Raw genomic sequence first — 54,619 nt, 5'->3', positions numbered from 1 at the left:
AACCAGACTCCGGCCGAGATCATCTTCAGGGATGACGTCGCGTCTCAGGTCTTCGCCGTCGGCGCCGACGAGATCTACCGGGCCGAGGATTGCGTGCTGATCGAGCGGATGATTCCGCCCGGGCGCGCCCTGACCGTCGACGCCATCCACCAGGCGTTCAAGGCATCCGCCAAGCACGACACCCTCTATTTCGGTGACCTGCAGGAGGAAGAACAGGACGAGGATCTCAACCCGACCGGCCGGGCATTCACGCTGATCGACGGCTACGTCGACCTGCAGCGCGTCGCCGAGATCCTCCAGGGCAAGGAGAATCAGGCATGATGCTCGCCAACATCATCGAGGGACTCGGCATCCTGGCAAAGCACTTCACTGAGCTCGCGGACTACAAGTCCGGGTCCGATCAGTACCAGTTCAACGTCTGCGCCACCGACACGCCACTCACGACGGATGAGGTGGCGCGGATGGATGATTTGGGCTGGTTCCAGCCGGACGCGGAAGAGGATGAGGCATACGACCCGAGCCAGGGATGGTCGTTCTTCACATGACGCTGAGCAACGCGTCACCGAGATCCTGAACCGAGGGGAGCCCTGAGCATGACGAATCGCGAGATAACCACCAACGGGTGGACCGTCGACGACCATCGGCGAGCCGAGCAGATCCGAACGGACCGCGGCATGGCGCGAACGGTCATCTTCGACAAGGTCGACCCTGAACCGTGGAAGGGTGCTCTGACGCCGGGGATCGCGGCCCTGACCGTCGAATGGAACGCGGTGCAGGCCGCTACCCTGACGCCCGATCAGCAGCGTGCCGTCAATCGCGGGGCGCACCTCGCGGTCTTCGGCACGGAGCCGCCGGCCGGGGAGCCAATCGATTTCCGAAAGGCGTTCCCCGGCGGGGTCATCGTGCTCTAGGCCTCGGGCGCGCCGTGCGGGTGGAACCGCCGCCAGTTGATGTGAGCCCGGGGCGCGTCCGTGCCCGCCTTGTAGAGCTCTTCCCGCCGCTGGTTGAGCGCCTCGATGGCCGCCCGTGCCTTCTCGTGCGCCTGCACGGATTCCTTCAGGCCCCACAGCATTTCGTCCGTGATGCCCGAGGCCTCCTCGAACAGGCCGCGGATACGGGCGTCGTCTTCCCTCGTTCGGCACAGACCGTCGATCAGCGAACCCCACTCACCGGACGTGCACCGTTCATCCGTGCGGAACTCGGCCAGGTCCTCGACCAGGACCTTCATGTCCTCCTGGGTCGGTTTCCGCCCGCCGCCGCAGCCGGAGCTCATGCCGCAATTTCCCAGGCTGTCATGCCAGGCGGACAGATTGGTCCTCTCTCCGTCGGCCAAGATCATCTCGCGCCTGAGGTGGGCGCGGTCATCGGCGGTCAGATGCTCGACGACGTAGTCCCCGACGTAACGGAGCGAGGTACGCTCCCTGATACCGGATCGGGACATCCAGGGCGCGCTGCCCCACGACGGATGGGGCATGCGGTCGAGCGCGTCCTTCAATCGCCGCATCTCGATCCCGCGCCGCAGGAGGTCCGACGGTGTCGAGACCGCCCGCCGGCACTCCATGATCTGTGCATCCCGCTCGACTTGCCAGGGCTGCCTGCTCTCGGATGATGTCCAATACGAATAAAAATTCTCCTCCCAGAAAGGAGGTCGCATGGAGATCGGCACGCAGGGGTAAAGTGACATGGCACCCTGGATAGGGGGCAATGATTACGTGGAGGTAAGATCCTACGGTTACTCGAAATGGAATCCGTCCCCGGAGGCCATCACAGTGAACGACACCGAAATCCCGGACTCGACTTGGCTCGCCAAGATCCTGGAAAGCAGCCGCCTCGGGGGCGATCCCGAGCGGGATCATGCCGGCGTCGACGCGGTGTTCGCGGTCTGGCTGACCGGTGACGCCCAGGAAACCGTGAACGCGCGCATGGTCCGCGGCCGGGCCATCGTCCCGGGCCGGCCGGGGATCTCGATGTCGGCCGAGGCGGTCACGGAGGCCGCGCAGGCCATCGACATGCAGCTGGAGATAGGCGACGCGATGGACGACGGCCCGTCCGTGCCGGCCGCGTGGCGGGCGTTCATCGCCGAGGCGGGATGAGAGGGCGACCAGCCTCATAAGGGCGGCCCAACAGGGCTGCGGCTGGTATCAAACTGGTATCACCGCCCGTCGGGGCTTAGCGTTAACCAGCTAAGTGCTTGAAGGTAAATGGAGCGGGCGGCGGGAATCGAACCCGCATATTCAGCTTGGGAAGCTGACGTTCTACCACTGAACTACGCCCGCGCCGGGCCGCGTTTCGGCAGCGCGGCTGGACCATAGCAGAGCCGCCGACGTTGTCCACGGGGTCGATGGTCCTGCGGTCATGGACGGTCTTCGCGAAACATCTTCTTCGCGCGGCAGCCCGGCACGCGATGCTCCGGCAGCGGCCACACCATCGCCGCGCGCAGGCCATCGCCGCCGTATCCGTTCCCATGGCGACGCCGTTCCACTATCACCCGTCGGACCTGCACCCACGATGCGTGCGGCGTCCGCCTCCGGTGGGCGGCGCCGGCCGAGGACCGATCCGAGATCCATGGACGCCCCTTCCCCCCTGGCCGCGCCCGCGGACAATCCCGCGCGGCTGATCCTCGCTTCGGCCTCGCCGCGCCGGCTCGCGCTCCTGCAGCAGATCGGCATCGAGCCGGACGCCCTGCTTCCCGCCGACGTCGACGAGACGCCGCTGAAGTCCGAATCGCCACGCGAGCTCGCCCGGCGGCTCGCGCGGCTGAAGCTCTCCGCGGCGCAAGGGGCGCTCCACCTCCACGAGCACGGCGGGAAGAGCTGGGTGCTGGCGGCCGACACCGTGGTCGCGGTCGGCCGCCGCGTGCTGCCCAAGGCCGAGGTGCCCGACGAAGCCGCCGACTGCCTGCGCCTGCTTTCCGGGCGGCAGCACCGCGTGTTCACGGCGATCTGCCTGCTCTCGCCGAAGGGCGCGCGGCGCGAGCGCATCGTGGAGAGCCGGGTGCGGTTCAAGCGCCTGTCCCAGCGCGAGATGAGCAGCTACCTCGCCTCGGGCGAATGGCGCGGCAAGGCCGGCGGCTACGCGATCCAGGGGCTGGCCGGCGCCTTCGTCGTCAAGCTCGTCGGCTCGCACTCGGCCGTCGTCGGCCTGCCGCTCTACGAGACGATGGCGCTCCTCGACGGCGAGGGGTTCCCGGTGCGGGCCGGCTGGGGCGCGATGGCATGACGACGGTCGCGAAGCTGCCCCCCTGCCCGATCTGCGGCAAGCCGGCGGATCCGAAGCTGAAGCCGTTCTGCTCGGAGCGCTGCTCGGACATCGACCTCGGCCGCTGGCTCAGCGACCGCTACGTGATCCCGGCCGCCGATGACGAGGACGAGGACGCGTTGCCGGCCGCCCGGAAACCCGACCAAGAATAGCGGGAAAATCATCCGGCCGATGCGCCGGATCAGGCTGGACAGGCCCGGAGGCACTGACTATACCCCCGCCCTGTCGAGCCGCCACGCGGATCGGCGAAGGCCCAGGTAGCTCAGTTGGTAGAGCATGCGACTGAAAATCGCAGTGTCGGCGGTTCGACTCCGTCCCTGGGCACCATCCCTCCCCAGCGTCTGAACTGGATTCGCAGCCGCGGCTGCTGGACCCGTTCGTGCCTGCGCGGACGCCCTCTCAGGTGGCGCTCGATCCCTCGACGATCTCGGCCAGCCTCTCCGCCGTTTTCAGATCCTCCGGCGTGTTGACGTTGAGGAACGGGTCGATCGGCTCGATCGGCCAGCGCACCACCGCGGCGCCGTGACGGCCGATGAAGCCGCCGACGCGGCGCTCGCCGCGCTCGACGAGCGCGGCACGCAACTCTGCCCGCAGATGGATCGGCCAGAGCGCCACGGTGTAGTGCTCGCGATCGCCCGAGGCGGCGACCGGGATCGCAGCCGGCTCTCGGGCTGCGGCGAGGCGGGCGACGAGGTCGAGCGGCAGGAACGGCGCGTCGCAGGAGACGCTGACGACGGCGTCCACGTCGGCGTGGAACGCGGCCGCATGGTCCAGCCCGGCCAGGATGCCGGCGAGCGGGCCGGGATGGCCGGCGACGCCGTCGGGCAGAACCGGCCCCGGAAAGCCGGAGAACCGCGTCGGGTCGCCGTTGGCGCTGAGCATCAGCCCGGCCGGGCATTGCGGCGCCAGGCGCCCGGTCACCCGCTCCAGCAGCGTCCGGCCGCCGAGGGTGCGCAGCACCTTGTCGCCGCCGCCCATGCGGCGGGCGAGACCGCCGGCCAGGATCAGGCCCAGGACCGGCGGCATCGTCGCGCCTATTCGAAGACGATCTTGGGCGCCGCCCGGCCGGCCGGTGCCGCGGTCAGGTTGTCCCAGAGCTTGCGCGCGATCTCGCGGTAGACCTGGGCCTGCGGTCCGTCGGGGGCGACGGCGACGACCGGCTGGCCGGCATCGGACGATTCCCGGATCGTCATGTTCAGCGGCACCTCGCCGAGGAACGGCACGCCGAGGCGCTGCGCCTCGATCCGCGCGCCGCCATGGCCGAAGATGTGCGATTCGTGGTTGCAGTTCGGGCAGATGAAGGTCGCCATGTTCTCGATCACGCCGAGGATCGGCACCGCGACCTTCTTGAACATCGTCACGCCGCGCCGCGCGTCGATCAGCGCGAGGTCCTGCGGGGTCGAGACGATCACGGCGCCCGAGAGCGGCGTCGCCTGCGCCATGGTGAGCTGCGCGTCGCCGGTGCCCGGCGGCATGTCGACGATCAGCACGTCGAGCTCGCCCCAGAGCACGTCGCGCAGCATCTGCGTCAGCGCCGACTGCACCATCGGGCCGCGCCAGATCATCGCCGTCTCGGGCTCGATCAGGAAGCCGATCGACATCACCTTGAGGCCGTAGCCTTCCATCGGCTCCATGCTGCGGTTGTCGACCACCTTCGGCTTGCCGGAGAGGCCGAACAGCTTCGGCACCGAGGGACCGTAGATGTCGGCATCGAGCAGGCCGACCTTCAGGCCCTGCGCCTTCAGGGCGAGGGCGAGGTTGCAGGCGGTGGTCGACTTGCCGACGCCGCCCTTGCCCGAGGCCACCGCCACGATGTGGCGGACTCCCGGCAGGGCCGGCCCCTGGCCGGGAGGCGCGCCGGGACGCGGCGGCGCGGCATTTACCGGAACCGGGGCGGCCTTGCTCTGCTCCGGCATGCCGGGGCCGCGCTCGGAGGTGAGGCTCGCGAACACGCCCGAGACGCCGGGCATCGACAGCACCTTGCCCTCGGCCGACCGGCGGATCGGCTCGAAGCGCGCCGCCTCGCTGGCGTCGATCAGGATCGAGAACATCACGCGGTTGGTCGGGTCGACGACCACCTGCGACAGGCGGCCGGACGCCAGCAGGGTGGTGCCGGCGGTATCGATGGTCACGCTTTGCAGCGCGCGCAGCACGTCGTCTCGGGTGATCGCCACGGTCGGCCTCCTTCGCCGCGTCCGGCGTCTCTGGATCTCGAAAGGGATGGTTCCGGCCCATGTAAACAGCCGTGCCGGAAACGCCAGCCGAAGCGGGCCTACCACCATGCGGCGCCTGTGCGCAGGCGATCGAACCAACCGATGCGTCATCCGTTGTGACACGACCGCCGGCGCGGGCGGCAGGGAGAGCCGGTGCGCCGTCACCATCTGGAGAGACCTACGCGATGCATCAGGGCAATCACCGCGACCACGAGGGCGCGAAGAAGCTGTTCGAGCTGGTCAAGGACGTCAAAGTGGCGATGATGACCACCGCCGACTCCGACGGCACGCTCAACAGCCGTCCGATGTGGAACAACGACATCGACGAGAACGGCGACCTGTGGTTCTTCACCAAGCTGCACACGCCCAAGACCGCCGAGATCGGCCGGGACAACCAGATCAACTTGTCGTACTCCGACCCGTCGAGCCAGACCTACGTCTCCATCGCCGGCAAGGCGGAGATCGTCAGCGACCAGGCGATCATCGACGCCAAGTGGACCGAGAGCCTGAAGACCTGGTTCCCGAACGGCAAGGACGACCCCGAGGTGGCGCTGCTCCGCATCCACCCCGAGCAGGGCGAGTACTGGGACAGCCCGAACAGCAAGATGCTGCACCTGTTCGGTTACGTGAAGGCCTCGCTCACCGGTGAGAGCCCGAAGACGGAGACCAAGAAGGTCGACCTCGCCTGATCGCGGCGGCCTGAGCCACCTTCGCGACGACAGGCGGCGTGCCCGGTGCGGCGCGCCGCCTTTTTCGTGCCCGCGCCGCCGCCTCCGTTGACACGGGCCCGCCGGTCATGCGCCCTCGGGGCTCCGTGACGCCCGCCCCGAGGTTCCAAAGACATGCTCGATCTCGCGCGGCGGGTGCACGACCACAATTTCGGCATCGACCCGATCGTGCGGTCGCTGCTCGACACCGACTTCTACAAGCTGCTGATGGCGCAGACGATCCTGCGCCGACACCGCGACGTGGCGGTGACCTTCGGCATCAACAACCGCACGACCCGCATCCGCATCGCCGACGAGGTCGACGCCGGCGCGCTGCGCGAGCAGCTCGATCACGCCCGCTCCCTGCGCCTGTCGCGTGGCGAGGCGACCTGGCTGCGCGGCAACGCCTTCTACGGGCGCCGCCGCATCCTGTCGGCCGATTTCATCGCCTGGTTCGAGGGGTTTAGGCTGCCCGAATACCAGCTCGAGGCGCGGGACGGGCAGTACGAGCTCACCTTCCACGGACCGTGGGTCGAGACCACGATGTGGGAGGTGCCGGCGCTCGCCATCCTGAACGAGCTGCGCTCGCGCGCCGTGCTGCGCGACCTCGGCAAGCTCGACCTGCAGGTGCTGTACGCGCGGGCGATGACGCGGGTCTGGGAGAAGATCGAGCGCCTGCGCAAGCTGTCCGACCTGTCGATCGCCGATTTCGGCACCCGTCGCCGACACGGCTTCCTGTGGCAGGACTGGTGCGTGCAGGCGATGGACGAGGGCTTGGGCTCCAAGCGCTTCCTCGGGACCTCGAACTGCTTGATCGCGCTCCGCCGCGAGGTCGAGGCGGTCGGCACCAACGCGCACGAGCTGCCGATGGTCTACGCGGCCCTGGCCGAGGATGATGCGGCGCTCGCCCGCGCGCCCTACGACGTGCTGCGCGACTGGCAGGAGGATTACGAGGGCAACCTTCTCGTCGTGCTGCCCGACACCTACGGCACCACCGGCTTCCTCGCCGGCGCGCCCGACTGGCTCGGCGACTGGACCGGCATCCGCATCGATTCGAAGGACCCGATCGAGGGCGGCGAGGAGGCGATCGCGTTCTGGCGCTCCCGCGGCGCCGACCCGCGCGAAAAGCTCGCGATCTTCTCCGACGGGCTCGACATCGACACGATCGAGCGGATCCACGCACATTTCTACGGGCGCCTGCGGATCGGTTACGGCTGGGGCACCCTGCTCACCAACGATTTTCGCGGGCTGGTGCCGGAGGGCCGGCTCGATCCGATCTCGATCGTCTGCAAGGTGACCCATGCCAACGGGCGCCCGACGGTGAAGATCTCCGACAACCCGACCAAGGCGCAGGGGCCGGCGGACGCCGTCGCGCGCTACAAGCGGGTGTTCGGCGTCGGCGCGCAGGATGCGATGGCGGTGGTGGTCTGAGCCGGCCGATCGCGCCGGCCCCCGGCGCAGCTTCCATTGAAGTCGTGTCACAGACTGAAGATTGAAATTACGCGGTCCCCGTTCGTGGTGGGCGTGCGCTATGTCCCGCCCCGATACCGGCGCGTCGCCTTCCGAGGAGGCGCGCGAACCAAGCCGGAACAGCAGGGACGCGGATGCCATGTCACGGATCGATCGACGCGCGCTGATCGGAGCAGCGGGTCTGGCGCTCGCAGGCCCCACCCTCGGGGGTTCGGCACATGCCGCGGATGCTCCTGCACCGAAGCCAGCCGAGGCGAAGGACGTCACCCGCACGCTGGCGCGCTGGGTCGTGAACGCCCGGTTCGAGGATCTACCCGAGGCGGTGCGCCGGGAGGCGACGCGAACCTTCCTGAACTGGGTCGGCGTCGCCATCGGCGGCTCGCATCACGAGACGCTGGACGTAGCGGTCTCCGCACTCGCACCGTTCTCGGGGCCGCCCCAGGCCGGCCTGTTCGGCCGCACCGAGCGCTTCGACATCATGAACGCGGCGTTCCTCAACGGCGTGTCGAGCCACATCTTCGATTACGACGACACCCACCTGAAGACCGTCATCCACCCGGCCGGCCCGGTCGCCTCGGCGATCCTCGCCTATGCCGAGATGCACCCGGTCTCGGGGCGCGACTTCCTCGACGCGCTGGTGCTCGGAATCGAGACCGAGTGCCGGATCGGCAACGCGGTCTATCCCAACCACTACGACGTCGGCTGGCACATCACCGGCACCGCCGGCGTGTTCGGGGCGGCGGCCGCCGCCGGCAAGCTGATGGGCCTCACCGAGCAGCAGATGGTGTTCGCCCTGGGGCTGGCCGCCTCGCAGCCGGTGGGCTTACGCGAATCGTTCGGCTCGATGAACAAGAGCTTCAACCCCGGCCGCGCCGCCACCAACGGCCTGTTCGCCGCGATCCTCGCGGCCAAGGGCTTCACCTCGTCGGACGGCATGCTCGAGGCCAAGCGTGGCTGGACCAACACCGTCTCGACCAAGCAGGATTATCGCGAGATCACCGAGGGGCTCGGCACGCGGTACGAGAGCCTGCTCAACACCTACAAGCCGTTCGCCTGCGGCATCGTCATGCATCCGGCGATCGATGCCGCGATCCAGCTTCGCGACGAGGAGCACCTGAAGCCCGAGCAGATCGCGCGCGTCGACCTGAAGGTGCATCCCCTCGTGCTCGAGCTCACCGGCAAGACCGCCCCGCAGGCGGGATTGGAAGGCAAGTTCAGCATCTACCACGCGGTCGCCGTCGCGCTGGTCGAAGGCGCGGCCGGCGAGAAGCAGTTCAGCGACCGCGCCGTTCGCGACCCCGTCGTCGTCGCGTTGCGCGACAAGGTCGTGCCGGTTGTCACGCCGGGGATCGCGGCGGCACAGGTCGACATGACCGTCACGCTCGCCGACGGGCGCACGCTGCACCGCCGCATCGAGCACGCGATCGGCAGCGTCGAGCGTCCGATGAGCGACGCCGCCCTGGAGCGCAAGTTCACCGATCTCGCCGACGGCGTGCTGCCCGCGGCGCAGGCCCGCCGGGTGATGAGCCTGTGCTGGTCGCTCGATACGCTCAAGGATGTCGGCGACGTGATTCGCGCAGGGGTTGCGCAAGCCTGACGATCACGAGCCCGTGAAAACCCGCCGCAACGGGAGGGATCGTTTCGCGGCGCCGTGCCGTTCCCCGTTCGCACCGGCGAATGCACGGGCGTTGCGGGCGTGAGCCTACGGTTCGGTGGCGGCATGGCGACGAAGACAGACGACCCTCCCATCCCGGTGCCGTCTCCCACCCGGATCGCCGCCGCCGAGACCCCGAAATCGGCGCTGGTCTCACCGGTCCTCGTCAGCGCGATCATCATCGCGGCGCTCTATGTCGGGCGCGAGATCTTCATCCCGATCGTCATCGCGGTTCTGTTGTCCTTCGTGCTCGGACCGCTGGTCGCGCTCCTGCGCCGCTGGCACCTGCCCCGCGTCGTCGCGGTCGGCTCCGCGGTGGTGTTCACCCTCGGCATCGTCGCCGCCCTGGCGACGCTGATCGGCGTCCAGGTCGCCGGCCTCGTCGGCGACGCGCCGCGCTACCGCTCGACGATCGAGCGCAAGATCGAGGGCCTGCGCGACAGCCCGGTCGCGCATCTCACCGATTACGTCGCCAATATCGGCCGGGCGATCCACGATGCCGGCAACACCGAGAAGGCGCCGAAGCCCGAGGCGGAGGCGAAGCCCGGCCCCGAAACCAAGCCGGCGCGGCCGGCCTCGGAACCGGCTCCCGTCCTCGTCGAGATGCGCCAGACGCCGCCCGGCCCGCTGGAGACGGCGAGCACCCTGCTCTCCCCGGTGATGCAGCCGCTGGCCACCACCGGCATCGTCTTCGTCGTGCTGCTGTTCGTCCTGATGCAGCGCGAGGATCTGCGCGACCGGATGATCCGCCTCGCCGGATCGAGCGACCTGCACCGCACCACCGTCGCGATGGACGACGCCGCGCGGCGGCTCAGCCGCTACTTCGTGGTGCAGCTGGCGCTCAACACCGCCTTCGGGCTGGTGGTCGGCATCGGCCTCTACGTCATCGGCGTGCCCAACCCGGTGCTGTGGGGCATCGTCTCGGCGATGATGCGGTTCGTGCCGTATATCGGCGCCTTCCTCTCGGCCCTGCTGCCGCTCCTGCTGGCGGCGGCCGTCGATCCGGGCTGGGACATGGTGATCGCCACCGCGATCCTGTTCCTTGTGCTGGAGCCGCTGACGGGCCAGATCGTCGAGCCGATGCTCTACGGCCATTCCACCGGCCTCTCGCCGTTCGCGGTGCTGATCTCGGCTCTCTTCTGGACCTGGCTGTGGGGGCCCGTCGGGCTTCTGCTCTCGACGCCGCTGACGGTCTGCCTCGTCGTGCTGGGGCGGCACATCGACAAGCTCGAGTTCCTCGACGTGCTGTTCGGCAACCGCGCCGCCCTGACGCCTGTCGAGAACTTCTACCAGCGCATCCTCGCCGACGACCCGGAAGAGGCGCAGGAGCACGCCGAGCTGATCCTGCAGACCTGCTCGCTGTCGGCCTATTACGACGACGTGGTTCTGAAGGGCCTCGAGCTCGCCGCCCGCGACGCCGCCCGCGGCGTGCTGACCCTCGAGCAGAAGACCGACATCCGCGCCTCCGTCAGCGAGCTCGTCGACGCGCTCGCCGAGCGCGACGACCGGGTTCCCGTCGCGCCTGCGGCCGATGCCGACGACGGTGCCGAGGGGGATGCGAAGGCCGATCCCGAAGCGGCGCAGCCAAGCCGGGAGGAGATCCCGCCGGCGTGGTCTCGCGAGGGCGCGGTGCTGTGCGTCGCGGGGCGGGGCTTCATCGACACGCCGGCGGCCGCGATCCTCGCACAGCTCCTCGCCAAGCGCGGGCTCGGGACGCGGATCGTACCGTTCGGCGACGTGTCGCGCGCGAAGATCGCCGATTTCGACCCCGGCGAGGCGCAGATGACTTGCATCGTCTCCCTGGCGATCAGCGGAGAGCCGGGGCACCTGCGACGGCTCGTCGATCGCCTTCGGCGCCGGATGCCCGACGTCCCGATCGTCGTCGGGCTGTGGCAAGCGGACGACGATGCCGCCGGCCGCGGCAGCATCCCGGCGGCCGAGCACGTCTCGTCGCTCGCCAGCGCCGTCGACACGGTGCTGGCCCATGTGCACGCCGAGCCGGAGCCGTCCCCCATGCCGGTGGCTGCGCAGGCTTGACGGAAACGGCCGAAACCCGCCTTCCTGCCGCGATGCAGGATCGAACGGGGAAAAGCCGATGAGCGTCGTCGAACTCGGCCGGTTCATGGACGATCTCGCCGACGCGTCGGGCCAGGCGATCCTGCCGTTCTTCCGTGCCCAGTATGCGCTGACCGACAAGGCGGCGGGCACGGCCGCGTTCGATCCCGTGACCGAGGCCGACCGCGCCGCCGAGCTGGTCCTGCGCAACATGATCCGCGGTCGGTTTCCCGCCCACGGCATCCTCGGTGAGGAGTTCGGCTCGGAGCGGCTCGACGCGGAATGCGTCTGGGTGCTCGATCCGATCGACGGCACCCGCGCCTTCATCACCGGCATCCCGACCTGGGGAACCCTGATCGGCCTGACTCGGAAAGGGAGCGCCGTGCGCGGCCTGATGCACCAGCCCTATCTCGGCGAGCGCTTCACCGGCGATGGACGCACCGCACGCCTGCGAAGCTCGCGCGGCGAGCGCACGCTCCATACCCGCCGCTGCTCCGACCTGTCGGCGGCGATGCTCGCCACCACCGATCCGCGGTTGTTCACGGACGGCGCGGAAGCCGATCGGTTCCGGGCCATCGAGGGTCGCGTGCGCATGTCGCGCTACGGCACCGACTGCTACGCCTATTGCATGCTGGCTTCGGGCCAGATCGACCTCGTCGTCGAGGCCGGCTTGAAGCCCTACGACATCGTCGCGCTGATCCCGATCGTCGAGGGTGCGGGCGGCGTCATCACCGCCTGGGACGGCGGTCCCGCGACCAGCGGCGGCCGCATCGTCGCCGCCGGCGATCCGCGCATGCACGCGGCGGCGCTGGCGATTCTCAACCCGTAACCGGTCGGCGCCCGAAACCACATTGCGACCCGTCTCGACGAACTGAACCGTCCATGCGCCCCGGCCGTTCCTGGTCGTCCGCAACGCTTCCTCCCGGCTGCCCGTGCTCCTCGCCGCACTCCTTCTCCTGACGACGCTGCCGCCGCTGGCCGAAGGGTCTGTTGACGCGCTCCGGGCGCACGCGGTCGGCTTGCAAACGCCGTCGGTCGAGGCGGCACCGTATTATCAGCACGTCGCGCGGGCGGTCTCGAACTGGCGAGGCCAGGCCGGTACCGAGCTTCGGCCGGTCTCGCTCGCCCTGGTCGCGCAGGTGGCACCCACCGAGCCGGCCTACGTCGCACGCTGCGCCAAGCTCAACAATTACTGGTGCATCAAGAGCGCGCGCTGGTCGGGCGAGATCGGTGCCGACGCCGAGGGGCATACCGGCTTCGCCACCGCGGCGGACGGCGCCGACGCCGCGGCCGGGCTGCTCCGGCGATACTACCGGGATTATGGACGCCGCACGGCCCTGGCGATCGTGCGCCGCTGGGCGCCGGCCTCCTGCGGCGTCTCCACCGCTCCGCTTGCGGCCAGGGCCAAGCCGACCGCCCTCGCGCCGCGCGGGATCGGGGGCACGCTTCGGGCCCGCTTCCTGGCGCGCCACCTTCCCGGCGGCGCCCGGCGCGGCGTCTCGCGGGCGCCGCGCACCGCCCTGCGGGTGCAGCCCTGGTCGCCGCTCGCCCGGATGAGCGGCCATCCGGCCCGGCGCCCGTCGATCCAGGCCAGGGCGATGCAGAAACCCGTCGCGGATATCGCGACCGGCCTCGCCGACAGGCCGACGCCGACCGTACGGTTTCCGGCCCCGCGCGGGGCGGACGATCCCGCCGCGCTCCTCGACCGCAAGGTGCCGTCGCCGGATCGCCTCGTGGCCGATTCGACCCTGTTGCCGATGATGGTCTCCGGCCTGGCGATGGGGGATCTGCGTGCACCGGCCCCGCTCTGCGGCAACGACGAGGTCCGGATCGGCAACTACGCGGCCGCCATCGCCAGGAGCGTGGGCCTGCGCGCCACGGACGACCTCGCGCTGTTCTCGCCCGACGGCAGCCCGCTGCCGAACCTCGCCCCCGTCATGCGCGCGATGTCGGGGGTCGAGCTCGGCGCGTTGCACGCGGGTCCGCCCCTCGTGGAGGCGGCGATCGCCCGGCTCGGTCCGACCCCCGCGGCGACGGCCGATGCGGCCAAGTAGCCTTCACCGAGCCTTGTCGCGGCCCCCTCCCCGCGCCACCTGAGCGGCGACGGCCGACCGGTTGGCCCTTCGCGTTTCCCGAGCCCCCGAGCCCGCCCTTGCCCATCCAGAGTTTCGCCGCGCGTGCCGGCTCCGCGGTCAAGGCCTTCGCGGAAGCTTCGAGCGACTTCCTGATCCAGCCGACTCTGCGGCTCGGCGTCACCGGGCTCGCCCGCTCGGGCAAGACCGTGTTCACAACCGCCCTCATCCACCATCTTGTCGAGAGCCATGCGCTCCCCGCCTTCGCCCCGGCGCAGGAGGGACGCCTGCGCCGCGCCCGCCTCGTGCCGCAGCCGGACGACGACGTTCCGCGCTTTCCCTTCGAGGAGCATTTCTCGGCGCTGACGGAGTCCCGCCTCTGGCCGCGTTCCACCGATCGGATCAGCCAGTTCCGGCTCGCGATCGAGTACGAGCGCGCCGGCGGCTGGCGCTCCGGCCCGGGCACGCTGATGCTCGACGTCGTCGACTATCCCGGCGAATGGCTGCTCGATCTCGCGCTCCTGGAGCAGAGCTACACAGCGTGGTCGCGGGCGACCATCGCCGGGACCCGGCGCGCCGGCCGCGGCGGGATGGCCGCGCCGTGGCTCGCGATGCTGAGGGGGCTCGATCCGGCGGGGCCTCTAGACGAGGTGGTGGCCGAGCGGGCGAGCGCCGCCTTCACCGCCTATCTCGCGGCTCTCCGCGCCGGCCCGGAGATGGTGGCGACGACGCCGCCGGGCCGGTTCCTGATGCCGGGCGACCTCGCCGGCTCGCCGGCCCTGACCTTCGCCCCGCTCGACGAGCTGCCCGAGACGATCGCGCCGGGCACGCTCGCCGGGCTGATGGAGCGGCGCTTCGAGGCCTACAAGGCCAAGGTCGTCGTGCCGTTCTTCCGCGATCACTTCCAGCGCGTCGACCGACAGATCGTGCTGGTCGACGTGCTGGCCGCCGTCGATGCCGGGCCGGCGGCGCTGGCGGAGCTGGAGGAGGCGCTGGATTCCGTCCTGCTCAGCCTGAACATCGGCCGCAACACGCTGCTCTCGCGGCTGTTCGCACCGCGGGCCGACCGGATCATGTTCGCCGCGACGAAGGCAGACCACCTGCACCAGACCAGCCACGATCGGCTCGAAGCGCTGCTGCGCCTGCTGGTGTCGCGCGCCATGCGCCGGACGGAGGCCGCCGGCGCCCGTGTCGGCACCGTGGCCCTGGCGTCGGTCCGCGCCACCCGCGAGACCACGATCCACGACGGCGACGCCGTGCTGCGCGCCGTCGCCGGGACGCCGGAGGCCGGCGAGACGGTCGGCGACGAGGTGTTCGACGGGACGGCCGAGGCCGCGGTGTTCCCAGGCCATCTCCCCGCCCGCCCGGAGGCGGTGCTCGAAGGCGCGGTCGAGCCCGGCTCGCTGCGGTTCCCGCGATTCCGCCCGCCATCGATCAAGCCCGACGCGCTGGGGCGTCCGGGCCACCTGCCGCAGATCCGCCTCGACCGGGCCATGCAGTTTTTGATCGGCGACAGGCTGACGTGATGGCGGCTCTGACGAGAACCCCGAGGACGATGCCGTGAGCTCGACCCAGCGCCCGCGCGCCTTCCGCATCCCCAGCGCCGATGCGCCCCCGGCCGTCGAGGGAATCCCTTCGATGCCGGCCGCCCCGACCGGCGTCCGCATCGTCGAGGATCCGGTCGAGATCCTCGACGCCGCCGACGGCACGCCCGTGCCGGTGGCGAAGTCGCGCGGCGTTCCGTGGGGCGGCCTGCTGCTGTCGGCCGCGGGCGGCCTCGTCTCCCTCGGGGTCGGCTTGTCGGTCGAGCGGCTGATCGCCGATCTGTTCCAGGCGGCGCCCTGGCTCGGCGGCGTCGCGCTCGCGCTCCTGGCGCTCGCCGGCCTCGCTCTCCTGGCGATCATCGTGCGCGAGGTGCGCGGGCTGTGGCGGGAGCGCAAGATCGAGCACCTGCGCCAGGCCGCCGTCGCGGCGATCGCGACCCGCGATCACAGTGCGGCGCAGGGGGTGGTTCGGGATCTCGCCGCCTTCTATGCGGATCGAACGGCGTTGGCGGCGGGCCGGCAGCGGCTCGAGGCTTCCGCCGACGCGATCCTCGACGTCGACGATCGCATCGGCCTCGCCGAGCACGAGCTGCTGAGCCCGCTGGACCGGCAGGCGCGCAATGCCATCGCCACCGCCGCCAAGCAGGTCTCGGGCGTGACCGCGCTCAGCCCGCGGGCAATCGTGGACGTGGCGTTCGTGATCTATTCCGCCGTGCGGCTGCTGCGCCGGATCGCGGCGATCTACGGCGGACGCCCGGGCTTCCTCGGCTTCCTGCGCCTGGCCAGAGCCGCCTTCGCCCACCTGACCGTCACTGGCGGAATGGCGGTCGGCGAGAGCATGATTCAGCAGGTGCTCGGCCTCGGCATCGCGGCGCGGGTCTCGGCCAAGCTCGGCGAGGGCGTGCTCAACGGCCTGATGACCGCGCGCTTCGGCCTCGCGGCCCTCGCGGTCTGCCGCCCGCTGCCGTTCGTGCGCGAGGCTCCGCCGCGCCTGTCGGTTGTCGCCGGCGAGCTTCTCCGCCCGGCCGAGCCGGAGCCGAAGCCGTGATGCTCAGGATTGCGCGCGCTTCTGTACCGCCTCGACGTTGCGGCGGTTCGCGATGCGGGTGAACATGTTGCCGGTGTAGTCGGCGACCTTCGGCTTCTCCACGGCCACGAGCTGGGCCTCGAACGCCTCGATGCGCTTGAGCAGCGCGGCGTCGCCGAAGATCGAGCTGTTGAAGGAGGTGTGGGCGCGCTCGCCCAGCGCCGTCTGCACGGCGTCCAGTCGCACCAGAAGCTCTTTTCGCGTCACGTCGATCTCCCGCGGGCCGGATCGCCCGTGATCCGGCACCCATCAGCGCGGGCTTGGGTAAACGAGAGGTTAACCGCCGGGCGCGATCGAGCCGACGGGCTCAAAGATCCTTCATGAACCCGGCCAGCCGCATCAGCCCCTCGGGCCACGGCCCATGGCCGCTCGCGACGTTGACGTGGCCGGATTCGCCGGCGTCGACCAGGGCCGATCCCCAGGCCGCGGCGAAATCCTCCGCGCGCTCGTAGCGGCAGTACGGATCGGTTCGGCTCGCCACCAAGAGCGACGGGAACGGCAGCGGCGCGCGCGGCAGCGGCGCGAAGGCGCGCACGCTGTCGGGCAGGTTCGGCGTCTCCTCGACATCCGGCAGCGCCACGAACAGCGCCCCGACGACGCGTCCTTCGGCAAGCTTCGGCACCGCCTCGACGCAGGCGACGACGCCGAGGCTGTGGGCGATGAGGATGACGGGCCGTATCGCGGCCGCGACCGCCTCGACGACGCGGCCGCACCAGGCCTCGGGCTCGGGCGCATGCCAGGACTGCTGCTCGACCACGCGGGCGGTCGACATGCGGCCGGCCCAGCGCGCCTGCCAGTGGCCCTCTTCCGAGCCGCCCAGGCCCGGAACGATCAGGATGTCGCAATCGGCGGTCTTCATGGTCGCGTGCCTACCGTCTCTCGGCGCGAGGGTCGAGAACGAAGAAAGGCGGCACCTCGCGGTGCCGCCTCTCGGATCGGGTCGATCGCGCCGGCTCAGAGCCGGTGCGCGGTACGGTCTTCGCCCTCATACGTGGGCTCGGTCTTGAGGCCGGCCTTCTGCGCCGCGGTCTGGATGTTGTCCGGGTCAAGGGCGGTCTCGACGAACTCGCGGCCACGGCTGGTGAACTCGCGGGCGTAGCGCAGGCCCTGGTCGCGGACCTCGTCGGCATAGGGACCGATGTTGCGGTCCTCCTGGCGCGTACGCGGGAGCAACGCGCCGAGAAGCAGGCCCGCAGCGACGCCGACGACGCCGACCAGCAGCGGGTTCTCGGTCACAAACTGCTCGACGGCGGTGCGACCGCGATCGAGCCGGTCGCTGCCGCGCACCACCGCGTCGTCGATCCGGCGCATGTGGTCGCGATGGACGCCGGAGACCCAGTTGCGGGCCTCGTCGGCCGCACCGCCGAGGCGATCGCGGACGTCGTCGGCCAAGTCGGCAGCACGATCGCGCGTGCGATCGGCGAAGTCCGCGGCCCGATCCGCCGCATCGCCCGCCGCCGCGCGAGCCTGACCGGCGACGCTGCCGACATCGGGTCCGGGACCGGCCTGATGATCGTGCGGCGACGCGTCGGGCCGTCCGATCGGATCGCGGAGGCCCGTGGGATCCGCCCGCAGGGTGTGGTCGGCCGCCTTCGCATGCGGGTCGAGGTGGACCGGGTCCAGGCCGGCGGCGTGCAGGCCCTGGTCGACCTTCGCGCCGGCGGCCCGGGCGAGGTCGTCCGGTAGGTGGTTGTCGGTCGTGGCCGACTTGCTCGTATCGCTCATGGCGTGATCCTTCAGAACTCGTACGCGGCTGGCAATGTCCGCAGGTGGCGGCCCGTCAGGCGCGGGTTTCGTCCATCAGCGAGGGTTTCGGCTGGCGGGTGGGCAGATCCGGATCGTAGACCCGGGCCGCCCCGTCGTTGAGCACCGGGACGCGCTCGGCCGAAGCCTGCGTCCGGCGGCGCGTCGCGTCCTGGGACATCCGATGCAGCAGCCAGCCGACGCCGGCGGCGATCAGCAGGACGGGAACCGGATTGCGGCGGACCGCTTCGAGCGCTCCGTCGTAGGCACCGCTGACGGCGGGTGCGCGGCGGGCGTTGCCGAGCATCTCGTCGACGAGGCTGGACACCGAGAGGCGGCCCTGGATGCGGTCGATGGTCTCGTCGAGGCGCGCGCGGCTCTCCTCGATGTCCCGCTCCATCTCGTTCATCGAACTCATCCGGACACTCTCTCGGAAAGGGCGCGGGCGTCCTGGCGGACCTGCCGGCCGGTACGGGTGGGCGTGAGCGTCGAGAACGACAGGGCGCTGCGTCCCCACAGCGCCATCCCGATCGCAACGACCAGGAGGACGCCGCCGACGATGAGGGCCGAGAGCCATTCCGAGCCGACGATCGTCGCCAGCCATTTCACGAAGGCGCCGATCAGCACGAGCAGGGCGACGACGGAGAAGACCGCCGAAGCCATGAGGCAGACGATGCCGATGATCAGCGAGCGGACGTTCCGCGCCATCTCGGCGCGGAACAGGGCGATCTCCTTGCGGGCGAGGTCGTTGGTCTCGCGCAGCGCGTCGCCGATGAGGCTCTGGATGCTGCCGGCGGGCGACGCACCGGAGGAGCCGGGGGGTGGGGTCTGCGATCCGGTCGACATGGCCGGGCCGCTCACGCGCGGAAGCTGTCGCGGGCGTCGCCTTCCGGCGGCAGGCTCGACGACTTGATGAAGCGCGCGGCGATGAAGCCGGCGACGAACGTTCCTACCGCGACCGCGACCGGTGCACGGCGGGCGAAGGCCTCGGCATCGCCGTAGAAGTCGGCGAAGCTGCGCGACTCGATCGAGCCGCCGAGCTGGCTCAGGCCGTCGGCAGCGCTGTCGAAGAACGCCTTGATGTTCGGGCGATCCTCGAAGTCCTTGCTCGAATCGCGCAGGGTCTTGGCGAGATCGTGGACGGACTGCGCCGCGTCGTTCTTGCGGCCCTCGACGAAGGTCTGCGCCTGAACCCGAGCTGCATCCATCAGGCCGCGCCCGCGCTCGGCCGCGACGTCGGCCAACCCCTCGACGTCGCCCTTCAGGCCGCGCCACTCGGCCTGCTCGCTGGCTGCGGCCTTGGCCGGATCGGGGTGGGGGATCTCGGACGCGGCCATGAGGGGACTCCTTCGAACACGGGGTCTTAGCGGGGCGATGTTCGCCTGAGTAACATCGTCCACGTCCGGGGGTTCCGGGGACGACGGCACATCCGCGGCTCAGCCTCCGTTCAGGGGCGATCGGCCAAGGTTCGCTCCTGCCTCCGCCGCCCCGCGCGGCGGGGACGGATGCGGGGACAGGCCCCGGATTTCGTCGTGACGGCCGCAAACGATCGCTTGACCCGCGGCAGTCATTCGCGCTTGGCTAACCCTACGGATCGCGCCGACCTCTCGCGCGTTCACGATGGCAAGAAACGTTGACGTTGCGCGTTCCACGCCGGCGCGCTTGAGGATCCGGAGCCCACCTGAGTGGCACGCCTTGTGATCGTATCGAACCGCGTTGCGGTTCCGGAAGAAGGCGGCAAGGCGGTCGCCGCCGGCGGCCTCGCCGTCGCCGTGAAGGAGGCCTTCACCGCCTACGAAGGTCTCTGGTTCGGGTGGAGCGGCAACATCAGCGAGGAGCCCTCAGAGGAACCGACGCTGATCGATCGGGACCGCGTCCAATACGCGGTGGTCGACCTATCGCCGCAGGATCACAAGGAATACTACGCCGGCTTCGCCAACCGGGCGCTGTGGCCGATCATGCATTACCGGCTCGGTCTCGGGGCGTTCTCGCGCTCGGACTACGCCGGCTATTGCCGCGTCAACCGCATCTTTGCGCGGGCGCTCGCCAAGCTCGTCGAGCCCGACGACATCATCTGGGTCCACGACTACCACCTGCTGCCGATGGCCGCCGAGCTTCGCGGCCTCGGCCTCGCCAACCCGATCGGCTACTTCCACCACATCCCGTGGCCGGCCGCCGACGTGTTCAACACGCTGCCGGCGAGCAACGACCTGCTCCGCGCCATCGCCGACTACGACCTGATCGGCCTGCAGACCGACCCGGACGTGCAGAACCTGTCCCGCAACCTGATCGACACCCTGCGGGCGATCCCGCTCGGCGGCGGCTCGCTGATGGTCGACGGGCGCCGGACCCGGATCCGCAGCTTCCCGATCGGCATCGACGTCGCCGGCTTCAAGGACGCGGCGGAGAAGGCGGGCTCGAACAAGGTGGTGCGCGAGACGATGGCGGGCCTGCGCACCCGCAAGCTGCTGATCGGCGTCGACCGGCTCGACTATTCCAAGGGCGTGCCCGAGCGGATGGAGGCGGTGGAGCGCTTCTTCGCCTCGAACCCCGACCAGCGCGGCAACGTCACCTACATCCAGATCACGCCGAAGTCCCGCAGCGAGGTGCCGGAATACGAGCAGCTCTCGCGCACCGTCAACGAGACGGTCGGCGAGATCAACGGCGCGCTCGGCGACCCGGCGTGGACGCCGATCCAGTACGTCACCAAGGCCTATCCGCGCCCGGTTCTGGCCGGGCTGTATCGCGCCGCCCGCGTCGGCCTCGTGACGCCGATGCGCGACGGCATGAATCTCGTGGCGAAGGAATACGTCGTCGCCCAGAGCGAGGACGATCCCGGCGTGCTCGTGCTCTCAAAATTCGCCGGTGCGGCACGGCAGTTGCCCGAAGCGCTGATGGTGAACCCCTACGACCGCTTCGAGGTCGCGGAGGCGATCCGGACGGCCCTGTACATGCCGCGCAGCGAGCGCCTGGAGCGCTGGAAGCCGATGGTCGAGCGCATGACCCGCGAGGATGTCGATTGGTGGGCGCGCAATTTCCTCTCCGAGCTCGAGAACTTCCGCACCGTCGAGCGCGAGCCGCCGACGACGGCCGCCGCGGCGGAGTGATCTCGGGGCGGACGTCGTCGTTCTCCACGGCCCATGCGGCCCGGCGGCTTGATCCGGGATCGCGGATGCGTCCACACCGGCTCCGGGCCGGGGGGACCATTCCGTGTCGCAGTCACGCATGATCGCCGTCGACGACGGCGTGCCGGCGCCTCTGGGCGCCCATTTCGACGGGCGCGGCGTCAACTTCGCGCTCTTCTCCGAGCACGCGACGGCGGTCGACCTTTGCCTGTTCGAGCCGGGCGAGCGCCACGAGAGCCGCACGATCCGCCTGCCCTGCCGCAGCGACGACATCTGGCACGGCTACCTCCGCGGCGTCCTGCCGGGCCAGCTCTACGGCTACCGGGTGCACGGGCCGTGGGAGCCGGCGCGCGGCCACCGCTTCAATCCGTCGAAGCTCGTCCTCGACCCTTATGCCCGCGAGATCCGCGGACGGATCCGCTGGCACGACGCCCTGTACGGCCACCGCCGCGGGCTGCAGCGCGAGGATCAGATCGACCTGCGCGACAGCGCGGTCTACATGCCGAAATCCGTCGTCACCGCGCCGGAGGTTCCGAACCTCGCGCTGCAGCCGATCCGCCGCCCGCTCTCCGAGACGGTGATCTACGAGGCGCACGTCAAGGCGCTGACGATGACCCATCCGGCCGTGCCGGAAGCCGAGCGCGGCACCTATGCGGCGCTGGCCCATCCGGCGATCGTCGAGCACCTGTGGAAGCTCGGCGTCACCGCGCTCGAGCTGCTGCCGATCCAAGCCTTCGCCGACGACCGCTTCCTGGTCGACAAGGGGCTGGTGAACTTCTGGGGCTACTCGCCGCTCGGCTACTTCGCGCCCGATCCGCGCTATCTCGGCGACGGCGGCCTCGGCGGCCTGAAGGCGGCGATCCGCGAGCTGAACGCCGCCGGCATCGAGACGATCCTCGACGTGGTCTACAACCACACCGCCGAAGCCGGCCATGCCGGGCCGACCTTGTCGTTCCGTGGCATCGACAACGCCAGCTACTACAAGCTCGACCCCGACAATCCCCGCCGCGACGTCGATTGCACCGGCTGCGGCAACACCCTGGACGTCGCTCACCCGCGGGTGATGCAGATGGTGCTGGATTCGTTGCGCCACTGGGCGACCGCCTACGGCATCGCCGGCTTCCGCTTCGACCTCGCCACCAGCCTCGGCCGGGCGCCCTCCGCATTCTCGGCCGAGGCCGCATTCTTCCAGGCGGTGGCGCAGGATCCGGTGCTGGCGCGGGTGAAGATGATCGCCGAACCCTGGGACCTCGGCGAGAACGGCTATCGCCTCGGCGGCTATCCGCGCGGCTGGAGCGAGTGGAACGATCAGTTCCGCGACGCCGCCCGTGGCTTCTGGCGCGGCGATGCCGGCCAGCTGGCCAAGCTGACCCAGGGGCTGACCGGCTCGCGCGAGGTGTTCGCGCCGTCGGGCCGCTCGCCGCTCGCCAGCATCAACTTCGCTGCGACCCATGACGGCTACACGCTCGCCGACGTGGTTGCCTACGAGGAGAAGCACAACGCCGAGAACGGCGAGGACAACCGCGACGGCCACGGCCACAACGTCTCGCGCAACTACGGCGTCGAGGGGCCGACCGACGACCCGGCGATCCTCGCCATCCGCGCCCGCCAGAAGCGCAACCTGCTCGCCACCGTGATGCTGGCGCAGGGCGTGCCGATGCTGCTGATGGGCGATGAGCGCTCGCGCACGCAGCGCGGCAACAACAACGCCTATTGCCAGGACAACCCGACGAGCTGGATGGACTGGTCGACCGATCCCGACCCGGATCTCGGCGCCTTCGTCTCGAACCTCACGCGCCTGCGTCGGGAGAGGCCGGCCCTTCGCCGTCGGCAGTTCTTCGACGGCACGCCGATCGCCCCCGGGAGCACCCTGCGCGACGTGCATTGGCTCTCGCCCTGCGGCGCGGAGATGAATTCCGACGCCTGGGCCGACGAGAGCCGTCGCGCCTTCGGGATGCAGATCGGCAACGACCTCGATCACGGCCGCATCCTGATTTTGATCAATGCCGATCCCCAGCCCTGCGACTTCCGCCTCGCCGCGGTGATCGGCGGGCCGTGGCAGACGGTCCTCGACACCACCGCCGCGACCGGCGCGGTCGCACCGGACGCCGCCGCGCACGCGGCGGAGGCGATCGTGCCGCTGCCCGGCCGCGCGATCCTGGTGCTGGCCGAGGCCGATGCCCGACCCGCGCGAGCGTCGGGCCGCTTCGTCAGCGCCTGAGCGGCCGCCGAAACCGAATCGCAACGCTTTGCAAACCATCCTGCCGCCCGGGCGAGACGCGGGTGGAAGCGGCATGGGCGGGCAGGACCGGGGCGGGCAGAACCGGGAGATCGCCGCCGACGCGGCGGCGGCCACGATCGACGTCTCGATCGTGATGCCGTGCCTCGACGAGGTGCGTGCCCTGCCGACCGCGATCGCCAGCGCGCGCGCCGCCCTCGAGACCCTCGCCGCCAAAGGCTTGGCCGGGGAGATCGTCATCGCCGACAACGGCAGCACAGACGGCAGCCAAGCTTTGGCCGAAAGCCTCGGCGCGCGGGTGGTGCCGGTCGCGGAGCGCGGCTACGGCGCGGCCCTCGCCGGCGGCTTCCAGGCGGCGCGCGGGCGCTACCTGGTGATGGGCGACGCCGACGGCTCCTACGAATTCCGCGACTCCGTCGCGATGGTCGAGGCTCTGCAGGGAGGCGCCGACCTGTGCATGGGCTCGCGCTTCCGCGGCGGGATCGCGCCCGGCGCGATGCCGTGGAAGAACCGCTACATCGGCAACCCGGTGCTCACCAGCATCCTTAACCTGCTGTTCCGCACCGGCGTCGACGACGCGCATTGCGGCCTGCGGGCGCTGACCAAGGGCTGCGTCAAGCGTTTGGCGCTGCGCGGCAGCGGCATGGAGTTCGCCAGCGAGATGGTGATCAAAGCGGCGCTGAAGGGCGAGCGCATCGCCGAGGTGCCGGCCACGCTCTCGCGCGACGTGCGCGGCCGCCCGCCGCACCTGCGCCCCTGGCGCGACGGCTGGCGCCACCTGCGCTACCTGCTGATGCTGAGCCCGACCTGGGCGTTCGCGGTCCCGGCAGGCGTGATGGGCGGTGCGGGCCTGCTCATCCTGCTGGCCGCTGGGATCAGCCTGTTCGTCGCGGAGCCGACCCAGATCCTGTTCGGCAACTATTGGGTCATCCTCGCCGGCGCCCTCGTCGGCCTCGGCCATAGCACGGCGCTGCTGGCCGCGGCGACACACTTGTACGGGGTGCGCGCCGGGTATCGCCGGCCAGCGGCTTCGCTCGTTCGGTGGTCGCGCTGGGTGTCCCTCGAGACGATGCTCGCCGGGGGCACCGCCTGCTTCGCTGCGGGGCTGGCAGTCCTTCTCGGCGTCGTCGGCTATTGGTCACACAACGGCTACGGCCCAATCGGAACGATGCTGCCCGCCGTTGTCGGCACCTCGCTGCTGGTCGTCGGAACGCAGACCGGGCTCGGTGGCTTCCTCCTCGCCGTCATCGGTGGCAACGAGGCGGCGTTTCTCGCTCGTGACAAGTCTTCCAACTTGATCGAAGGCGCCTCGAACGAGGTTGATCCCGATCGGATCGGCAAGCGTAGCTTGCGCCGTGCGGCTTAGGCGCGTGGCGACCGCTCAGACAAAGCGGCACGTGTGCCTCGTCTACGATTGCCTCTACCCGCACACGATCGGCGGCGCCGAGCGCTGGTACCGCAATCTCGGCGACGCTCTGGCGGCGGCGGGGCACCGCGTCACCTATCTCACGCTGCGTCAATGGCCCGAGGGGGAGACTGCGCAGGTCCCGAACGTGGACGTCGTTGCGGTCGGCCCGCGGATGGCCCTCTACGGGGCCGGAGGCAACCGCAGGGTATTGCCGCCCATCGTCTTCGGCCTCGGCGTTTTATGGCATCTGCTCCGCCACGGGCGACGCTACGACGCGATCCATACCGCGTCTTTCCCGTATTTCTCCTTACTCGCCATCGGCCTCCTGCAGCCGATCCATCATTATCGCGTATCGGTGGATTGGTTCGAATTCTGGTCGTTCTCCTATTGGACGCGCTACCTCGGCCGGCTGGGCGGTCGCATCGGGTGGCTCGTTCAGGGACTCTGCCTGCGCTTGCCCCAGAATGCCTTCTGCTTCTCCATCCTCGTCGCGCGACGCCTGACGGCGCAGGGGCTGCGGGCTCGGCCGGAGATCCTTCGTGGGCTCTGCGCGCAGTTGCCGACGTCTCGGGAGCCGTCCCGCGCGGATCCCGTCGTCCTGTTCGCTGGCCGCCATATTCCTGAGAAGCAGGCTGCCGCGATCGTCCCGGCGCTCGCCCTGGCCGTCGCGGAGCGGCCGGACCTGCGTGCCCTCATCCTCGGCGACGGACCGGCACGGGGCGAGGTGCTCGACGCTGTCGATCGGGAGGGTCTCGGGGATCGCATCGACGTGCCGGGCTTCGTGTCCGCCGAGACAATGACCGAACATCTCGCGCGCGCGCTCTGCCTCATTCATCCGTCCGAGCGGGAGGGATACGGCCTCGTAGTGGTCGAGGCAGCCGCCCTCGGCACGCCGAGCATCCTCGTCCGGGGAGCGGACAACGCTGCGACGGAACTGGTGGAGGATGGCGTCAACGGGTTCGTCGCCGATAGCGCATCGCCCGAAGCCTTGGCCGAGGCGATCCTGCGCGTCGCGGCGGCCGGTCATACGCTTCGCTTGTCAACGGCCGCCTGGTTCGGGTGCCACGCGTCCAGCCTGTCGCTGGCATCGTCCCTCGATCGGGTGGTCGCTTCCTACCGTGCGGACCCGGCCGGGTAGATCCGACCTGTCATGCCCGCGTTCCGAAGACGAGAAGGCATGCCGCTGCATCGGGAGCGAGCGGCTGGTCACGCGGCGGCGCGAGATCGATGCCGAAGGCGGCAATATTGCCGAGGAGGCTCGCGATCGGGGCCGGCCACTGGCGGGGTCGTGTCGGGTCACGCAGTCCAAGGTCGCGCTGGATCTCGATCGGCCGGCTACGTTCGCCCAGAATCGTATAGAGCAGGCCACCGGTCATCCGCGACAGGTTCTCCCAGCGTCGGACCTGCCGGCCCTCGAGATACGTCTCGCAAGCTTCCACATCGAGGCCGTGGGCCGAGCACGTTTTCGTCCAAGCCGGCCCATCGAGATAATTTCGGTGCGCGATCCGCCGGTCGAGGGTCGCCAGATAGGTTTCGCGATCCGCACCGGGAAGCACGCTCCCGGCGAGAAGGTCGCGAAAGGCCGGAGCCGGCACCGTGAACAAGAAGCGTCCCTTGGGTTTCAGGACACGCGCGATCTCGGCCAAGGCTGCATCGAGGTCGTCGACGTGTTCCAGCACCGAGTTCGAGAGGGCGAAGTCAAGGCTGCCGTCCGGCTCCGGAACCGATCCGTCAGGGCTGTGGTGCAGTCGTTCGTAGAACGGGAATCGCCGTGCGGCGGCGATCTCCAGCGGATCGATATCGATGCCGATCAGGGGCCGCGAGCCGGCATGTCGAAGCAAGATGTCCGTCAGAATGCCGTCGCCGCATCCGAAGTCCAGGCCTGTCCCCTCGGGCAGGCCGTGCCGAACAAGGGCGCCGATCTCGATCGCACGCCAGAACGCGGTCGCCGGCTGTGCGGGGTAGGCCGCCATGAAGTCGCGAAGGAGCGTGCGTTCGATCACGGGATGGGCAACTCCGAAGGGAACCGGAAATTAGGTCGCCTTGGTTAACGATCCCGCCCGAAACGGCGTAAGGGGCTTTCCCGGGGGGCCGTCGCCTTGACGACCGGCGGCATTCGGAACGCGAGCCGGCGCCTGCCTCGCGCCTTTAGGGGACGGGCACGGCAGCCACCGAGCAGGGTATGGCCGGGACCGCGGGCGCCGTAAGTTCCTGCGCGAGGGCGATGCCGAACCGAGCGCCTTCGGTCTGTCCGAACAGCGCGATCGTCCGAGTGGCGCAGAGTTCGGCGAGCTTCTCCGTCGACAGCCGGCGCAGGAGAAGCACGGTCGGGCGTTCACGCAGGTACGGGTCGTTGCGGACGAGATCCATGCCGTAGACGAGGTTCGCATCGTCGACGAGGACGATGTCGGCCGGCGACCGGGCGATGGCCTCGACGGCTTTTGCATAGGGTGCGGCGAAGCGGTTCGCTTCGAGGGCGCGGCCGGGCACCAGGATCAGCACGGCAGCGATCCAGCCGAGGCCGAGGATGGCGGCGGCCACGCTTCGCCGGTGCGGGGCCGGTGTCCCGGTGATGCGGATCCACCCGTAAGCCGCGAGCAGGCTCGCATTGCCGATCAGCCCGTGGAGGTAGCGGTAGCCCCATCCGTGCCCCTGGTAGGGAAGCAGGACGAACATCGCTCCGACCGTGATGAAGAGGCCCGCCGCGAGCGGGCGGGCGAGACCTTCGCCGCGACGGATCGCCGGCCAGGCCAAAGCGGTCAGCGGCAGGAGGAGCGGGCTCTGCCATGCGGCGAAGCGGACGACGTTCATCGCCATGGTCTCCAGGCCGCGCCACTCGAAATCCCGCAGCAGCATGGCGACGCGCTCGACCATGAAGCCGCAACCGACCGCCTCGCCCTGCCCGGCGTAGCCCGTCGCGACCAGGAGGCCGTGCCAGTACAGCGTCCAGAAGGCCCCGATGGCGGCATAGGCGGCGAGATAGAGGGCGGCGAGGCGCCAGCGCCGGCCGGTGATGAGCCCGACCAGGAACGGCAGCGCGAAGAGCGGATGGAAGATCACCTGATGCAGGCCGCAGGCGAGGAATCCGGTCGCGATCGCGCCGCCATGCCCGTGGCGTCCGCCGCGCAGGAAGAGCTGCAGCCAGACGAAATTGAGCGCCAGATGCGCGGTCATCGCGTAGGGCGTCATTGCCGCTATGAGCACCTGCGGGCTCGTGGCCAGCATCAAGACCGCGACGAGGGCGGCGTCCGGCCGATCGGGCCACAGGCGGCGTGCGATCCCGGCGAGCGCGAGAACGGCGACCGCGAGGAGAACCGGGCCGGTGAGCGTCGGCGATGCGAACAGGGCGAAGGACGCGCGGAAAACCGCGTTGACCGGCAGGTAGGCGGAGACCCAGGCCGCATCGTTCGGCACCGGCAGCACGAAGCTCGTCGCCAGCGCCGGCACGCTGTGCCGCCATTCCGGCGCGATCGGCGCGATCGGGTGCCCGCCGAGGAACACCTTCGCATCGAAGTCGGCCATCACCTCGTCGTAGGACAACGGAACGCCGTGGAACACGACGAACGTTCCGATTAGCGTAACGAGCACGACGAGGAACGCGACGATCCCGATGCTGCGTGCCGGCGCCTGCGCGAGGCGCACCCAGCGCCCGAGGCCTTCCGGGATCGTGACGGTCGCCCCCAGCGCGAGGATGAAGGCGATGCCGGTGAGCCACAACGCGTCGGTGACGAAAAAGTAGTTGGTGATCGTCGGCGGGAGCGCGAGAACCTGCGGCAGGCCGAGCGCGGCCGCCAGCATCACGGCCGTACAAGCGAGGAGGGCGCGCCGAAGCGGGTCCGATCCCGCGATCCGGTCGCGCAGCGACGTCGACGGCGCTTGCGCTGGTTTCACGTCCCGACCTCGATCCCTCGTCGCCGTATCAGGATCGCAGGCGAGGCTTGCGATCCCGTGAAGCGTCGTCGGCCGGCGCGGTCGGCGGCGGGGCGTGTCAGTGATCGTGGCTGCAGCCGGGGCCATGCACGTGGGGCGCGTGATCGTGGGGCGCGGGATCGTGCGCGTGGTGATCGTGGCCACGATCGTCCGCGTGCGTGTGGTCGTGGCCATGGTCGCGATCGGCGTGGGCCGCGTGATCGTGGTGATCATGCGAATGGTCGTGGCCGCAGGTGCTGTGGTCGTGCGCCATGCGCTCGGGCCGGAAGGCGCGGTCGACCGGGCTCGCGGTGCAGCCCTGGCCGCGGACGAGCTCGGCCGTGGCCGGCGAGGCCGGGACGTGGAGCACCTCGGCGCCGATCTCGGCCGGGACGTGATTGCCGCCGAGCTGCCAGGCGAGGCGGATCAGGCGGGCCGGATTCTCGGCGCGGATCTCCAGCAGCGCCTCCGGGGCGGCCTTGACCGCGACCAGGCGGCCGTCGTCGAGGCGCAGGGCGTCGCCGTCCTCGAGCCCGGCGGCCTTGGTCAGGGCGAGGTCGATGTGCAGGCCGCCGGCGCTGTGGAGGTGTCCGTGCCGCGCCTGGCGCCCGGCATGATCGAGGCTGATCGTGTCGACGACCGCGTCGGGGCGGACCGCGGCCTTGCGGACGATCGTGGTGGCTCTCGGCATGGCACCCTCTCTCAGGCGTTGATCGGAAGGAACGAGGCTCGGGCCTCGCGGAACCCGCATCCGCAGGCTCTTACCCCGCACGATGCGCCGTGCCGAGGCCCATTCGCGCGCGGCCGGCCACGGGAACCGCGGCGCGGCCAGTCATCGCGGTCGCCGGCACGAGGTCGGGCCGAGCCCAGCTTTCCGGTGCCCGTCGCCGATCTCGACGGAACCTTGGCCGTGGCAAGTGCATTTCATGGCCGATAAGGCTAAGCTCGGACCGCACCATCACCACGGCGAAATGCCGGACCGGATGCACAAGGGAGTCACGGACTCATGAAGAAGCTCATCGCCGTCGCCCTCGCAGGCACCCTCGCCCTCTCGGTCGGCGCCTGCAACACGCCGCAGGACCGCGCCCTCGGCGGCGCCGGTCTCGGCGCCCTCGCCGGTGCCGCGATCGGCGGAGCCGCCACCGGCCGCGCCGGCGGCGCCCTCGCCGGTGCCGCGATCGGCGGCGCGAGCGGCGCCATCGTCGGCGCCTCCACCGCGCCGCGCTGCCCCTACGGCACCTACCGCGACGCCTACGGCGACGTGTACTGCCGCTGAGGCCTCGCCGCCGACCGAACGTCGAAGGGCCGGAGCCGAGCGCTCCGGCCCTTTCTTCGTTCCAGGCCTGGGCCGGAGCCGAGCGCTCCGGCCCTTCCGCGTTTCCGGTCGAGCCTGTATCCCCGGCGGCTTGTCGTCGCCGGATCCCGTCAGGGTCCCCGGCGGCACCGCATAGAGGCCTGCCGGTGACCGTTCCGCATCTCCGAAACATCCCCGCCGGGTCCCGATGAGCTCGGGGATCTGGGGCAAGATCGGCGGCGCCGGGATCGGCCTCGCCATCGGCGGCCCGCTCGGCGGGCTCGTCGGCGGCCTCGCGGGCCATTACCTCGTCGACCGCGAGGGTGCGCTGTTCGGGCCGATGCCGCGCGACGTGGTCTTCACCACCGGCCTCGTCGCGCTCGCCGCCAAGATGGCGAAGTCCGACGGGGTGGTGACCCCGTCCGAGGTCGAGGCCTTCGGCAAGGTCGTGCAGGTCGGCGAGGCGGAGCGCGCCCGCGTCACCCGGCTGTTCGACCTCGCGAAGCGGACGACCAACGGCTACGAGGCCTATGCGCGGCAGCTCGCCAACGCCTTCCACGACGAGCCGTCGCTGCTCGAGGACGTCCTCGACGGCCTGTTCCACATCGCCACCGCCGACGGCGCGATCCATCAGGCGGAGGAGGCCTATCTCCGCGCGGTGGCCGAGATCTTCGGGTTCGACGACGCCGCGTTCCGCCGCATCGCCGCCCGGCACGTGCGGCTGGCCGACGACCCCTACCTCGTCCTCGGGCTCGAGCACGGCGCCGACCCGGCTGCGGTGAAGGCGCGCCACCGCCAGCTCGTCGCCGAGAACCACCCCGACCGCGCCATCGCCCGCGGCCTGCCGCCCGAGGCGGTGGCGATCGCCACCAAGCGCCTCGCCGCGATCAACGCGGCCCACGACCGGATCCTCGCGGACGGCGCCGCCGCGGTGGAGGGCGGTTCGCCATGACACCGGACAGCCCGCTCGCCACCCGCATCCAGCCCTCGCCGAACCACGGCGAGCGCCTCGGCCCGCGGCCGGACATGCTGATCCTGCACTACACCGGCATGACGAGCGCGGCCGCCGCTATGCAGCGGCTCGCCGACCCGATCGCCGAGGTCTCGGCCCATTACGTCGTGCTGGAGGACGGCGCGATCTGGCAGATGGTGCCGGAGAGCCGCCGGGCCTGGCATGCGGGGCGGGCGTCCTGGCGCGGCGAGCGCGACGTGAACTCCCGCTCGCTCGGCATCGAGATCGTCCATCCCGGCCATGCCGGCGGCCTGCCGCCCTACCCGGAGGCGCAGATCGCCGCCGTGACAGCGCTCGCGCGCGACCTCGTCTCGCGCTGGGCGATCCCGGCCGACCGGGTGCTGGCGCATTCCGACATCGCGCCCGGCCGCAAGGAGGATCCGGGCGAGACTTTCCCTTGGGGCCGGCTCGCGGCGGACGGCGTCGGCCATCACGTGCCGGAAGTGCCGCTGCGCGACGGGCGCTTCTTCGCCGAGGGCGATTCCGGGCAGCCGATCGAGGCGCTGCAGGCGATGCTCGCGCTTTACGGCTACGAGCAGCCTCTGACGGGCACATTCGATCGCCACATGCGGGACGTCGTCACCGCGTTCCAGCGCCATTTCCGTCAGGCGCGGGTCGACGGCATCGCCGACGCCTCCACCATCACCACCCTGCGCGACCTGATCGCGTCGCGGCCAAGCTGAGGCGGCCGTCAGGGCGCGATCGCCGGATCGCCTCCCTCCCATGTCGGCCGGACTCGCGTTGCTGGCCGCCCTCGCCGCCCCGGCCTCGGCCCAGAATGCGGGCGGGAGGGCGTCGATGAATTCGGCTGCGCCCGCCGCGACCCGTCCGGACCTGCCGGATCTCGGCCGGCCGCTCCAAGTCGCACGGGTCGTGGCGGAGGGGCACGTGCAATTCCTCGGGTCGGATGATGCGGACCCCACCTGCTCGAGCCTCGCGCCCGCCTGCCGCGACAGGGCTTGCGGCGGCATGAACGTCAGCTTCAGCGGCGTCTACCACCGGGGCGGCTGACCCTCCGGCTCAGGCCCGACCGTGCAGCTCGGCTTCGCGCGCATCCGCATGCGCCTCGCCCCGGGTGCGCCACAGGCTGTAGAGGATGCCGATCGTCAGCAGCACCACGGTCACCGCCAGCGACACCCACGGCGGCACGTGTACGAGGCCGAAGGTGTCGGCGACGACGATCTTCGTGCCGATGAAGATCAAGATGAAGGCGAGCGCCGTCTTGAGGTAGGCGAAGCGATCGACCATTGCTGCCAGCGCGAAGTAGAGCGCGCGAAGCCCGAGGATCGCGAAGATGTTGGAGGTGTAGACCACGAAGGTATCGGTCGTGATCGCGAAGATCGCCGGCACGCTGTCGACCGCGAAGATCACGTCGGCGCCGTTCACAAGCACCAGGGCGAGCGCCAACGGAGTGAGCCACAGGGCGGTCTTGCCGGTCCTGGCATCGGTCTTCCGCACCAGGAAATGCTGGCCGTGAAGCTCGGGCGTGATCCGCAGCTTCGCCCTGAGCCACCGCACGGCGGCGTGATCCTGGAAGTCGCCGCCGTCCTCCTCCTTGGAGAACAGCATCTTCAGGCCGGCATAGATCAGGAAGGCGGCAAACAGCGACAGCACCCAGGCGGCCTGATGCACCAGGGCGGCGCCGAGCCCGATCATCAGTCCGCGCAGCAGCACCGCGGCGAGGATGCCCCAGACCAGCACCCTGTGCTGGGCGGCGAGCGGGATGCCGAGCGCCGACAGGATGACCGCGATGACGAAGACGTTGTCCATCGACAGCGACTTCTCGACCACGAGCCCGGTGACGTATTCCTGGGCGGGCTGCGCGCCAAGGTACCACCAGATCCAGCCGCCGAAGGCGAGGCCGAGGCTGAAGTAGAAGGCGGTGAGGAGAAGGCTCTCCTTGACGCCGATCTCGTGCTCCTTGTCGCGATGGAGCAGGCCGAGATCGAAGGCGAGCAGGGCGGCGACAAGGGCGTGGAACCCGAGCCACATCCAGATCGGCTTGCCGAGCCACTCGACGTACATGAAATCGACCATGAGCGGGACCGTGATGCTTCTTTTGCAAGGAAAGCATCGGCTCCGACATCACGGAAGCATCTTGAGAGAGCATCCCGCCAGAGGGGCCCGCAGCCGATGAGCGGCAGTTAAAGACCCGAACGCGGCGAATCAAGGGCGGGCTCGAGCGATGCCGGTCCATGCAGGCATGCCTTGACAGCGGGGACGATCGGACGCCTTCCGCTGCGATGGACATGCGAGACGACGACGTGGCGCAGGACGACGCCTCCCGGAACGAGGTCGCGGTCGTCGGCGGCGGCCCCGCCGGGCTGGCGGCGGCCGAGGTGCTGGCCGCGGCCGGGCACCGGGTCGCGATCTACGACCGGATGCCGTCGGTCGGCCGGAAATTCCTGCTCGCCGGCCGCGGGGGCCTGAACCTGACCCACAGCGAGCCCGTCCCGGACTTCCTGCGGCGCTACCACCCGTCCGGCAGCCTGGCCGGGGCGATCGCGGCGTTCCCGCCGGATGCGTTGCGGGCCTGGTGCGATGGCTTGGGGGAGCCGACCTTCGTCGGATCGAGCGGGCGGGTGTTCCCGAAGGCGTTCAAGGCCTCGCCCCTTCTGCGGGCCTGGCTGCGCCGCCTCGAGGGCGCGGGCGTCGGCATCCGCACCCGGCACCGGCTCGTGGCCGTCGAGGACGGCACGCTGGTGTTCGAGACGCCGGACGGGAAGAGCTGGACGAGGCCGAAGGCGGTGCTGCTGGCGCTCGGCGGCGCGAGCTGGCCCCGCCTCGGCTCGGACGGAGCCTGGGTGACGATGCTGGCGAATCTCGGCGTCGCCGTCGCGCCCCTGCGCCCGGCCAATGCGGGCTTCGCGGTGGCATGGTCGGACCATTTCCGCGAGCGCTTCGCCGGGCAGCCCCTGAAGCGGATCGGGTTGACCGCCGACGGCGTGATCGTGCGGGGGGAGGCGCTGATCACCGCCGACGGCATCGAGGGCGGTGCGATCTACGCGGTGTCGCGGGCCCTTCGCGCGATGATCGAGCGCCAGGACAGGAACGGGAAGGACGCGGGAAGCAAGGGCGCCGCGCGCTTGGTGCTCGACCTGCGTCCCGACCTCAGCGCGAGCGCCCTCGCTGACCGGCTGTCCGACCCGCGGCCCGGCGAATCGATGGCGACGCGCCTGCGCAAGGGGGCCGGCCTGTCGCCGGTGGCGGCGGGGGTGCTGCGCGAGGCTGCGGGCGTCGCGCTGCCGGCCGACCCGGATGCGCTCGCCGGGCTGATCAAGGCCGCACCGTTGCGCCTGCACGCGATGGCGCCGATCGAGCGTGCGATCTCCACCGCCGGCGGTGTCGGCTTCGACGGGCTCGACGCGGGCTTCATGGTTCGGAAGCGGCCAGGCCTGTTCGTGGCCGGCGAGATGCTCGACTGGGAGGCGCCCACCGGCGGCTACCTGCTCCAGGGCGCGATCAGCAGCGGTCGGGCGGCGGCGGCCGGGATGGCGGCGTGGCTTGCCGGACGAGAGGACGTGAGCGCCGCATGATCCCCTGGGAGAACCTCGACACCGCTTCGATCCCCGGCGACGGCGGCACCCTGCGGCTGCGGCGGCGGGGCACCGAGTACGCGATCATGCTCGGCCAGAACGAGCTGATGAACAGCCGGCTCAGCGGCTCGGAGGAGGCGCTGGCGACCCTGGCCTGCGGCAGGATCGCATCGCGCAGGGCGCCGCACGTGCTGATCGGCGGGCTCGGCATGGGCTTCACCCTGCGCGCCGCGCTCGGTGCGCTGCCTCCCGGGGCGGCGGTGACGGTGGCCGAGCTCGTGCCCGCTGTGGCCGCCTGGGCGCGCGGCCCCCTCGCCGACGTGTTCGCCGGCATTCTCGACGATCCCCGCGTAACCTTGCGCGAGGTGGACGTGGCGCGCGCGATCGGCGAGCGGCCGGCCGCCTGGGACGCGATCCTGCTCGACGTCGACAACGGGCCGGACGGCCTGACGCGGGCCTCCAACGACCGGCTCTACGATCCGGCCGGCCTCGGCGCCGCCCATGCCGCCCTGCGTCCGGGCGGGGTCCTCGCGGTCTGGTCCGCGGGGCCTGACCGCAGCTTCGGCCGCCGCCTGCACGATGCGGGCTTGAGCGTCGAGGAGGTCGCCACCCGTGCCAACGGCCGAAAGGGCGGCGCCCGCCACGTGATCTGGCTCGCAGTACGTTCCGGCCGCGGCTGAGGCTGGAATTACTTCATCCCCTGCGCGACCGACCGGCCGGTTCGAAGCGCGGGTCCCATCTCCCATAAGGAGAAGGACAGGTTGAGGGGCGTGAGCTTTGCGGAGGAGTCACGCCCCTCACCCCAACCCTCTCCCACGGGAGAGGGAGCGTGCCGTGCCTCGCGCGATCGATCCGGTGACGCGACCGTCACATCCGCGCGCAGAACCCGACCATGCCGGCGGCTTCCGACGGGCAGGAAGCGGTTGCCGTCCCGTCGGTGCCTTGCGAGAAGACCGGGGTGCCGGCCTTGAGGCAGTAGGCCGAGACGAAGACCTCGCCGCCCGCGCAGGCGATCTCGCAGCCGGTGGCCGGGCAGGTCTCGCTCCGTACCGCCCGGAACGGCGTTGCTGGGGCCGCGGCAGGGAGCGCGGCGGCGGCAGGTCCCGCCGGGCCGGCCTCCCCCTTCTGTCCCGCATCTCCCTGGGGGCCGGCCGCGCCTCTGGGGCCCGCCTCCCCTTTCGGACCCGTCTCGCCCTTAGGACCCATCTCGCCTCTGGGACCCGTCTCGCCCTTCGGGCCGGCCTCGCCCGCCGGTCCGGCCGGGCCAGGAAGCCCCGCCACGCCCTGCGGGCCGGGCTCGCCGCGCACCCCGGTCTCGCCCTTGGCGCCGGCCTGTCCCTCGGGGGCGCAGTTGGCGATCACGGACTCGCGCTCGTCCTCGTTGCTCTTCAGCGACACGACGCAGCTGCCCGGTCGGTAGGGCAGACGGAACAGGAAGCGGCCGCGGGAATCGGCCATCACCGACACGTCCTCGTCCATCACCACGACGGCGCCGCCCTTGCGCACCGAACCTGAGATCCGCAGGTCGCCGGCCTCAATGCGGGCGTCGTAGACCATGATCGGCTGGGAGGGCGCTTGAGGCCGACGCGCACGCTGGCGGGCCGGTGCGGACGCGGCGGGCGCATCGAGTCCCGGCGCTGCCGGCTGCTGGGCCTGCGCGCGGCCGGCGAGGACCAGGCATCCGGCGATCAGCGTGGCGAAGCGCGCGCGATGAAGGATCATGTCGGACATTCCCCGCCGCCGGATCGCGCGGCGGCGGGACATTGCCGCCCGGCTGCCACCGGGGTCAACCCTGGCCATGGCCGCCTCCAAATGGAGCCGATCCACACCCTTCCACACCCGTCCACAGGCCAAGCTGCTGCCCCGGTGGGACTATTTTCGGGCGGTGCGAAACCGTTTGAAAGTGTTCTTGTTTTGTTCTTATCTGACGTCATGTCGGAGCTGGGACGGGATGGAGCGGTCGCGTGACGAGCCGGATGAGCAGGGACCGTCCACGGCGGAACGGCTCGCGGAATTGCGGGCCCGCCTCGACGCGGAGCGGCGCCCCGGCGCGGGCGGCGTGCTGCCGTTGGGCGTCGTCGACCTCGACGCCCGACTTCCAGGCGGAGGCCTCGGCCTCGGCCTCCTGCACGAGGTCGCCCCCGAGGGCGCGGGCGACGAAGCCTCGGCCCTCGGCTTCGTGCTGGCCCTGGTCGCCCGCCATCTCGCGCGGGCGGCGGGCGACGCCCTCCTCGTCGTCGCCCCCGGCCATCCCATCCCCTACGGCCACGGCCTCACCGGGCTCGGGCTCGATCCGGGGCGCCTGCTGCTGCTGGAGGCCGAGGCCGACGCTTCCGTGTTTGGAGCCCTCGAGGAGACGCTGCGCGCCGGGCACCTCGCGGCGGTGGCCGGGCTCGTCGCGGATGGGCTTCCGCTGAAGCCGGGCCGGCGCCTGCAGCTGGCCGCCGGATCCTTCGGCACCGCGCCGCCCCTTCTCCTCATCCTGCGGCCCGGCCGGGCCGACTTGCCGAACGGCGCGGCGACGCGCTGGCGGATCGCGGCCGGCGGCGCGGCGCGCGACCGGTTCGGCTGCACCCTGCGTCCCCGTTGGCGCGCACGGCTCGACCGCTGCCGCAATGGCCGGCCGGGCGACTGGCTCCTGGAGTGGGATCATGCCGCGCATCGTTTCGATCTGCCTGACGGAGTGGCCCGTCGCGCGCCTGATGCGCGCGGGAGCCGCGCCGGATGACGGCGTCCCCCTGGTGATCGCCGCCGCCGGGGCCGGCGGCCTGCGGCTCACCGCCGTGAACCCCGCCGCAGCCGCCCTCGGCCTGCGACGCGGCGAGCCGCTGGGCCGCGTGCGGGCGCGGATCTCGACCCCGCTCCACGTCCACCCAGCCGATCCGGCCGCCGACGCAGCGGCGTTCGCCAGGCTCTGCCTCTGGGCGCAGCGCTACACGCCGTGCGTCGTCCCCTTCGGCCCGGCCGAGGCCTGCGACGGCCTGTACCTCGACGTCACGGGGGCGGCCCACCTCCTGGGCGGCGAAGCCGATCTGGTCGCGGACCTCGCCGCGCGCCTCGCGCGATCCGGGATCCCGGCACGGATCGCGCTCGCCGACACGCCCGGCGCGGCCTTCGCCCTCGCGCGATACGGGCGCGGCGAGACCATGTGCGTCCCATCGGAGAGGACCGAGCAGGCCCTGAGGCCCCTCCCCGTCGAGGCCCTGCGCTGCGAGCCAGCCGTCGCCGTCGCCCTGAAGCGGCTCGGCCTGCGCAGGATCGGCGCCGTCCTCGACGCGCCGCGCCCGCCGCTGGCCCGCCGCTTCGGCGCGGCGCTCCTCGTTCGCCTCGACCAGGCGGCCGGGTGCCGGCCGGAGCCGCTCGTCCCGGTCACGGAGCCCGTGCGCTACGGCGCCGCCCGCGGCTTCCTCGATCCGATCGGCAGCCAGGAGATCATCGTCGCCACGGTGCGGCGGCTGATGGCCGAGATCGCGCCGCGCCTGGAGGCGGACGGGCTCGGCGCCCGCGGCTTTCGCCTGTCGCTGCACCGGGTCGACGACGTGGTGCGCGCCCTCGACCTCGGCCTGTCCGAGCCGAGCCGCAGCCCCGACCACGTCGCGCGCCTGCTGCAGCTTCGGCTCGAACGGCTCGGCTCTGGCCTGGATGCGGGCTTCGGCTTCGAGACGGTCCGCCTGGACGTGTCCGCCACCGGCCCGATGCCCGGCCGGCAAGCTACCCTCGCCACCGGCCCCGCCCCTCAGGACGACCGGACCGCCGGCCTCGCCGACGCCCTGCGCCAGCGCTTCGGCCGACCCGTGATCCGCCTGAGCCCCCGTGCGAGCCACGTGCCCGAGCGCGCCGACCGCATCGCCCCTTGGCACACCGAACCTTGGCGCACCGAACCTTGGCGCATCGAGCGCGTCGTCCTGCACTGGCCCGATCCCGATGCCGGCATCGGTCCCCGGCCGCTGGTGCTGTTCGACCGCGGCGAGGCGGCCGAGGACGTGATCGCCCTGGTGCCGGAGGGGCCGCCGCGCCGTTTCCGCTGGCGGTCCCGCCTCCATCGGATCGCGCATTCGGAAGGGCCGGAACGGATCGAGCCCGAATGGTGGCGCGAGGCCGGCGTCCCGCGCGACTACTACGTCGTCGAGTGCGAATCCGGCCGCCGGCTCTGGCTCTACCGCGACGGCCCGAACCTGGCCGACCGGCCGGCCGCCTGGTTCGTGCACGGGCTGTTCGCGTGACGGCGGCGGCTTACGCGGAACTGGCCGTCTCGACCAACTTCTCGTTCCTTCGCGGCGCCTCGCATCCGCAGGAATACGTCGAGCAGGCGATCGCCTACGGGCTCCGCGCCATCGGCATCGCCGACCGCAACACCCTCGCCGGGGTGGTCCGCGCCTATGCGGCGGCCCGGGTGAAGCCGGAGCGACCGGGCGCGAAGGACATCTGGAACATCCCGTTCCTGCCGGGGGTGCGGCTCGTCACCGAGGACGGGTTCGAGGCGGTGACCTACCCGATGGATCGGGCGGGCTACGGCCGCCTGTGCCGGCTGCTGTCCTCGGGCAACCGGCGGGCGCGCAAGGGCGAATGCCGCTTCTCCTTCGCGGAGATGCTGGAGGCGGCCGAGGGACAGGTCTTCATCGCGATGCCCCCCGGCCGGCGGCTGGTGCCGCCCGCGGCCTTCTCCGCCCGGGTCGAGGCGCTGGCGGCCGCCGCCCCCGGGAGGGTCTGGCTCGGTGCCAGCCACCGCCACCGCGGCGACGAGCGCCGGCGTCTCGGGCTGCTCGCCGAGCTCGGGCATCGCCTCGGCGCGCCGATGGTCGCGGTGTCCGACGCCCTCTACCACCATCCCGACCGGCGTCCGCTGCAGGACGTGATCGCCTGCATCCGCGAGGGCTGCACCCTCGCGGAGGCCGGCTACCGCCTGGAAGCCAACGCCGAGCGCCATCTCAAGCCGCCGTCGGAGATGGCGCGGCTGTTCGCCGACCATCCGGAGGCGCTCGCCCGCACGGTCGAGATCGTGGAGGCCTGCGGCTTCTCCCTTGGGATGCTGAGCTACGAGTACCCCGAGGAGCCGGTGCCGCCGAACCGGACGCCCCAGGACTACCTAGAGGAACGGGTCTGGGACTGCGCGCGCTGGCGCTTCCCCGACGGCGTCCCCGAGGACATCGAGAGGACCCTTCATGGGGAGCTCGCCCTCATCGCGAAGATGAACTACGCGCAATACTTCCTCACCATCCGCGACATCGTGGAGTTCGCGCGCGGCCGGGGCATCCTGTGCCAGGGCCGCGGCTCGGCCGCCAACTCCGCCGTGTGCTTCTGCCTCGGCATCACCGCGGTCGACCCGACCCAGATCCGCCTGCTGTTCGCCCGCTTCATCTCCGAGAACCGCGACGAGCCGCCCGACATCGACGTCGACTTCGAGCACGAGCGCCGCGAGGAGGTGATCCAGTACCTCTACGGCAAGTACGGCCGCGAGCGCGCGGCGATCTGCTCGACGGTGATCCACTACCGCCCGCGCTCGGCCATCCGCGAGGTCGGCAAGGTGCTGGGGCTGACCGAGGACATCACCGCCTCGCTCGCCGAGACCGTGTGGGGGTCGTGGGGCAAGGACCTGCCGGACAAGCACGTGGCCCAGGCCGGCCTCGATCCCGGAAACCCGGCGATCCGGCAGGCGGTGGACCTGGCGGTCTCGCTGATTGGCTTCCCACGGCACTTGTCGCAGCATGTCGGTGGGTTCGTTCTGACCCGCGGGCGGCTCGACGAGACCGTGCCGGTCGGCAACGCCGCGATGCCCGACCGCACCTTCATCGAATGGGACAAGCACGACATCGACGTGGTCGGCCTGATGAAGGTCGACGTGCTGGCGCTCGGCATGCTCACCTGCATCCGCCGCGGGCTCGATTTCCTGGCCCGCGACTACGGCCTCGACTACCCGACCCTCGCCGACCTGCCGCCGGAGGATCCGGAGGTCTACGCGATGCTGTCGAAGGCCGATTCCGTCGGCGTGTTCCAGGTCGAAAGCCGGGCGCAGATGTCGATGCTGCCGCGGCTGAAGCCGAACGCATTCTACGACCTCGTGGTGCAGGTCGCGATCGTCCGCCCCGGCCCGATCCAGGGGGACATGGTGCACCCCTACCTGCGGCGGCGGTCTGGTGCCGAACCGGTGGAATACCCGGCCCCCCACCCCGATCACGGGCCGGCCAACGAGTTGGAGAAGGTCCTCGAAAAGACCTTCGGCGTGCCTCTGTTCCAGGAGCACGCCATGCAGATCGCGATCACCGCGGCCGGCTTCACCCCAGCCGAGGCCGACGGCCTGCGCCGGGCGATGGCGACCTTCCGGCACGTCGGCACGATCGGCGGCTTCGAGGAGAAGTTCATCGGCGGGATGATCGTACGGGGCTACCCGAGGGACTTCGCCGAGCGCTGCTTCGCGCAGATCCGCGGGTTCTCCACCTACGGCTTCCCGGAGAGCCATGCGGCGAGCTTCGCGCTGCTGGTCTACGCCTCGGCCTGGCTGAAATGCCGGCACCCGGACGTGTTCCTGGCCGCGATCCTCAATTCGCAGCCGATGGGCTTCTACCAGCCGGCGCAGCTGGTGCGCGACGCCCGCGCCCACGGCGTCGAGGTGCGCGGGCCCGACGTCAATGCCAGCGACTGGGACTGCACCCTGGAGCCGGCCGCGGAGGCTCCCCCGCCCGGGGTGCCGAAGCGGCTCGCGGTGCGGATCGGTCTGCGGCAGATCACCGGGCTGCCGCAGGCTGCGATGCGCCGGCTCGTGGCGTTGCGGGCCAACGGCTATGCCAGCATCGAGGGCCTGCAGGCGGCCTTGGCGCTGCCCCGCAACGCGCTGGAGCGGCTGGCCGAGGCCGACGCGTTCCGCTCCCTCGACCTCGACCGGCGGGCGGCCCTGTGGATGGTGCGGACGCTGGAGGGCGGTCGCATCGCCAAGCCCGTGCCGGACGAAGCCCTCGGCCGGCGCGCGCACCTGCTGGAGGCGCCGTTGCCGCTCTTCGCCTTCCATGCCGACGACGGGCTCTTCCGCAACGAGCCGACCGTGGCGCTGCCGCCGATGCCGGCTTCCGAGCAGGTGGCCGAGGATTATTCCGCCACCGGGCTCTCGCTGAAGGGCCACCCGGTCGCGTTCTTCCGCGCCCGGCTCGCCCGGATCGGCGCCGTCCCGGCCCGCGAGCATCACGATCCCGGCTTTCCCCAGAACGGTCGCGTCACCGTGGCCGGGCTGGTGCTGACGCGGCAGCGCCCCGGCACCGCCAAGGGCGTGGTGTTCCTGACCCTCGAGGACGAGACCGGCATCGCCAACGTCATCGTCTGGAAGAAGGTGTTCGAGGCCAACCGCCGCGCCGCGATGAACGCCCGCTTCCTCGCGGTGCAGGGCCGGGTGCAGCGGGCCGAGGGCGTGGTCCACCTCGTCGCCGAGCGGTTCCGCGACCTGACGGAGGAGTTGCTCGAGCTTCGCGCCGGCGGCGTGCGCCTGCCGCCCGAGACCAACGATTTCGGGGCTCCCACCGACCGGCGGACCTATCGCAGCCGGGATTTCCATTGAGGGCGCCGCGCGCCGAGCCTCGACAGCCGACCGGCTGCGCGTATGGTGCGGCCATGCTTCGCTTCGCCCTCGCCTGCCTCCTGCTGATCCCCGCCGCTGCCCGCGCCGACGAATGCGACGGCCTCGCCCTGAGGATCGCCGCCGCCACAGGCGGCAAGGTCGGGCGCCGCGCCGGCCCCAGCATCGACATCCGGGTGCCCGGCGCGATCAAGCTCGACCTGACCTGCCGGGCCGAGCCGATCGTCCAGGCGAGCTCCGGCGAGACGACGCCGTCGGCCGCCTTCTTCCGCGACCTGTCGATCGCCTCCGAGCTGCTCGTCGGCGAGTCGGCCGGCGCGGTCCAGGCCATCATCGCCACGGCACATGCCACCGCGCTCTCGGAGCGGCGCAAGTCGTTTGTCCAGCAGAACGGCTGGTCGGCGAGCTGCTACACCGACAGCACCGGCTCGATCCGCACCCTCTGCTCGGTCGGCCGCATCCCGCCGGGCTGACATGCGCTTGACCGGTCGTGCGGCCGGGCCGATCTCTCTCGCAGACGTTCTCGGCACGGAGCCCATCATGCCCGCCTTGCTGACGGATGCTTCCCGCCTCGACGCGCATCGAAGCTTCTGGGACTTCGTCGCGTCCCGCCCCGACGAGGAGAAATGGGAACTCATCGAAGGGCGTTTCGTCATGCAGGCGCAGCCGAGCATCGATCATCAGATCATCGCCGGAAACCTCGACCGGCGGCTGAGTGAGGGCCTCGACGGATCGGCTCGGACCGGGTGGTCCTGCAGAACCCGGCGATCGACCTGCGGCCGGTGATCGAGGGGAACGCCTACGTTCCCGACGCCGCCGTGATCGATCGATCCGACGTCGAGCCCGGCGGAAGCGTTTCCGGGACCTGCTACCTCGCCGCCGAGATCATCTCCCCCAGCGACCGCCGGAAGCCCTCGGGCTCGAACCGCGGGAAGATCGCGATCAAGTTGGCGGGCTACCAGGCCCTGCCGATGTGCGACGTCGTCCTGCTGATCGAGCAGCGGGTCGTCGCGGTGACGCTCGCCATCCGCGACGCGGGCGGCTGGATCACGCGACGCCTGACCGATCCCGGCGAGCGCCTGATCCTGCCCGCCGCCGGCCTGGATTGCCGGGTCGTCGATCTCTACGCGCGCACCTCGCTGGCACGCGCGCGGAGGACCGCCTGAGCGTTCGCCTCAGTACTCGACGACGTCCTCGAGCGCGTAGTGCTTCACCGTCTTGCGGTTGGCGATCAGCTCCTCGATCGTCGGCTCGCCCCGTATGGCGCGGCCGATGGCGAGCTTCGTCGCCTCGTAGTTGGTGCGGTAGAGGTCCTTGCGGTCCACGTTCGGATCGGCGCCGCAGCGCTCGTCGAGCCAGATCATGATGATCATGCACAGCTCGTCCAAGCCGTCCTTGGGCAGGATGCCCTCGATTACGCAATCGACGATCGCGTCGCCGGTCGCGGCCTGAACCACGCCGCCGAGAAGCTCGGCGTATTCCGCGGTGTGGATCGTGACCTTCGTGGTCATCATCGTCGCCGGGCGCACGAGCTGGTTGAGGTCGCGCACCACGAACATCCGGGTGTGGCCCTGCACCTGGCCCATCATGCCGGCGAAGGCCTGGCCGACCGGGCCCCGCGTCGAGCCGATCAGCACCTCGGGCATCGCGTCGGTGTATTGCCCCTCGGCGGCGAGCACCGTCGCCTCGCCCGTGCGGAACCAGATCTCGGACATGTCTCTCGGCCTTGGAAGCGGCGCCCCGGCGAGGCGCGGTCGGCCGCGCAGACATCATCCCCGGAGGGCTTCGTCAACCGCCGGACCGGGCGGCCGCCTCGATAAAGCCCGGCGCCGGCTCTGGCCTCCGCGGGCGCGATCGGTCATGCAGGACGGCGACCGAACGGGAATGCACGACGATGAGCGATCCGGAGCAGGAACCGGGCCCCGCGGGCGAACGCGGCTGGAGCCTGTCCGCGGCGGCGGCGGGCGACGGCGTGCGCCTCGAGCTCGGGCTGCCCGACCTCGACGGAAAACCGGTCACCGCCATCCTCAGCCTGAGCCGGGCGGAGGCGCGCGCCTTCGCCCGCACGCTGCTCGCCGCCTCGGGCGACGCCGCAGAGCGCAGCTTCCCGCAGACCGCCAAGCGATAGCGACTCAACGCAGCCCGATGCCGGGATTGGTGCGCCCGGGCAGGCGCGGCACCTTCGCGGTGCGCGGCTCGATCGGGGCGCCGCAGGCGTAGACGAACTCGGTCTGCAGGTCGGTGAACACCGTCTCGCCGGTGATCCTGCAATCCTCGCGCACCGTCTCGTCAAGGTAGGTCCGCGCCGCCAGGCGGAAGCGCGCCGCCCGCGTCTCGCCGGGGTCGCGGTCGGCATAGCGGTCGCCGATGCCGCAGCCGGTGAACTCGCGCACCGCGTTCGAGACGATCAGCATCCGTCGTTGCTTGCGCTGGTCGTAGACCTCGTACGGGTCGTTGCAGGAGATCGTCACGACCTGGGGCGTCAGGCTGACATAGGTCTTGGAGATGTGGGAAAACCCGGTGCATCCGGTGACCGCGAGGCCCGTCGCGACGGCGATGACAAACGCCAGCCGCTTCATACCCGTCTCCACGCAACTGACCCGCGGACGACCCGCACGGGCATTGAAGCCGCGAGGGCCGCCCGGTCAAGCTCCGCCGGGACACAGGCGCAGGCTTATGCGCCGCCGCCCTCCCAATCCTCGACCCGCAGGCCGGGGACGCGCGAGAATTCGCGGACGTTGCGGGTGACGAGCGTCACGTCGCGCGCGAGCGCCTGCCCGGCGATCAGGACGTCGTAGGGGCCGATCGGCGTTCCGGCCGCGGCGAGGACCGCACGGATCTCGCCGGCCTGGCGGGCGTTGGCGACGGTGAAATCGATCACGGGGAAGCGCAGGGCATCGATCCCGGCGAGCGTTTCGTCTTGGCGATCACCATGATAGGCACCGAAGAACAACTCGTGCGAAACGATCGCCGAAACGCCGAAATCGCGCCGCCGATGTGCTCGCAACCGCTCCCAAACCCGTTGTCGTTGCTTCAGCAAAGCCACTACGACATTGGTATCAAGCAGATAGAGCATCAGAGTTCGTCGAGCGCCGGGCGGTCTTGCTGCGGCACATCTTCATCCGTGGCTTTCAGGATGGCATCGAGGACGTCAGGGTCGAGCTTGACGGCGATGGCTTCGAGCCAAGACCACTCATCCACGATCGGTTCGAGGATGACCGCCTCGCCGTCGCGTCGGATCCGCACCGTGTCGCCCTCGAACTGGAAACCGGGTGGCAATTGTACCGCCTCCTCCCCGTCCGATCGGATGATCTTCGCGATGTTCGACATGCCGACCTCCCGATGTCCGTCACGAGGATAGATCGGGAGGCCGGAGCCGCAAAGTCGAGGCGGCCTACTCCGCCGCCACCGCCAGGTAGCGCGCCGGATCGTAGTTGAGGATCGGCCCGAGCCAGCGCTCCACGGCGTGCAGGTCCATGCCCTTGCGCATCGCGTAGTCCTCGACCTGGTCGCGCTCCACCTTGGCGACGCCGAAGTAGTGCGCCTTCGGGTGGGCAATGTAGAGCCCGGAGACCGACGAGCCCGGCCACATCGCGTAGGATTCGGTGAGCTTCACGCCGATGCGGCGCTCGGCCTGGAGCAGGTCGAACAGCGTGACCTTCTCGGTGTGATCGGGCTGCGACGGGTAGCCCGGGGCCGGGCGGATGCCGTCGTATTCCTCGCGCACCAGCTCTTCCGGCGTGTAGGTCTCGTCCGCCGCGTAGCCCCAGAACTCGCGCCGCACGCGCTCGTGCATGCGCTCGGCAAACGCTTCGGCGATGCGGTCGGCGAGCGCCTTGACCAGGATCGAGCGGTAGTCGTCGTTGGCGCGCTCGAACTTCTCGGCGATCCGCACCTCTTCCAGGCCCGCCGTGACGACGAAGCCGCCGACGTAGTCGGCGATCCCGGTCTCGGCAGGTGCCACGAAGTCCGACAGGCAGGTATTCGGCCGCCCGTCGCGCTTCGACAGCTGCTGGCGCAGGCCGTGGAAGGTCGCCAGCGTCTCCGAGCGGCTCTCGCCGGTGTAGAGGCGGATGTCGTCGCCGACCGCGTTGGCCGGCCAGAAGCCGAGGATCGCCTTCGGGTTGAACCAGCGCTCGGCGACGATCTGCTTGAGCATCGCCTGCGCGTCCTCGAACAGGGCCTTGGCCGCCGGGCCCTGGTTCGGGTCCTCGAAGATCGCGGGGTAGCGGCCCTTGAACTCGTAGGTCTGCAGGAACGGCGTCCAGTCGATGTAGGGCACGAGGTCGGCCACCTCGTACGAGCCGTAGACGCGCGTCCCGGTGAAGCTCGGCTTCTTCGGCGCGTAATCGGTCCAGTCGATCTTGAACGCGTTGGCGCGGGCCTTGGCCAGCGGCAGGCGCTGCTTGTCGAGCTCTGAGCGGGCGTGGGCGTCGGCGACCTTGGCGTATTCCGCCTGCACCTTCTCGATCACCCCGCCGCGGGTCTCCTTCGAAATCAGGCTCGAGACCACGCCGACCGCGCGGCTGGCATCGGTGACGTAGATCGCCTGCCCGCGCTGGTAGGACGGGTGGATCTTCACCGCGGTGTGGACGCGGCTGGTGGTGGCGCCGCCGATCAGCAGCGGCACGTCGAAGCCCTCGCGCTCCATCTCGGCGGCGACGTGCACCATCTCGTCCAGCGACGGCGTGATCAGCCCGGAGAGGCCGACGATGTCGACGTTCTCGCGCTTGGCGACCTCGAGGATCTTGGTCGCCGGCACCATCACGCCGAGGTCGATGATCTCATAGTTGTTGCAGGCCAGGACCACGCCGACGATGTTCTTGCCGATGTCGTGGACGTCGCCCTTCACGGTAGCCATCAGCACCTTGCCGGCGGCGCGGCGCTGCCCGTCGCCGCCGTTGGCGAGCTTTTCCGCCTCCATGTACGGCTCGAGGTAGGCCACCGCCTGCTTCATCACGCGGGCGGACTTCACCACCTGCGGCAGGAACATCTTGCCCGAGCCGAACAGGTCGCCGACCACGTTCATGCCGGCCATGAGAGGGCCCTCGATGACGTGGAGCGGTCGCGCCACGCCCTGGCGGGCCTCCTCGGTGTCGGCGAGGATGTACTCGGTGATGCCGTTGACCAGCGCGTGCTCGATGCGCTTCTCGACGGTGCCCTCGCGCCAGGTCAGGTCGGCGGTCTTCGCCTGGGCCGAGGCGCCGCTCTTGAAGCGCTCGGCCGCCTCCAGAAGGCGGTCGGTGGCGTCGTCGCGCCGGTTCAGGACCACGTCCTCGCACAGCTCGCGCAGTTCCGCCGGCAGCTGGTCGTAGACCGCGAGCTGGCCCGCGTTGACGATGCCCATGTCCATGCCGACCTTGATCGCGTGGTACAGGAACACCGCGTGCATCGCCTCGCGCACCGGCTCGTTGCCGCGGAAGGCGAAGCTCAGGTTCGAGATGCCGCCCGAGATGTGGGTGTGGGGCAGCGTCTCGCGGATGATGCGGGTCGCCTCGATGAAGGCGACGCCGTAGCCGTTGTGCTCCTCGATGCCGGTCGCCACCGCGAACACGTTCGGATCGAAGATGATGTCCTCGGGCGGGAAGCCGACCTCCTCGGTCAGCACCTTGTAGGCCCGGGTGCAGATCTCGACCTTGCGCTCCAGCGTGTCGGCCTGGCCGTCCTCGTCGAAGGCCATCACCACCACGGCCGCGCCGTAGGAGCGGCACACCTTCGCGTCGTGAACGAACTTCTCGATGCCCTCCTTCATCGAGATCGAGTTTACGATCGCCTTGCCCTGGATGCACTTCAGGCCGGCTTCGATGACGTGGAACTTCGAGGAATCGACCATCACCGGCACGCGGGCAATGTCGGGCTCGGCGGCGACCAGGTTGAGGAACTCGACCATCGCCTTCTCGGAATCGAGCAGGCCCTCGTCCATGTTGACGTCGATGATGCTGGCCCCGGCCGCGACCTGGTCGCGGGCGACGTCGAGGGCGGCGGCGTAGTCGCCGGCGGTGACGAGCTTCCTGAACTTGGCCGAGCCGGTGACGTTGGTGCGCTCGCCGACGTTCACGAAGGGGATCTCCTTCGTCAGCGTGAACGGCTCCAGGCCGGACAGGCGCATCAGCGGCGCGATCTCAGGAATTACCCGCGGCGTCTTGCCGGCGACGGCCTCGGAGATGGCGCGGATGTGGTCCGGCGTGGTGCCGCAGCAGCCGCCGACCATGTTGACGATGCCGCCCTCGGCGAACTCGGCGACGAGCTTGGCCATCGCCTCCGGGCTCTCGTCGTAGAGGCCGAACTCGTTGGGCAGGCCGGCATTCGGGTAGGCGCAGACCAGCGTGTCGCAGACGCGGGACAGCTCCGAGATGTGGCCGCGCATCTCGCGGGCGCCCAGCGCGCAGTTGAGGCCGAAGGTCAACGGCCGGCAATGGCGCAGCGCGTTCCAGAACGCCTCGGGGGTCTGGCCCGACAGGGTGCGCCCGGACAGGTCGGTGATCGTGCCGGAGATCTGGATCGGCAGGGTGACGCCGCGCTCGTCGAACACCTGCCAGGTGGCGGCGATCGCCGCCTTGGCGTTCAGCGTGTCGAAGATCGTCTCGATCAGGATCAGCTCGGCGCCGCCGTCCATCAGGCCGCGGACCTGCTCGGCATAGGCCTGCTTGACCTGATCGAAGGTCACGGCGCGGTAGCCGGGGTTGTTCACGTCCGGCGAGATCGAGAGCGTGCGGTTGGTCGGACCGACGGCGCCGGCGACGAACCGGCGGCGGCCATCCTGCTCCTCGGCGAGCTTGGCGGCCTCGCGGGCGAGGCGCGCGCCCTGCGCGTTCAGCTCGTGGATCACCGATTCCATGCCGTAATCGGCTTGCGCGATCGTGGTGCCGGAGAAGGTGTTGGTCTCGCAGACGTCGGCGCCGGCGAGGAAGTAGTCGAGGTGGATCTGCCGGATCGCATCGGGCTGCGTCAGGATCAGCAGGTCGTTGTTGCCCTTCTGGTCGTGGGCGTGGTCCTTGAAGCGCTCGCCGCGGAAGTCGGCCTCGCCGTAGCCGAGGCGCTGGATCACGGTGCCCATCGCCCCGTCGAGGACGAGGATCTTCTCCCGCGCGCGCTGGCGCAGGGCGGCTTCGATCTCGGTGCCGTCGACGGGACGAAGGTCGGTCATGGATGTCTCACTCGTCATTCCGGGGCCGCGCAGCGGAGCCCGGAATCCAGAACCGCGACGGGTCCGGAAGGCCGGTTTCGGCTGCCGTCAAAGACTTGTCGGCAAGGTTCGCGCGTCTGGATCCCGGGCGCGCCCGCGGCGCCCCGGGATGACGGGAGGTCGATCGATCAGGCCGCCTTCGCCGTCGCCACCTTCGGTGCCTGGGCGCGCAGGCCAAGCAGGTGGCAGATCGCGTAGACGAGGTCCGAGCGGTTCATCGAGTAGAAGTGGAAGTCGTTGACGCCCTCGTCGACGAGGTCGAGCACCTGCTCGGCCGCCACCGCCGCCGCCACCAGCCGCCGGGTCTCGACGTCGCCCTCGAGCCCGTCGAAGCGCGCCGCCAGCCAATACGGCACCGAAGCGCCGGTGCGGCGGGCGAAGTTGGCGGCCTGCTTGAAGTTCTGCACCGGCAGGATGCCGGGGATGATCGGGATGTCGATGCCGGCGGCGCGCACCTTGTCGACGTAGCGCAGGTAGACGTCGTTCTCGAAGAAGAACTGCGTGATCGCTTGGTCTGCGCCGGCGTCGACCTTGGCCTTCAGCGCGTCGATGTCGGCGTCGAGCGAGGCGGCCTCGGGGTGCTTCTCGGGATAGGCCGAGACCGAGACCTTGAAGTCGCCGATGCGCTTGATGCCGGCGACGAGGTCCGAGGTCTGCGCGTAGCCGCCGGGATGCGGGCGATAGGCGTGGCCGACGCCCTCGGCGGGATCGCCGCGCAGCGCCACGATGTGGCGCACGCCGGCATCCCAGTAGGACTGCACCACCGCGTCGATCTCGTCGCGGGTCGCATCCACGCAAGTCAGGTGGGCGGCCGGCTTGAGGCCGGTCTCGGTCACCATGCGGGCCACGGTGTTGTGGGTGCGCTCGCGGGTCGAGCCGCCGGCCCCGTAGGTCACCGAGACGAATTTCGGCCCGAGCGGCGCCAGCCGCTCGATCGAGGACCACAGGATCTTCTCCATCTCCTCGGTCTTCGGCGGGAAGAACTCGATCGAGACGCGGATCGGGTGGTAGCCGTCGCGGCTGGCGCGGTGGCGGTTGGCGTTCGGCATGGGCTTCGTCCTCAATGTCGTTCGGTTCAGACGATCGTGGAAGGGCGTCGGCCGCCTCAGGCGACGGCGCGTTCGGGCTGGATGGCTTCGGGGGCGACACGGCCGTCCGCCGCGAGCCAGAGGGTGACGGTGAGCTGGGCCTGCTCGGTCGGCGCGAGGTCGCGGGTCACCACGGTGTCGAGCCCGGCCTCGGACAGCCAGCCCGAGACCTGATCGGCGGCGAAGCCGAGACGGCGGTGGGCCTGCGACTCGCGCAGGAACTCGAGGTCGTGCGGGGCGAAATCGACCACCAGCAGGCGGCCGCCCGGCGCGACGAGGCGGGCGGCCTCGCGCAGCGCCCGCGCCGGCTCGTCGAGATAATGCAGCACCTGATGCACCACCACGAGGTCGAAGCTGCCGCGGGCGAAGGGCGGGGCGTGGATGTCGCCCTGGCGCAGGTCGACCCGCGCCAACCCCATCCGTTCCAGGTTGGCGCGCGCGACCGAGAGCATGGCGTGGCTCGAATCGAGCCCGGTCGCCCGGCCGGCGAGCGGCGCCAGCAACCCGAGCATCCGCCCGGTGCCGGTCCCGAGATCGATCAGGCTGCGGACCGGACGATTGCCCAAGGCCGCGAGCACCGCCGCCTCGACGGTGGCCTCGGGCACGTGGAGCGAGCGCAGCTCGTCCCATTTCGGTGCCAGCCGCGCGAAGAAGGTCTTTGCGGTCTCCGCCCGCTGGTTGCGGACCGCGTCGAGGCGGGCGCGATCCTCGGACAACGGCGCGCCGTCGCGCGACAGGCCGGCGATCAGCGGGTCGACCAGGCCGGCGCGGGTCTCCGCGAGCCGGAAGAACGCCCAAGCCCCCTCGCGGTGGCGCTCGATCAGCCCGGCTTCGACCAGGAGCTTGAGATGGCGCGAGATCCGCGGCTGGGACTGGCCGAGGATGTCGGTGAGGTCGGAGACCGAGAGCTCGCCCTCGGACAGCAGCGCCAGGATGCGCAGGCGCGTCTCCTCCGCCGCCGCCCGCAACACGCCCAGCGCGTCGGGGAAGGAGACCGGTGCCGTCGGGCTGGCGCGATCGTTAGACATAAAGATATCTTTATGTGCGATCGCGGCTGGTGACAAGTGTCTTTTCGCGCGTGGCGGGCGGGCGCCGGGCTATCCGGCGTTCCACAGCCAGGCTGCACCGCGCACGCCCGAGGCGTCGCCATGCAGGCTCTCGCGGATCGGCGTGTCGAAGCGGTCCGAGAAGACGTGCGGTGCGGTCGCCGCCGGCAGGCCGGCGATCAGTTCCGGGACCCGCGAGAGCCCGCCGCCGATCACGAGGACGTCGGGATCGAGGATGTTGACCACGTGCGCGACGCTGCGTCCGAGCCGGTCGAGATAGGCGGCGAAGGTCGCTGTCGCGACGACGTCGCCCTCGCGCATCGCCGCGACCACCGCCTCGGCCGAGACTGCGATGCCGGTGCGGCGGGCGTGGTCGGCTGCGAGGCCCGGCCCCGACACCCAGGTTTCGATGCAGCCGCGACGTCCGCAATAGCAGGCCGGCCCGGGCCGCTCGTCGTCGCCAGGCCGCGGCAGCGGGTTGTGGCCCCATTCCCCGGCGATGCGGCCGCGGCCGGCGAGCGGGCGCCGATCCCAGGCGATGCCCGATCCGACGCCGGTCCCGAGGATCACCGCCCAGACCAGGCTCGACCCGGCGCCTGCGCCGTCGACCGCCTCGGACACGGCGAGGCAGTTCGCATCGTTCTCGATGCGGACGGACCGTCCGAGCGCGGTCTCGAGATCGGCACCGAACCGTTGCCCGTTGAGCCAGTGCGAGTTCGCGTTCTTCACGAGGCCGGTGGCCGGCGAGATCGCGCCCGGCATCCCGACGCCGACCGTGCAGGTGCCGCCCGCCTCCGCCTCCAGCCTGGCGACGAGGTCCGCGATCGTTCGCACCGTGCCGGCGTAATCGTTCCGGGGTGTCGGAAGGCGGGCCTCGGCCAGAACGCGACCGCCGGCATCGAGGACGATGCCGGCGGTCTTGGTGCCTCCGAGATCGATGCCGAGGCGGTGGGCCGCCCCGGTATGCGATGCGCTCACTCCGCGGCGGCGACCTTCGGCGCGCGCGGACCGCTCTCGACCGTCATCAACTCGGGCGTCTCGTCGGAGATGTGCGTGCCGATCGAGACGGGGTGCGCCATCACCTGGTTGAGCTTGGCCTTGTCGAGCTCGCCCTCCCAGCGGGAGACGACCACGGTCGCGACGCCGTTGCCGATCAGGTTGGTCAGCGCGCGGCACTCGGACATGAACTTGTCGACGCCGAGCACCAGCGTCATCGCCGCCACCGGCACCGGGGTGCCCGGGATCGCGGCCAGCGTCGCCGCCAGGGTGATGAAGCCCGCGCCGGTGACGCCCGAGGCGCCCTTCGAGGTCAGCATCGCAACGAGGAAGATCGTCGCGTACTGCCCGAAGGTCAGGTCCGCGCCCACCGCCTGCGCCAGGAACAGCGTCGTGAGCGTCATGTAGATGTTGGTGCCGTCGAGATTGAACGAGTAGCCCGTCGGGATCACGAGGCCGACGACCGAATCCGAGGCGCCGAGGCGCTTCATCTTGGTCATCATGTGCGGCAGCACCGTCTCCGACGAGGAGGTGCCGAGGACGATCAGGAGCTCGTCCTTGATGTAGGCGAGGAACTTGAAGATCGAGAAGCCGCAGAAGGCCGCGATCCCGCCGAGCACCACGAAGATGAACAGCAGCGAGGTGGTGTAGAAGGTGCCGACCAGCCAGGCGAGGTCGATGACCTTGCCGATGCCGTACTGGCCCACCGTGAAGGCCATCGCGCCGAACGCGCCGATGGGAGCGAGCTTCACGATCAGGCCGATGATGCGGAAGAACACCTGGCCAGCCGCGTCGATGCCGTGGGTGATCGCCTCGCCCTTCGCGCCCATCCCGGTCAGCACGCAGCCGGTGAGGATCGAGATCAGCAGCACCTGCAACAGGTCGCCGGTCGCCATCGCGTCGAAGAAGCTCTTCGGGATCAGGCCGAGGATGTGCGCGACGGTGGAGTCGGCGGCCGCCTTGCTGGCGTAGCCCTCGACCGCCTTGGCATCGAGCTTGGACAGGTCGGCGCCGAAGCCTGCGCCCGGCCGGACCACCTCGCCGACGATGATGCCGATCAGCAGCGCGAAGCTCGAGACGACCTCGAAATAGATCAGCGCCTTGAGGCCGACGCGGCCGACCTTCTTCAGGTCGCCGATCGAGGCGATGCCGTGCACGATGGTGCAGAAGATGATCGGCGCGATCATCATCTTGATCAGGGCGATGAAGCCGTCGCCGAGCCACTTCATCGACTTGCCCCAATCGGGGCTGAGGTAGCCGAGCAGGATGCCGAGCGCGATCGCGATCAGCACCTGGATGTAGAGCACCTTGTACCAGGGATCCGGGCGTATCGCCTTCTCGGTCACCGCTACGTTCGTCGAACCGTGCATCGCCTGCGCCATGATCTCGCCCGTGCACGCTTGCCGTGCACCCTCCCATTTGGCCGGAGGCTAGCGAAGTTGGCTTCGGGCCTCAACGGCGGCTGAGTATTTCGACACGCCGAAGGTGTGACAAAAACCTGTTCCTACAGGAAAAACGGTCTTTTCGCGGCAGAGTACAGTGGGCACTGAAGTCATCGCGGTCGCGTCGAAGTCGACGCCGGACGTCCGCGTCCGTCGGCCGACCTTTCCGAGCACCGGAGCTTCGTCGTGCCCCTCGTCCGTGCCGTCCTCAACGCCGCGAGCGGTCTCCTGAGCCTGGCCCTCGTCGTTCCCGCGAGCGCCGGCATCGTCGCCCAGATTGACCAGTCGCGCCAACGCATGCGCGTCTACGTCGACGGGGCGCTCTCGCACGATTGGCCGGTCTCGACCGCACGGAACGGCTACGTCACCCCGAACGGCAACTTCCGGGTCGGGCTGATGGCACCGATGTGGCGCTCGCACAAGTATCACGGCTCGCCGATGCCGCACGCGATGTTCTTCCGGGGCGGCTACGCGATCCACGGCACCTACGCGGTGGGCCATCTCGGACGGCGCGCCAGCCACGGCTGCATCCGCCTCGCGCCCGGCCATGCCAGCCGGCTGTTCGGCCTCGCCCGCAGCCATGGCGGCGCCAGCGTGATCATCCGCAACTGAGGTCGCCCGCCGAACGCGAAGGACCGCCGCTGCGGGGGCAACGGCGGTCCTCGAAGGTCGGTGACGTCGGCGTCCGAAGCGGCAGACGCTCAGGTCTGCTGCGTGCGCCGGGGGCGGACGGTCCACCGTTCGAAGGTCGAGGCCGGATCGTCGGAGGCGGGCTCCTGCGGCTGCTGGATCGCGGCGCCGAGGGCCTGGGACAGGCTCTCGATCACGTCGTCGATCCGCGCATCCTGAGGCGGCGTCTCGGCGGCTTCCGGCTCCGGTGCGTGGACGGCTGCAGGCTCCGGCGTCGGCTCGGCTGCGGCCGGTTCCGGCGCGGGCGGCGGCGCCTCGACGACGGGAGCCGCGGCGACGGCGGC

At 70.6% G+C, this 54,619-nt stretch carries 55 protein-coding genes, 2 tRNA genes and 1 pseudogene (1 of these 58 cut by a window edge); 33 read left to right on the top strand and 25 right to left on the bottom strand.

Features of this window, described 5'->3' with window-relative positions; genetic code table 11:
* The 3 genes in view from FV227_RS09535 to FV227_RS09525 are tightly spaced (at most 48 nt apart) and all read left to right on the top strand, a layout consistent with a single transcriptional unit that may run on beyond the window.
* Positions 1–321: the 3' portion of a hypothetical protein gene (locus FV227_RS09535; protein ID WP_147853465.1), read on the top strand. Its footprint begins 90 nt before the window's first position; only the last 321 of its 411 coding nucleotides appear in the window; the start codon falls outside the window, past its left edge; it ends in the stop codon at positions 319–321.
* Entirely contained in the window at positions 318–545 is a 228-nt protein-coding gene (locus tag FV227_RS09530) for a hypothetical protein (protein ID WP_147853464.1), read from the top strand. Before FV227_RS09535 ends, FV227_RS09530 begins: the two co-directional genes overlap by 4 nt.
* Before the next feature lie 48 nt (positions 546–593).
* On the top strand, positions 594–911 hold the full coding sequence (locus tag FV227_RS09525; RefSeq protein ID WP_147853463.1) for a hypothetical protein: 318 nt from the start codon (positions 594–596) through the stop codon (positions 909–911).
* Here FV227_RS09525 and FV227_RS09520 read toward each other — a convergent pair.
* Complete coding sequence (locus FV227_RS09520) at positions 908–1,561, bottom strand: hypothetical protein (RefSeq protein WP_147853462.1); 654 nt, start codon at positions 1,559–1,561, stop codon at positions 908–910. The genes FV227_RS09525 and FV227_RS09520 overlap by 4 nt on opposite strands.
* A gap of 208 nt (positions 1,562–1,769) precedes the next feature.
* Between FV227_RS09520 and FV227_RS09515 the strand changes: the two genes are divergently transcribed.
* Complete coding sequence (locus FV227_RS09515; protein WP_147853461.1) at positions 1,770–2,093, top strand: hypothetical protein; 324 nt, start codon at positions 1,770–1,772, stop codon at positions 2,091–2,093.
* A 109-nt stretch (positions 2,094–2,202) separates the two neighbouring features.
* Here FV227_RS09515 and FV227_RS09510 read toward each other — a convergent pair.
* Positions 2,203–2,276 (bottom strand) — tRNA-Gly (locus tag FV227_RS09510).
* Positions 2,277–2,565: 289 nt separating this feature from the next.
* On the opposite strand from FV227_RS09510, the gene FV227_RS09505 reads away from it, so the two are divergent.
* The 3 genes from FV227_RS09505 (at position 2,566) to FV227_RS09495 (ending at position 3,585) form a co-directional block, all read left to right on the top strand.
* Positions 2,566–3,219, top strand: a complete 654-nt coding sequence (locus FV227_RS09505) for a Maf-like protein (protein ID WP_147726001.1) — start codon at positions 2,566–2,568, stop codon at positions 3,217–3,219.
* Positions 3,216–3,410: a DNA gyrase inhibitor YacG gene (gene yacG, locus FV227_RS09500; protein WP_147858812.1), complete on the top strand. Its 195-nt coding sequence runs from the start codon at positions 3,216–3,218 to the stop codon at positions 3,408–3,410. Before FV227_RS09505 ends, yacG begins: the two co-directional genes overlap by 4 nt.
* Positions 3,411–3,509: 99 nt before the next feature.
* Positions 3,510–3,585: transfer RNA gene (locus FV227_RS09495), tRNA-Phe, on the top strand.
* A gap of 72 nt (positions 3,586–3,657) precedes the next feature.
* Here FV227_RS09495 and mobA read toward each other — a convergent pair.
* On the bottom strand, positions 3,658–4,284 hold the full coding sequence (gene mobA / locus FV227_RS09490; protein ID WP_147858811.1) for a molybdenum cofactor guanylyltransferase MobA: 627 nt from the start codon (positions 4,282–4,284) through the stop codon (positions 3,658–3,660).
* A gap of 8 nt (positions 4,285–4,292) precedes the next feature.
* Positions 4,293–5,432, bottom strand: a complete 1,140-nt coding sequence (locus tag FV227_RS09485; protein WP_147858810.1) for an Mrp/NBP35 family ATP-binding protein — start codon at positions 5,430–5,432, stop codon at positions 4,293–4,295.
* A gap of 224 nt (positions 5,433–5,656) precedes the next feature.
* On the opposite strand from FV227_RS09485, the gene FV227_RS09480 reads away from it, so the two are divergent.
* From FV227_RS09480 to FV227_RS09445, 8 genes are all read left to right on the top strand, one after another.
* Complete coding sequence (locus FV227_RS09480) at positions 5,657–6,160, top strand: pyridoxamine 5'-phosphate oxidase family protein (protein ID WP_147858809.1); 504 nt, start codon at positions 5,657–5,659, stop codon at positions 6,158–6,160.
* Between the two features lie 153 nt (positions 6,161–6,313).
* Complete coding sequence (locus tag FV227_RS09475; RefSeq protein WP_147858808.1) at positions 6,314–7,609, top strand: nicotinate phosphoribosyltransferase; 1,296 nt, start codon at positions 6,314–6,316, stop codon at positions 7,607–7,609.
* Positions 7,610–7,787: 178 nt separating this feature from the next.
* Positions 7,788–9,245, top strand: coding sequence for an MmgE/PrpD family protein (locus tag FV227_RS09470; RefSeq protein WP_147858807.1), 1,458 nt, complete (start codon positions 7,788–7,790; stop codon positions 9,243–9,245).
* A gap of 123 nt (positions 9,246–9,368) precedes the next feature.
* Positions 9,369–11,339: an AI-2E family transporter gene (locus FV227_RS09465; RefSeq protein ID WP_147858806.1), complete on the top strand. Its 1,971-nt coding sequence runs from the start codon at positions 9,369–9,371 to the stop codon at positions 11,337–11,339.
* Positions 11,340–11,397: 58 nt separating this feature from the next.
* Positions 11,398–12,186 (top strand): histidinol-phosphatase, encoded by a 789-nt coding sequence (gene hisN / locus FV227_RS09460; protein WP_147725993.1) that lies wholly within the window; start codon positions 11,398–11,400, stop codon positions 12,184–12,186.
* 103 nt (positions 12,187–12,289) lie between these two features.
* The gene (locus FV227_RS09455; protein ID WP_147858805.1) at positions 12,290–13,411 is read left to right on the top strand and encodes a hypothetical protein; all 1,122 of its coding nucleotides are present in this window, start codon (positions 12,290–12,292) and stop codon (positions 13,409–13,411) included.
* 98 nt (positions 13,412–13,509) lie between these two features.
* Positions 13,510–14,955, top strand: coding sequence for a YcjX family protein (locus tag FV227_RS09450; protein WP_147858804.1), 1,446 nt, complete (start codon positions 13,510–13,512; stop codon positions 14,953–14,955).
* 34 nt (positions 14,956–14,989) lie between these two features.
* Positions 14,990–16,021 (top strand): TIGR01620 family protein, encoded by a 1,032-nt coding sequence (locus FV227_RS09445; protein ID WP_147727460.1) that lies wholly within the window; start codon positions 14,990–14,992, stop codon positions 16,019–16,021.
* A 3-nt stretch (positions 16,022–16,024) separates the two neighbouring features.
* On the opposite strand, the gene FV227_RS09440 is transcribed toward FV227_RS09445, so the two are convergent.
* The 6 genes from FV227_RS09440 to FV227_RS09415 form a co-directional block, all read right to left on the bottom strand.
* A complete protein-coding gene (locus tag FV227_RS09440; protein WP_147727461.1) occupies positions 16,025–16,267 on the bottom strand; it encodes a hypothetical protein in 243 nt (80 codons plus the stop codon).
* A gap of 100 nt (positions 16,268–16,367) precedes the next feature.
* A complete protein-coding gene (locus FV227_RS09435; protein ID WP_147727462.1) occupies positions 16,368–16,919 on the bottom strand; it encodes an alpha/beta hydrolase in 552 nt (183 codons plus the stop codon).
* A 95-nt stretch (positions 16,920–17,014) separates the two neighbouring features.
* A complete protein-coding gene (locus FV227_RS09430; RefSeq protein WP_147858803.1) occupies positions 17,015–17,785 on the bottom strand; it encodes a hypothetical protein in 771 nt (256 codons plus the stop codon).
* Between the two features lie 55 nt (positions 17,786–17,840).
* Positions 17,841–18,212, bottom strand: a complete 372-nt coding sequence (locus tag FV227_RS09425) for a DUF3618 domain-containing protein (protein ID WP_147727464.1) — start codon at positions 18,210–18,212, stop codon at positions 17,841–17,843.
* A 5-nt stretch (positions 18,213–18,217) separates the two neighbouring features.
* Positions 18,218–18,649 (bottom strand): phage holin family protein, encoded by a 432-nt coding sequence (locus tag FV227_RS09420; protein ID WP_147727465.1) that lies wholly within the window; start codon positions 18,647–18,649, stop codon positions 18,218–18,220.
* 11 nt (positions 18,650–18,660) lie between these two features.
* Positions 18,661–19,140: a hypothetical protein gene (locus FV227_RS09415; RefSeq protein WP_147858802.1), complete on the bottom strand. Its 480-nt coding sequence runs from the start codon at positions 19,138–19,140 to the stop codon at positions 18,661–18,663.
* 348 nt (positions 19,141–19,488) lie between these two features.
* Between FV227_RS09415 and FV227_RS09410 the strand changes: the two genes are divergently transcribed.
* The 4 genes from FV227_RS09410 (at position 19,489) to FV227_RS09395 (ending at position 25,713) form a co-directional block, all read left to right on the top strand.
* The gene (locus tag FV227_RS09410; RefSeq protein ID WP_147858801.1) at positions 19,489–20,910 is read left to right on the top strand and encodes a trehalose-6-phosphate synthase; all 1,422 of its coding nucleotides are present in this window, start codon (positions 19,489–19,491) and stop codon (positions 20,908–20,910) included.
* A gap of 118 nt (positions 20,911–21,028) precedes the next feature.
* Positions 21,029–23,149 (top strand): glycogen debranching protein GlgX, encoded by a 2,121-nt coding sequence (glgX, locus tag FV227_RS09405; RefSeq protein ID WP_147858819.1) that lies wholly within the window; start codon positions 21,029–21,031, stop codon positions 23,147–23,149.
* Between the two features lie 73 nt (positions 23,150–23,222).
* Positions 23,223–24,533, top strand: coding sequence for a glycosyltransferase family 2 protein (locus tag FV227_RS09400; RefSeq protein WP_187274737.1), 1,311 nt, complete (start codon positions 23,223–23,225; stop codon positions 24,531–24,533).
* 31 nt (positions 24,534–24,564) lie between these two features.
* Positions 24,565–25,713 (top strand): glycosyltransferase family 4 protein, encoded by a 1,149-nt coding sequence (locus FV227_RS09395; protein WP_147728382.1) that lies wholly within the window; start codon positions 24,565–24,567, stop codon positions 25,711–25,713.
* Between the two features lie 10 nt (positions 25,714–25,723).
* On the opposite strand, the gene FV227_RS09390 is transcribed toward FV227_RS09395, so the two are convergent.
* The 3 genes from FV227_RS09390 to FV227_RS09380 form a co-directional block, all read right to left on the bottom strand.
* Positions 25,724–26,578 carry a class I SAM-dependent methyltransferase gene (locus tag FV227_RS09390; RefSeq protein ID WP_147728381.1) on the bottom strand — a complete coding sequence of 285 codons (855 nt, stop codon included), beginning with the start codon at positions 26,576–26,578 and terminating at the stop codon, positions 25,724–25,726.
* A gap of 145 nt (positions 26,579–26,723) precedes the next feature.
* A complete protein-coding gene (locus FV227_RS09385) occupies positions 26,724–28,466 on the bottom strand; it encodes a hypothetical protein (protein ID WP_147858800.1) in 1,743 nt (580 codons plus the stop codon).
* Positions 28,467–28,563: 97 nt separating this feature from the next.
* On the bottom strand, positions 28,564–29,175 hold the full coding sequence (locus FV227_RS09380; RefSeq protein ID WP_147858799.1) for an urease accessory protein UreE: 612 nt from the start codon (positions 29,173–29,175) through the stop codon (positions 28,564–28,566).
* A 315-nt stretch (positions 29,176–29,490) separates the two neighbouring features.
* Here FV227_RS09380 and FV227_RS09375 point away from each other — a divergent pair, with 315 nt between their 5' ends.
* The 4 genes from FV227_RS09375 to FV227_RS09360 all read left to right on the top strand — a co-directional run bounded on the left by FV227_RS09375 (position 29,491) and on the right by FV227_RS09360 (position 31,801).
* The gene (locus tag FV227_RS09375; RefSeq protein WP_147858798.1) at positions 29,491–29,760 is read left to right on the top strand and encodes a hypothetical protein; all 270 of its coding nucleotides are present in this window, start codon (positions 29,491–29,493) and stop codon (positions 29,758–29,760) included.
* 226 nt (positions 29,761–29,986) lie between these two features.
* Positions 29,987–30,730 carry a DnaJ family molecular chaperone gene (locus FV227_RS09370; RefSeq protein WP_147858797.1) on the top strand — a complete coding sequence of 248 codons (744 nt, stop codon included), beginning with the start codon at positions 29,987–29,989 and terminating at the stop codon, positions 30,728–30,730.
* The gene (locus FV227_RS09365; protein ID WP_147858796.1) at positions 30,727–31,473 is read left to right on the top strand and encodes an N-acetylmuramoyl-L-alanine amidase; all 747 of its coding nucleotides are present in this window, start codon (positions 30,727–30,729) and stop codon (positions 31,471–31,473) included. Before FV227_RS09370 ends, FV227_RS09365 begins: the two co-directional genes overlap by 4 nt.
* A gap of 40 nt (positions 31,474–31,513) precedes the next feature.
* Positions 31,514–31,801: a hypothetical protein gene (locus FV227_RS09360; protein ID WP_147728631.1), complete on the top strand. Its 288-nt coding sequence runs from the start codon at positions 31,514–31,516 to the stop codon at positions 31,799–31,801.
* 9 nt (positions 31,802–31,810) lie between these two features.
* On the opposite strand, the gene FV227_RS09355 is transcribed toward FV227_RS09360, so the two are convergent.
* Positions 31,811–32,827: a TerC family protein gene (locus FV227_RS09355; RefSeq protein ID WP_147858795.1), complete on the bottom strand. Its 1,017-nt coding sequence runs from the start codon at positions 32,825–32,827 to the stop codon at positions 31,811–31,813.
* Positions 32,828–33,039: 212 nt separating this feature from the next.
* On the opposite strand from FV227_RS09355, the gene FV227_RS09350 reads away from it, so the two are divergent.
* Together FV227_RS09350 and FV227_RS09345 are read left to right on the top strand one after the other, a co-directional pair.
* Positions 33,040–34,326, top strand: coding sequence for a TIGR03862 family flavoprotein (locus tag FV227_RS09350; RefSeq protein ID WP_147858794.1), 1,287 nt, complete (start codon positions 33,040–33,042; stop codon positions 34,324–34,326).
* Positions 34,323–35,006 (top strand): spermidine synthase, encoded by a 684-nt coding sequence (locus FV227_RS09345; RefSeq protein WP_147858793.1) that lies wholly within the window; start codon positions 34,323–34,325, stop codon positions 35,004–35,006. Before FV227_RS09350 ends, FV227_RS09345 begins: the two co-directional genes overlap by 4 nt.
* A 187-nt stretch (positions 35,007–35,193) precedes the next feature.
* Here the strand turns inward: FV227_RS09345 and FV227_RS09340 are convergent, their stop codons facing one another.
* The gene (locus FV227_RS09340) at positions 35,194–36,048 is read right to left on the bottom strand and encodes a collagen-like protein (RefSeq protein WP_147858792.1); all 855 of its coding nucleotides are present in this window, start codon (positions 36,046–36,048) and stop codon (positions 35,194–35,196) included.
* Here FV227_RS09340 and FV227_RS09335 point away from each other — a divergent pair.
* The 6 genes from FV227_RS09335 to FV227_RS09315 all read left to right on the top strand — a co-directional run bounded on the left by FV227_RS09335 (position 36,047) and on the right by FV227_RS09315 (position 43,053).
* A complete protein-coding gene (locus tag FV227_RS09335) occupies positions 36,047–37,054 on the top strand; it encodes an ImuA protein (RefSeq protein WP_246686421.1) in 1,008 nt (335 codons plus the stop codon). The two genes, FV227_RS09340 and FV227_RS09335, sit on opposite strands and share 2 nt — an antisense overlap.
* Entirely contained in the window at positions 36,978–38,549 is a 1,572-nt protein-coding gene (locus tag FV227_RS29755; protein WP_246686420.1) for a DNA polymerase Y family protein, read from the top strand. Before FV227_RS09335 ends, FV227_RS29755 begins: the two co-directional genes overlap by 77 nt.
* The gene (locus tag FV227_RS09325) at positions 38,546–41,869 is read left to right on the top strand and encodes an error-prone DNA polymerase (protein ID WP_246686419.1); all 3,324 of its coding nucleotides are present in this window, start codon (positions 38,546–38,548) and stop codon (positions 41,867–41,869) included. The genes FV227_RS29755 and FV227_RS09325 overlap by 4 nt, the downstream gene beginning before the upstream one ends.
* A gap of 53 nt (positions 41,870–41,922) precedes the next feature.
* Positions 41,923–42,360, top strand: a complete 438-nt coding sequence (locus FV227_RS09320; RefSeq protein WP_147858789.1) for a hypothetical protein — start codon at positions 41,923–41,925, stop codon at positions 42,358–42,360.
* Between the two features lie 67 nt (positions 42,361–42,427).
* Entirely contained in the window at positions 42,428–42,673 is a 246-nt protein-coding gene (locus tag FV227_RS29750) for a Uma2 family endonuclease (protein ID WP_246686418.1), read from the top strand.
* Positions 42,634–43,053 (top strand): Uma2 family endonuclease, encoded by a 420-nt coding sequence (locus FV227_RS09315; RefSeq protein WP_246686417.1) that lies wholly within the window; start codon positions 42,634–42,636, stop codon positions 43,051–43,053. The genes FV227_RS29750 and FV227_RS09315 overlap by 40 nt, the downstream gene beginning before the upstream one ends.
* A 9-nt stretch (positions 43,054–43,062) precedes the next feature.
* Here FV227_RS09315 and FV227_RS09310 read toward each other — a convergent pair whose 3' ends face one another.
* Positions 43,063–43,602: a formaldehyde-activating enzyme gene (locus FV227_RS09310; RefSeq protein WP_147858788.1), complete on the bottom strand. Its 540-nt coding sequence runs from the start codon at positions 43,600–43,602 to the stop codon at positions 43,063–43,065.
* Positions 43,603–43,781: 179 nt separating this feature from the next.
* On the opposite strand from FV227_RS09310, the gene FV227_RS09305 reads away from it, so the two are divergent.
* Entirely contained in the window at positions 43,782–44,015 is a 234-nt protein-coding gene (locus FV227_RS09305; RefSeq protein ID WP_147858787.1) for a hypothetical protein, read from the top strand.
* A 4-nt stretch (positions 44,016–44,019) separates the two neighbouring features.
* On the opposite strand, the gene FV227_RS09300 is transcribed toward FV227_RS09305, so the two are convergent.
* The 8 genes from FV227_RS09300 to FV227_RS09265 all read right to left on the bottom strand — a co-directional run bounded on the left by FV227_RS09300 (position 44,020) and on the right by FV227_RS09265 (position 53,573).
* The gene (locus FV227_RS09300) at positions 44,020–44,466 is read right to left on the bottom strand and encodes a hypothetical protein (protein ID WP_147858786.1); all 447 of its coding nucleotides are present in this window, start codon (positions 44,464–44,466) and stop codon (positions 44,020–44,022) included.
* Between the two features lie 95 nt (positions 44,467–44,561).
* Positions 44,562–44,963, bottom strand: coding sequence for a type II toxin-antitoxin system VapC family toxin (locus FV227_RS09295; RefSeq protein WP_147858785.1), 402 nt, complete (start codon positions 44,961–44,963; stop codon positions 44,562–44,564).
* Positions 44,963–45,217 carry an AbrB/MazE/SpoVT family DNA-binding domain-containing protein gene (locus tag FV227_RS09290; protein ID WP_147858784.1) on the bottom strand — a complete coding sequence of 85 codons (255 nt, stop codon included), beginning with the start codon at positions 45,215–45,217 and terminating at the stop codon, positions 44,963–44,965. Before FV227_RS09290 ends, FV227_RS09295 begins: the two co-directional genes overlap by 1 nt.
* 64 nt (positions 45,218–45,281) lie before the next feature.
* Positions 45,282–49,034: a methionine synthase gene (metH, locus tag FV227_RS09285; protein ID WP_147858783.1), complete on the bottom strand. Its 3,753-nt coding sequence runs from the start codon at positions 49,032–49,034 to the stop codon at positions 45,282–45,284.
* Between the two features lie 167 nt (positions 49,035–49,201).
* Positions 49,202–50,122 carry a methylenetetrahydrofolate reductase [NAD(P)H] gene (gene metF / locus FV227_RS09280; RefSeq protein ID WP_147840880.1) on the bottom strand — a complete coding sequence of 307 codons (921 nt, stop codon included), beginning with the start codon at positions 50,120–50,122 and terminating at the stop codon, positions 49,202–49,204.
* A 56-nt stretch (positions 50,123–50,178) separates the two neighbouring features.
* Positions 50,179–51,189: a metalloregulator ArsR/SmtB family transcription factor gene (locus tag FV227_RS09275; RefSeq protein WP_147858782.1), complete on the bottom strand. Its 1,011-nt coding sequence runs from the start codon at positions 51,187–51,189 to the stop codon at positions 50,179–50,181.
* 69 nt (positions 51,190–51,258) lie between these two features.
* Positions 51,259–52,185: an ROK family protein gene (locus FV227_RS09270; RefSeq protein WP_147858781.1), complete on the bottom strand. Its 927-nt coding sequence runs from the start codon at positions 52,183–52,185 to the stop codon at positions 51,259–51,261.
* Positions 52,182–53,573: a dicarboxylate/amino acid:cation symporter gene (locus FV227_RS09265; protein ID WP_147858780.1), complete on the bottom strand. Its 1,392-nt coding sequence runs from the start codon at positions 53,571–53,573 to the stop codon at positions 52,182–52,184. The genes FV227_RS09270 and FV227_RS09265 overlap by 4 nt, the downstream gene beginning before the upstream one ends.
* A gap of 258 nt (positions 53,574–53,831) precedes the next feature.
* On the opposite strand from FV227_RS09265, the gene FV227_RS09260 reads away from it, so the two are divergent.
* Positions 53,832–54,257 carry a L,D-transpeptidase gene (locus tag FV227_RS09260; protein WP_246686416.1) on the top strand — a complete coding sequence of 142 codons (426 nt, stop codon included), beginning with the start codon at positions 53,832–53,834 and terminating at the stop codon, positions 54,255–54,257.
* A gap of 89 nt (positions 54,258–54,346) precedes the next feature.
* Here the strand turns inward: FV227_RS09260 and FV227_RS09255 are convergent.
* Positions 54,347–54,619, bottom strand: a pseudogene (locus tag FV227_RS09255) (hypothetical protein); the annotation flags it as partial.

The sequence above is a fragment of the Methylobacterium sp. WL119 genome (assembly GCF_008039875.1).
Classification (GTDB): Bacteria; Pseudomonadota; Alphaproteobacteria; order Rhizobiales; family Beijerinckiaceae; genus Methylobacterium.
This window is presented reverse-complemented; position numbering and strand designations above follow the sequence as displayed.

What these genes read in the sequence shown, in the direction of transcription:
- FV227_RS09435 (WP_147727462.1), bottom strand. Translation starts at nt 16,919, where the DNA reads ATGAAGACCGCCGATTGCGACATCCTGATCGTTCCGGGCCTGGGCGGC.
- FV227_RS09415 (WP_147858802.1), bottom strand. Translation starts at nt 19,140, where the DNA reads ATGGCCGCGTCCGAGATCCCCCACCCCGATCCGGCCAAGGCCGCAGCC.
- FV227_RS09335 (WP_246686421.1), top strand. Translation starts at nt 36,047, where the DNA reads ATGTCGGACATTCCCCGCCGCCGGATCGCGCGGCGGCGGGACATTGCC.
- FV227_RS09275 (WP_147858782.1), bottom strand. Translation starts at nt 51,189, where the DNA reads ATGTCTAACGATCGCGCCAGCCCGACGGCACCGGTCTCCTTCCCCGAC.
- FV227_RS09530 (WP_147853464.1), top strand. Translation starts at nt 318, where the DNA reads ATGATGCTCGCCAACATCATCGAGGGACTCGGCATCCTGGCAAAGCAC.
- FV227_RS09470 (WP_147858807.1), top strand. Translation starts at nt 7,788, where the DNA reads ATGTCACGGATCGATCGACGCGCGCTGATCGGAGCAGCGGGTCTGGCG.
- FV227_RS09465 (WP_147858806.1), top strand. Translation starts at nt 9,369, where the DNA reads ATGGCGACGAAGACAGACGACCCTCCCATCCCGGTGCCGTCTCCCACC.
- FV227_RS09525 (WP_147853463.1), top strand. Translation starts at nt 594, where the DNA reads ATGACGAATCGCGAGATAACCACCAACGGGTGGACCGTCGACGACCAT.
- FV227_RS29755 (WP_246686420.1), top strand. Translation starts at nt 36,978, where the DNA reads ATGCCGCGCATCGTTTCGATCTGCCTGACGGAGTGGCCCGTCGCGCGC.
- FV227_RS09345 (WP_147858793.1), top strand. Translation starts at nt 34,323, where the DNA reads ATGATCCCCTGGGAGAACCTCGACACCGCTTCGATCCCCGGCGACGGC.
- yacG (WP_147858812.1), top strand. Translation starts at nt 3,216, where the DNA reads ATGACGACGGTCGCGAAGCTGCCCCCCTGCCCGATCTGCGGCAAGCCG.
- FV227_RS09290 (WP_147858784.1), bottom strand. Translation starts at nt 45,217, where the DNA reads ATGTCGAACATCGCGAAGATCATCCGATCGGACGGGGAGGAGGCGGTA.
- FV227_RS09480 (WP_147858809.1), top strand. Translation starts at nt 5,657, where the DNA reads ATGCATCAGGGCAATCACCGCGACCACGAGGGCGCGAAGAAGCTGTTC.
- mobA (WP_147858811.1), bottom strand. Translation starts at nt 4,284, where the DNA reads ATGCCGCCGGTCCTGGGCCTGATCCTGGCCGGCGGTCTCGCCCGCCGC.
- FV227_RS09295 (WP_147858785.1), bottom strand. Translation starts at nt 44,963, where the DNA reads ATGCTCTATCTGCTTGATACCAATGTCGTAGTGGCTTTGCTGAAGCAA.
- FV227_RS09520 (WP_147853462.1), bottom strand. Translation starts at nt 1,561, where the DNA reads ATGGAGTGCCGGCGGGCGGTCTCGACACCGTCGGACCTCCTGCGGCGC.
- FV227_RS09355 (WP_147858795.1), bottom strand. Translation starts at nt 32,827, where the DNA reads ATGGTCGATTTCATGTACGTCGAGTGGCTCGGCAAGCCGATCTGGATG.
- FV227_RS09380 (WP_147858799.1), bottom strand. Translation starts at nt 29,175, where the DNA reads ATGCCGAGAGCCACCACGATCGTCCGCAAGGCCGCGGTCCGCCCCGAC.
- FV227_RS09430 (WP_147858803.1), bottom strand. Translation starts at nt 17,785, where the DNA reads ATGAGCGATACGAGCAAGTCGGCCACGACCGACAACCACCTACCGGAC.
- FV227_RS09375 (WP_147858798.1), top strand. Translation starts at nt 29,491, where the DNA reads ATGAAGAAGCTCATCGCCGTCGCCCTCGCAGGCACCCTCGCCCTCTCG.
- FV227_RS09320 (WP_147858789.1), top strand. Translation starts at nt 41,923, where the DNA reads ATGCTTCGCTTCGCCCTCGCCTGCCTCCTGCTGATCCCCGCCGCTGCC.
- hisN (WP_147725993.1), top strand. Translation starts at nt 11,398, where the DNA reads ATGAGCGTCGTCGAACTCGGCCGGTTCATGGACGATCTCGCCGACGCG.
- FV227_RS09370 (WP_147858797.1), top strand. Translation starts at nt 29,987, where the DNA reads ATGAGCTCGGGGATCTGGGGCAAGATCGGCGGCGCCGGGATCGGCCTC.
- FV227_RS09350 (WP_147858794.1), top strand. Translation starts at nt 33,040, where the DNA reads ATGCGAGACGACGACGTGGCGCAGGACGACGCCTCCCGGAACGAGGTC.
- FV227_RS09505 (WP_147726001.1), top strand. Translation starts at nt 2,566, where the DNA reads ATGGACGCCCCTTCCCCCCTGGCCGCGCCCGCGGACAATCCCGCGCGG.
- FV227_RS09475 (WP_147858808.1), top strand. Translation starts at nt 6,314, where the DNA reads ATGCTCGATCTCGCGCGGCGGGTGCACGACCACAATTTCGGCATCGAC.
- FV227_RS09310 (WP_147858788.1), bottom strand. Translation starts at nt 43,602, where the DNA reads ATGTCCGAGATCTGGTTCCGCACGGGCGAGGCGACGGTGCTCGCCGCC.
- FV227_RS09305 (WP_147858787.1), top strand. Translation starts at nt 43,782, where the DNA reads ATGAGCGATCCGGAGCAGGAACCGGGCCCCGCGGGCGAACGCGGCTGG.
- FV227_RS09340 (WP_147858792.1), bottom strand. Translation starts at nt 36,048, where the DNA reads ATGATCCTTCATCGCGCGCGCTTCGCCACGCTGATCGCCGGATGCCTG.
- FV227_RS09265 (WP_147858780.1), bottom strand. Translation starts at nt 53,573, where the DNA reads ATGCACGGTTCGACGAACGTAGCGGTGACCGAGAAGGCGATACGCCCG.
- metF (WP_147840880.1), bottom strand. Translation starts at nt 50,122, where the DNA reads ATGCCGAACGCCAACCGCCACCGCGCCAGCCGCGACGGCTACCACCCG.
- FV227_RS09360 (WP_147728631.1), top strand. Translation starts at nt 31,514, where the DNA reads ATGTCGGCCGGACTCGCGTTGCTGGCCGCCCTCGCCGCCCCGGCCTCG.
- FV227_RS09425 (WP_147727464.1), bottom strand. Translation starts at nt 18,212, where the DNA reads ATGAACGAGATGGAGCGGGACATCGAGGAGAGCCGCGCGCGCCTCGAC.
- metH (WP_147858783.1), bottom strand. Translation starts at nt 49,034, where the DNA reads ATGACCGACCTTCGTCCCGTCGACGGCACCGAGATCGAAGCCGCCCTG.
- FV227_RS09300 (WP_147858786.1), bottom strand. Translation starts at nt 44,466, where the DNA reads ATGAAGCGGCTGGCGTTTGTCATCGCCGTCGCGACGGGCCTCGCGGTC.
- FV227_RS29750 (WP_246686418.1), top strand. Translation starts at nt 42,428, where the DNA reads ATGCCCGCCTTGCTGACGGATGCTTCCCGCCTCGACGCGCATCGAAGC.
- FV227_RS09365 (WP_147858796.1), top strand. Translation starts at nt 30,727, where the DNA reads ATGACACCGGACAGCCCGCTCGCCACCCGCATCCAGCCCTCGCCGAAC.
- FV227_RS09400 (WP_187274737.1), top strand. Translation starts at nt 23,223, where the DNA reads ATGGGCGGGCAGGACCGGGGCGGGCAGAACCGGGAGATCGCCGCCGAC.
- glgX (WP_147858819.1), top strand. Translation starts at nt 21,029, where the DNA reads ATGATCGCCGTCGACGACGGCGTGCCGGCGCCTCTGGGCGCCCATTTC.
- FV227_RS09420 (WP_147727465.1), bottom strand. Translation starts at nt 18,649, where the DNA reads ATGTCGACCGGATCGCAGACCCCACCCCCCGGCTCCTCCGGTGCGTCG.